The organism is Methylomonas rhizoryzae, from assembly GCF_008632455.1.
Classification (GTDB): Bacteria; Pseudomonadota; Gammaproteobacteria; order Methylococcales; family Methylomonadaceae; genus Methylomonas; species Methylomonas rhizoryzae.
In genome coordinates this window covers 576715-633384 of sequence record NZ_CP043929.1, presented here as the reverse complement: position 1 = coordinate 633384, position 56670 = coordinate 576715, and the positions used below count along the sequence as shown (strand labels likewise).

Genomic DNA, 56670 nt, shown 5'->3' with positions numbered 1-56670 from the left:
AATATATTAATCGTGCAATTTATAATTACCAGCTGCTAGACAACGCGCAAAACAGTTTTATTCAGAAATATAAAAACCCTAGGAAAGCATTAGGCTCGCGTAGTTCAGATTATTCTTTACCAATCGCCCCTAACAATTAGAGGCCAAATAATGGCGTACCCATATTTAAGTGACTTGATAAATTCTGTGCTTGGAACGCAGATACATCTTCCCATTGCAACATTTGGCAGCTTTGTTGCCTTGTCGATAATTGTTTCGACATGGGTTGGAAAAAAGGAAGTTATACGATTTGAAACGGACAACATCCTACCCAACCCAGCGAGAAACTCCGGCACTCATTTGCCGGCGCATCAAATGCTAAACGACTTGATGTTTGCCTGTACAATCAGTGGAATTTTAGGTGCGCGTATATTTCATATTCTTGAGCACCCAAGAGAATTCATAGACAATCCGGCATCACTGATTTTTTCAAACGGGGGATTTTCGTTTTATGGAGGATTAGTATTTGCGTTTACCACGGGATATTTATTTTTAAAAAAGCGATCGATTCCATTTGCACCCATGCTCGATGCTTTAGCGCCTTCAATGATTTTAGGCTACGGAATTGGGCGGATTGGCTGTCAAGTATCCGGCGACGGAGACTGGGGTATTCCTGCGAACATGTTATTAAAGCCGAATTGGCTTCCCGATTGGTTGTGGGCTCAAACATACGAAAATAATATAGTCGGCGTTTTCATTCAAGCGCCAGGGGTGTACCCAACGCCGCTATACGAAATTTTCATGGCTTTTTGCATTTTTTCGGTGCTGTGGCTGTTTAGAAAAAGGCCGTATACGAAAGGGTATATATTTTCAATATATTTGGTATTGAGTGGTTTTGAGCGATTATTGATTGAAAAAATAAGAGTAAATTCGCAGTACACGTTCTTGGATGTTGATTTTACTCAGGCGGAACTTATTTCTACACTATTAATTTTAATTGGACTTTACATTATATTGCAGTCATCTAAGACGAAGTACACTTCTAAAGTTATTTTTTCAATACTGGTATTTGGAGCATTATCCGCTTGCTCGAAACTATAAAAACTTAGCCCGCGTAGATACTATTAGCGAAGCGTAATCGGACGAATGGATTAATAAGAAATCGGTATTTTTCGATTTACAAAATCGAACTTTTTTGGTGAATGAGGCAAATAGGCTGAAAAGCTAAACATACGAAAGCTAAACATACGTCCGATTACGCTTCGCTAATCGGACCTACCATTTCGACTTATAACTTTAATTTCGGGATGGTTTTCTCCCGTAATGCCGCGCCGAGCACCGGCGGGTTTGAGCGGACAAATCGGCAGGATAGCCGATTTGCATGCGTTAGCACCCGCAGGGTGAGGTACATGGATGTATTGAGTGATTTGCCCGTAGGGGCGATGCAGGGATGCATCGCGTTTTTCGTAGGGGCTCGGAAGCCCCTTCGGAAAACCCCGCTCAAACCCGACAAATTTGCCTGGAGCAAATTTGAGCAGCCGATAGGCTGACCCGTAAGGGCGAAAACCAAGGATGGTTTTCGTATTAGCGCAGGAAATAAGCGGCATCCGGGGGTCTTTTCTTTTGGATACTTTTCTTTGGACAAGCAAGGAAAAGTATCGCGGTTGTCGGTCCGCGAACCGACACATTTAATTAAACCGTCGCGTTAGCGACACAAAAACAAAGATTTAAATGCTGGGTGTCGCATTGCTCTACCCAGCCTACATTTTAAAAACTTAGGTACAAAACGTATGCTCAGCATAAAAAATCTCCACGTATCAATAAACGACAAACCCATCCTCAAAGGCCTGACCCTGGACATCAACCCAGGCGAAGTCCACGCCATTATGGGCCCCAACGGCGCCGGCAAGAGCACATTGTCTCACGTGCTGTCCGGTAAGCCGGGCTACGAAGTCACCGCCGGCAGCGTGACTTACCAAGGCAAAGACCTGCTGGACATGGCCCCGGAAATCCGCGCCCGCGAAGGGGTGTTTCTGGCCTTTCAATATCCGGTGGAAATCCCCGGCGTCAGCAATATTTATCTTTTGAAAGCCGCTCTGAATGCGATGCGCAAGCATCTCGGCCTGCCGGAAGTGGATGCGATGGATTTTCTGACCATCGTCAAAAGCAAGGTAAAACTACTGCAGATGGACGAGAAGTTTTTGTACCGCGCGGTTAACGAAGGTTTTTCCGGCGGCGAGAAAAAGCGTAACGAGATTCTGCAGGCGGCAGTGCTGGAACCGAAATTGTGCATACTCGACGAGACCGATTCCGGCCTGGACATCGATGCTTTGCGCATTGTCGCCGAGGGTGTCAATTCCTTGCGTTCGCCCGAGCGTTCTTTCTTGATGATCACCCATTATCAGCGCCTGCTGGATTACATCAAACCCGATGTGGTGCACGTGCTGGCGAACGGCAAGATCGTCAAATCCGGCGGGCCGGAGCTGGCGCTGGAATTGGAAGAAAAAGGTTACAGTTGGCTGGAAGGGCAGGCGGCATGATGGCAGCACAACAATCGGCTTATGCTTATTTGGCCGCCTATCAGGCGATGGCTCGATCATTGCCGGGCACTGATTTGCCGTGGCTGCAGCAGTTTCGTGCCGAAGGTTTAAGTGCTTTCGAAGCGCACGGCTTTCCGAATCTACGCGACGAAGAGTGGCGTTATACCAATCTGGCGGTTTTAAACAAAACCCTGTTTACGCCCTGCGATAATCGGGCTGTCGATGCGGATTGGCTGGATGCCTATCGGTTGGAAAACGCTTGGAGCGTGGTGCTGGTCAACGGCTGCTTTATGCCGGAGTTGTCGCGGCTATCCGGTTTGCCGGCGCAGGCTTCGATACAAAGTTTAGCCGACACCTTACGCCGGCAACCGGAGTTGCTGCAAAACCGTTTGGGCGCGGCGGTCGGCAATGACGAGCATAGCTTGGTGGCATTTAACAGCGCCTGGTCCGGCGACGGCGTGGTAATCGAAGTCGCCGCCGACCATCGGCTGGCAAAACCCTTACAGATTTTGCATGTGGCGACGGCGGAAAATGCTTTGGCCGCAACCCGCAACCTGTTTGTTATCGGCGCGGGAGCGGAAGCGGGCATTATCGAAACCTATATCGGCAGCGCGTCCGGCTATTTTTCCGCCGCCGTCAACGAATGTTTTCTGGCTGCCAATGCGGGTTTGACCGTATATAAATGGCAGGCCGAAGCCGAAAAGGCTTGCCATTTCGGCGGCACCTACGTCAAACAAGCCCGCGACAGCCGCTTCATGCATCACAACTTTGCCTTCGGCGCTTTATTGGCGCGCAGCGATATACATAGCGATTTGGAACTGGCCGCGGAGTGTCGGTTGAACGGTTTGTATCTGGGCGGCAATCGCCAGCATATCGATAACCACACCCGCATCAACCATTTGCAGCCGCGGGGCGTCAGCCGCGAATTTTACAAAGGGGTGCTGGATAACCGAGCGCGAGGCGTGTTTCAAGGCCGGGTGATTGTGGTTGAGGATGCACAACAGACCGATTCGGAAATGAACAACCGCAATCTGTTGTTATCGGCGGATGCGGAAGTCGATACCAAGCCGCAACTGGAAATTTATGCCGACGATGTGAAATGTTCGCACGGCGTCACGGTCGGCCAGTTGGAGGAAAAATCAGTGTTTTATCTGCAATCACGCGGTATCGATGCGGAAACGGCAAGAAACATTTTGACTTTTGCCTTTGCCAATGAAATGGTCGATAAGCTGGAGAATGCCGAACTGAAAGGCTTGTTATTGAAGGAGTTGTTGGAACGATTTCCGGCGATGAGTTTGTAGTCCTGAATTCGCGCTTACAAAATATCTGCGGCTCGAACTTGAATCTCCGGCAGCGATACCGGATTGATAGCGTCGTCTTTGGACAGAGTGCTTTGCTCCCGATAATCACCGCTTTCCGGTTGCCGGTAAACTTCCAGGCAGTTATCGACCAAGTTGACGATCCAATATTCCGGAATCAGGTGGGTGGCGTAAAGCCGGCGTTTTTGCTCGCGGTCGAAGCATAAGGTGCTGTCGGAGACTTCGATGATTAGCAACACGTCGGCGGCAATGGGGTGGCGAGTGGTATAAAAATCGGTATCGGGTTTAAGCAGTAAGACGTCAGGCTCCGGTTCCGACAGGTCGCCCAGTCGGATCGGGCCTTGTATACGAACAACGATTCCTCGATCCCATAAGCGGGAGAAAATGCGATTTAAACGATCAACATGTCCAGCATGATTAAATCCGATGGGTGCCATGTGCAAAATTTCTCCTTCAATCAATTCCATGCGCGCTTCGGGCGGAAAAATGCCGGCCTCGCCCATGCGATGCCATTCTGCAATGTCGGTGAGGTGTTTTTGAGGAAAAACGGCGACCATGGTGGTATCCAAGTAAGGAATCGACTGAATCGATTCTAATGTTTAGTAACGACCAAATCAATTTAACCCATTAGCGAGCGATGAGCACATTTCCTATCGAACAAATCCGCGCCGATTTCCCTATCCTCGGCGAGAAAATCCGCAATAAGCCCTTGGTTTACTTGGACAACGCCGCCAGTTGCCAGAAGCCGCAAGCGGTGATCGATGCCATCGTCCATACCTATAGCCGCGAATACGCCAACATTCATCGCGGCGTGCATACCTTGAGCGTCAAAGCCACCGACAAGTTCGAAGGCGCGCGGGAGAAGGTCAGGGCCTTCATCAATGCGGCTAGCACCAAGGAAATCATCTTCGTGCGCGGCGCGACCGAGGCGATCAATCTGGTGGCGCAAAGTTACGGTCATTCGCAGCTTAAAGCCGGCGACGAAATCGTAATCAGCGCGATGGAACATCACGCCAACATCGTGCCGTGGCAGATGCTTTGTCAGCAGACCGGCACGGTATTGAAAGTGGTACCTATCAACCAAAAGGGCGAACTGATGTTCGACGCCTTCGAACAGTTACTGGGCGAAAAAACCAAATTGGTGGCTATCGCCCATATGTCCAATGCCTTGGGCACCATCAACCCGGTCGAGAAAATCGTCGCCGCAGCCCACGCCAAAAATATTCCGGTGTTGCTCGACGGCGCCCAGGCGATACCGCATATGCCGGTCGACGTGCGGGCTCTGGATTGCGATTTTTACGTATTCTCCGGTCACAAACTCTACGGTCCATCCGGTACCGGCGTGTTGTACGGCAAGCAAGCCTTACTGGAAGCGATGCCGCCGTACCAAGGTGGCGGCGACATGATCCGGCAGGTCACTTTCGAGAAAACCACTTACGCCGGTCTGCCGCAAAAGTTCGAAGCCGGTACGCCGGCGATTGCCGAAATCATCGGCCTGGGCGCGGCCATCGACTACGTCAGTGCCGTCGGCATGGCTAATATCGCCGCTTACGAGGCCGAGTTGCTGACTTACGCCACCGAGCAAGCTCGGCAAATCCAAGGCCTCAACATCATCGGCCAAGCTGAACATAAAGGCGGCATTTTGTCGTTCACGCTGGATCATATCCATCCGCACGACATAGGCACGATGCTGGATAGCCTGGGGATCGCCGTGCGCGCCGGCCACCACTGCGCCATGCCTGTGATGGATTTTTACGGCGTGCCGGCCACCGCGCGGGCCTCGTTTGCAATGTACAATACCCGGCAAGAAATCGATATTTTGCTGCAAGGCATTCAATCTTTAATCGAGGTGTTTGGCTAATGTTTGACGAACTACGCGACCTGTACCAAGAAGTTATCTTCGACCACAACCGCAATCCACGCAACTTCCGCATCATGGAAGACGCCAACCGGCGCGTGGACGGTTTTAATCCATTGTGCGGCGACAAATTGACTTTATTTTTGAAAATCAACGACAACCACGTGATCGACGATGCCAGCTTTCAAGGCTCGGGCTGTGCGATTTCCACCGCATCGGTGTCGCTGATGACCGAAATCATCAAAGGCTTAAGCGAGAACGAGGCCGAAGCCCTGTTCAAGCAATTTCACGAAATGACCACCGGCAAGAGCGAGGACATCAATTTGGAGGCCATCGGCAAGCTGGCGGTATTAGCGGGCGTGCGCGAATATCCGGCCCGGGTCAAGTGCGCGACCCTAGCCTGGCATACTTTGGATGCAGCCCTGAAAAACCAACTGGAAGCGGTTTCTACCGAATAAGCCTTAGCGACAGTGGCAAGGGATGTCTGATCCGACCGCCGCCGCTAACGGAACCTTGGCGCTCATTCGCACCGAGATTGCCGATGCGCGCGTCGAAGATATAGCGATAAGCCTAGGCGCACCGATCCTGACATTCGACGAGGCCATAGACAGCACTCACGGCTATTTTCTGGCCTACCGCAACGGCAGCTTGACCTTGTTAGACAGACAAAGCTTGAAAAAAGGCGGCTTGACGGTAGACATAGCCCCGCGCCCCGGCGAACAGCATTCCTACCCGGCGCCGAAAAAAGATTTGTTGGCACAAGCCATTGGCAAAAAAACCGAAACCGTCGTCGACGCCACAACCGGCTGGGCGCAAGACAGCTTGGCCTTGTTTAGGATGGGTTATCAAGTGACCAGCATCGAGCGCTCGCCGGTGATGGCGGCCCTCATCCGCGACGGCTACCAGCGTTTAGCGCAAAAAGATTGGGTGCAACGGCGAGAACTGCAACCGCCCAATCTACTGATCGGCAATGCTATCCGCTTGTTGGCCGGCTTGCCGAAAACGCCGGAGTGCATTTACTTGGACCCCATGTTCCCGCCCAAACGCAAGCAATCGGCCGCCACGCGAAAATCGATGGCGGTTTTGCGCGATATTCTAGGCGACGACCTGGACCGGCAGCAATTATTCACCGCCGCTTGGTCGGCGACGGGCAAGCGCGTCGTGGTAAAAAGCCCGGATTATGCCGAACCGCTGGGCGGCAAACCTTCGACCGTTTACTCGGGCAAACTGTTACGTTACGACGTGTATCTGAAATGAGGAGAAAACCATGAGCGAATGGACGGACGTGATTGCCGCGACCGCGTTGGCCGACGGCGAACACATGCTGGTGGAAGTGGACGGTTACGATGTAGCGTTGTTCAAATTGGATGGTCAATTTTACGCAATCGAGGACGTCTGCACCCACGACGGCGCGGAAATCGCCAGCGGCCAACTGGACGGCGACGAAATCATCTGTCCAAGGCACGGCGCGCGCTTCTGCGTGAAAACCGGCCAAGTCAAATGCGCCCCCGCCTATGAAGACGTGGCGACCTTTCCGGTCAGAATCGAAAACGGCCGAGTGCTGATCGGCAGCAAAGACTGAGCGACTCGCGTCAGCCAGCCATTCCCATCGCGTGACGCGTCAATAGGCGCTTGGCGAAGGGCAGATGGTCCAACAAGGTCAAGCCGGTGTTGCGCAAAGCCGCCAATGCCAACCAGTCGTTGGAAAATATCCTGACGACGTTGTCGGTAAAACCAATGACTTTGTCGTGATCCTTTAAGCGCTGCCTTGCGTACCGCTCCAACCAATACGCCGCGCCCAAATCGGCATCCAGACGCTGTTGTGCTTGCAAATACTCAGCCAGCAAGGCCACGTCGCGTATTCCCAAATTGAAACCCTGCCCCGCCACCGGGTGCAACTGATGGGCGGCATTGCCGATAATCACCGCTCGCTGCGCTATCATCCGCTCGGCGCGGATCAAACTGAGCGCGAACGCCCGCCGCGGCGCCGCTAATTTCAAAGCGCCCAAACGGTAACCGAAACAGGCTTGCAACTCGGTCAGAAACTCGGCTTCGCCCCCGGCCATTAATGCCTGCGCTTGTTCGTGGCTGCGGGTCCACACCACGGACGACTGCTTGCCGGCTGCCGGCAGCAAGGCCAAAGGGCCTTGTTCCGTAAACCGTTCATAAGCCGTATTGCAATGCGGCAAAGCCGATTGCACCATTGTTACCAACGCCGTTTGGCCGTAATCGGTAAGCTGCAGCGGAATATCCAACAGTTTGCGCACGCTGGATTGGCCGCCGTCGGCGCCCACCAATAACTGCGCCGATAAATTCAACGACTGGCCGTGCTGTTTCAAACTCACGTTGATTTCGTCCGGGCCGGACATCAAGCCGACTAGCCGGGCCTCGAACAAACCGTCGATGCCTGCTTGCTGCACCAAGTCGGCCACGTGCTGCTCAATATCGCGCGCAGCAATCACGTAGCCCAATGCTTCCACGCCCTGCTCGGCGGCCGATAAACGGGTTTTACCGAAATGGCCTCGATCCGACACGTGAATGTTTTTAATAGCTGTGGCTTTGTCCGCCACCCCGTCCCAAGCCCCCAGGGAACGCAACACCTCCACAGTTCCAGCCGCCAAGGCCAAGGCCCTGTCCCCTGCCGGCGCATCACGCAATTGCTCGCGGCTGGCGGCCTCGACCAACGCAATCGACATACCGCTGTGTTGCAGCGCCAGCGCCAGGCAATTTCCGGCCAACCCGCCGCCGACCACAATCAGGTCGTAATGCATCCTCATCTCAGGCTACCTGCATCAACGCTTCGATGTCCGCTACGGTTTTAGGTACCCCACCGGTCAATATTTCATAGCCGTCTTTGGTGACCAATACGTCGTCTTCGATGCGTATACCGATACCTCGCCATTGCTTGTCCACCGTATCGCAATCGGCAGGAATATACAGTCCGGGTTCGACCGTCAACACCATACCCGGTTCTAACAAACGCCAATCGTCTTTGATTTTGTAATCGCCGACGTCGTGAACGTCCATGCCCAACCAATGGCCGATGCGGTGCATGTAAAACTGCTTGTACTTTTCATCCTTGATCAGCTTTTTGACTCGGCCTTTCAACAACTTCAGTTCCACCAAGCCTTTGGTCAGCGTCTCAACCGAGGCTTCATGCGCCTTGTTCCACGGCATTCCGGGCCGGATTTGCGCCAGGGCCGCCGCTTGTGCGCTCAGCACCAATTCATACAGCAAGCGTTGCGGTTCGCTGAATTTCCCCGATACCGGGAAGGTCCGGGTAATATCGCTGGCATAGTGGTCGCATTCCACCCCGGCGTCGATCAACAATAAGTCCCCCGCGTGCAACTTGTCTCGATTTTCGGTGTAATGCAGCACGCAGGCATTTTTGCCGCCGGCGACGATGGACGGATAAGCCACCGCGCGCAGTCCATGCTGAGTAAACTCGTGCAACAATTCAGCCTCGATTTGATATTCATACAAGCCGGGCCTACACGCCTTCATGGCCCGAACGTGCGCTTTGGCCGAAACTTCGGCGGCGCGGCGCATCAACTTCAGCTCGTCGCCGCTTTTGAACAATCGCATTTCATGCAACACGTGCTCCAGCGATACCAATTCCCCCGGCGCACTCACCCCGCTACGCGACTGCCTGCGAATATGGGTGATCCATTCCAATAATTTATGATCCAATTCGCTGTCCTTGCCCATCGGATAAAACACTTTGGCTTTATTTTCCAGCATGCCCGGCAAAATGTCGTCCAGGTCATCGATCGGAAAGGCATCGTCGGCTTCATAATGCTTTGTAGCTCCTTCCAAACCGGCATGCGCCCCTTCCCACAAGGCTTTTTGCCGGTCGAATTCACGGCAAAACAGCACGTATTCACCTTTTTCCCGACCGGGAATAAACACGGCTAACGAGTCTGCTTCGTTGAATCCGGTCAAATAATAAAAATCGCTATCTTGCCGGTAAGGATAATGAACGTCCCGGTTACGGGTACGTTCGTGAGCGCTGGCGATAATCGCAATATTCCCTTTGCCTATCCGTTTCATCAGTGCCGCCCGGCGTTTTTTGAATTCGGCTTGTTTCATGTTTCATCCTAATGCAAATTCGCTTGCGATTGATCGAGAAATTGGTCGCGCACCATCAACACTGCAGCACGGAGATATTCTCGAATTTCGGTCAATGCACTTTCGTCTTCATCGCCGTCCGCGTCGCTATCCAACTTGGTAAATTCAATCACATCCCGCATGATCTCCGCGCTATCGCCGGACCAACTGCTACCGCCTTGGTTATAACCGACACCGAACAAAAAACCTTGGCACCAATTTTTTAATGCTTCAATCTGTTCGAATAGCGGCTCGTCTTCGTCGGGCAACAGCAAATCGAACTCGAAATCGCCTGCTTCAGGGTCCAACAACTGTCGAGTTCGTTCGAAAAGCTGCGCCAGCAAATCCGCATCTTCGTCCAGCAACGGTTCTTCCGACTCGAAAAGCACCCGAAACCAATTGCCGACATCAGTCTGCCGGGCGATGCACAGCATGCCGCTAGCCATGCCATGTGCCTCGGCAGCATCGATAGCTGCGCGGTATTTTTCCAGAATCGTATTGATCGCTTGGTACATCGTTAAGGTATGACTCTAAGCCTGTCACGGCTGTTTAAAACCGGTGCTTATGCTAACATTGTTCGGCATTTTCGATGATTTTAATCTGCTGTCATCCCTCGTCATCCGCCATGTCCGAATCCGAAAAAGACCCTGCAATCGAATTGGTCGCCCTAGAGGCAAAATTAGATGCGCTGATTGCTCAATTCAATTCGCTAAAGAACGAAAACAAAACACTAAAAACCAAGCAAGACGCGCTGGTTAAAGAAAAAGCCAAATTACTGGAAAAAACCACCCTGGCGAAAGCCCGTGTAGAGGCCATGATTGCCCGATTAAAGGCTATGGAACACGATTGATGAGTAAATCCGTTCACGCCGTTTCGTTAAAAATATTGGGCAAAGAATACAAAATCGCCTGCGCATTGGAGGAGCAAGAGAGTTTACTTCGCACCGCACAAGCGCTGGATCAGCAAATGCGTAAAATTCGCGACACCGGCAAAGTTGCCGGAGCCGATCGCATCGCGGTGCTTGCCGCCTTGAATCTGGCTTGCGACGCAGATCCGCAAAAAACCAGCATACCGGAGGCCAATCTGAGCCAGCGCCTAGCCGAATTGCGCCAAAAAATCGAAAACGCTTTAGAAAATCCGTAAGAATTTGTTTAGAATACGCCCCTTCTCCTGCAGCGTTCGAGCAGTGCTGGGTGTTTCCTGAACCTGTTTTTACCCCGGAAACCGTTTGCCTTTCATGGTGTGCATGCCTGATTGATGTCAGGAAGCCTGATTGACTGGATTTGGTTTCCACTTGAACCTCCGGTTCAAGGGCGAAAGCACAAGACGGCGCAGGCGGGAGATCCGATAGCCAATGCAGATCGATGGCACGGCGAAATTCGCTTGTCTTTATAACGCGCCCGCAGAAGTTTGCGCTCGCGTTAATAAAATAAAAAACTGATTGCATGTTCGCTCGACACTCCGTATAATAGCCGAATAATTTGCGAGACTTTAGGCGCGTAGCTCAGCTGGTTAGAGCACCACCTTGACATGGTGGGGGTCGGTGGTTCGAGTCCACTCGCGCCTACCAAAAATATAAGCACCGCTAGTCGGTGCTTTTTTTATTGTGGAATCGGACATGCCTGTTATCACTCTCCCCGACGGTTCGCAACGCCAATTCGAACACGCCATTTCCGTGCTGGATATCGCCAAATCCATAGGCACCGGACTGGCTAAAGCCACCTTAGCCGGAAGAGTGAACGGCAAACTGGTGGACGCCGGCTTCGTCGTAGATAGTAATGCCGAGGTGCAAATCGTCACCGGCAAGGACGAAGACGGCATCGAAATCATTCGCCATTCGACCGCCCATCTGCTGGCGCAAGCCATCAAACAACTGTTCCCGAACGCCCAAGTAACCATCGGTCCGGTCATCGAAAGCGGATTTTATTACGATATAGCCTTCGAACGCTCGTTTACTCCGGAAGACTTGGCCGCAATCGAAAAACGCATGCAGGAACTGGCCAATCAAGACATCCCGGTCAGTCGCACAGTGATGTCGCGCGACGACGCCGTACAATTTTTCTTAGGTCTTGGCGAAAAATACAAGGCAGAAATCATCGCATCCATTCCGGCCAACGAGGAGTTGTCGCTGTACAGCCAGGGCGATTTCACCGACTTGTGCCGAGGCCCGCACGTACCCAGCACCGGCAAGCTTAAAGCGTTTAAACTAATGAAAATCGCCGGCGCCTATTGGCGCGGCGACTCCAATAACGAAATGCTACAGCGCATTTACGGCACAGCTTGGAGCGACGGCAAAGAACTAGCCGCTTATCTGCATCGACTGGAAGAGGCGGAAAAACGCGACCACCGCAAACTCGGCAAAGCCCTGGACTTGTTCCACACCCAGGACGAAGCACCCGGCATGGTGTTCTGGCACGACAAAGGCTGGAGCATATACCAGCAAGTCGAACAATACATTCGGGAAAAACTGCGGGTCAACGGCTACGGCGAAGTCAGAACCCCGCAAATCGTTGATCGCTCGCTGTGGGAAAAGTCCGGGCATTGGGACAAGTTCAGCGCGATGATGTTTACTACCCACTCGGAAAGCCGCGATTACGCAGTCAAACCGATGAACTGTCCGTGCCACGTCCAGATTTTCAATCAAGGCATCAAAAGTTACCGCGACTTGCCGATACGTTTGGCCGAATTCGGCTCTTGCCACCGCAACGAACCCTCCGGCACCTTACACGGTTTGATGCGGGTGCGTAATTTCGTACAAGACGACGCCCACATTTTCTGCACGGAAGAGCAAATTCAATCCGAAGTATCCCGCTTCATCGACTTGCTATTCGAAGTTTACAAAGATTTCGGCTTTGACGAAGTCATTATCAAGCTATCTACCAGACCGGAAAACCGCGTTGGCGACGACTTGGTGTGGGATAAAGCCGAACAAGCCTTGGAAGTTGCTCTGAACGCCAAAAACCTGGATTGGCAATTACAACCGGGCGAAGGCGCATTTTACGGACCGAAAATCGAATTCTCCCTAAAAGACTGTATCGGCCGAGTCTGGCAATGCGGTACCATTCAAGTCGATTTTTCCATGCCGGCCCGCTTGGACGCCAGCTACATCGGCGAAGACAGCGCCCGCCACGTCCCCGTAATGCTACACCGAGCCATCCTCGGCTCCTTGGAACGCTTTATCGGTATTTTGATCGAGCAACACGCCGGCAACTTCCCGCTGTGGCTGGCGCCAGTGCAAGCCATGGTGCTCAATATTACCGACAAACACAGCGAATATGCGCAACAAATCCGGCTTGAACTGGAAAAACAAGGCTTTAGAGCCAAAATAGACTTGAGAAATGAAAAAATAGGCTATAAAATCCGCGAACATTCCATGCAGCGTGTACCGTATCTTTTGATTATCGGCGACAAAGAATTGGAAAACCAAACGGTAGCCGTTCGCACCCAAAAGGGCGAAGATCTTGGTAGTTTGAGTCTTAACGACCTGGTTGTACGACTGAAAACCGACATCGCGAACAAAAAATAAAAAACAAACTTGGAGGATTAGGGTATCAGCTCTAAAAAAGATTCAACGCGCCTGAATGAAGAAATCACCGCTAGACGAGTGAGATTGATAGGCGCCGAAGGAGAACAGATTGGGATTGTTTCAATCACGGAAGCCTTACAGACCGCCTACGATGCCGACATGGATCTGGTCGAAATTTCCCCGAATGCGGACCCCCCGGTCTGCAAAGTAATGGATTTCGGCAAATATCAGTTCGAGCAAAACAAAAAGCTGCAAGCCGCCAAGAAAAAACAAAAACAAATCCAAATCAAGGAAATCAAATTCCGTCCCGGCACAGAAGAAGGCGATTACCAAGTCAAACTGCGCAGTCTGATCAAATTCCTAAACGAAGGCGACAAGACCAAAATTACCGTGCGTTTTAAAGGCCGAGAGCTATCGCACCGCGAACTAGGCATGGATCTTTTAAAGCGCATAGAAACCGATTTGGATGAAGTCGCCGCTGTCGAGCAATTTCCCAAGCTGGAAGGCCGGCAAATGGTCATGGTCATGGGTCCGAAAAAGAAAAAGTGATTCTGCCGTCGTTTTACACGGCAAACCGATCCTAGTTTGGGTCGTCAAGTGGTGACTATTGTTGCCAAATCCCTTGGGGCCGAGCATTTTGCCTCACCGGGTTTTAATCGCAGGGATTCATCATTACTCATTGGAGAAAACAAATGCCAAAACTGAAAAGCCACAGCGGCGCTAGCAAGCGCTTCAAAAAAACCGGAAGCGGCGGCTTTAAATGCAAACAATCGCATAAACGCCACATCCTGACCAAGAAAACTACAAAGCGTAAAAGACAATTGCGCAAAACCGCAATCTTGCATCCTTCAGATACGCCGTTGGTAGCACGCATGCTGCCTTATAGCTGATAACACCGTTACTGAAGAGAGAAGATCATGGCAAGAGTTAAACGCGGCGTCACCGCAAGAGCAAGACACAAAAAAATCCTAAAGTTAGCCAAAGGCTACTACGGCGCCCGGAGCCGGGTTTACCGTGTCGCCAAACAGGCAGTTATTAAAGCCGGTCAATACGCTTATCGCGACCGCAAACAGAAAAAACGCCAATTTCGTGCGCTTTGGATTGTCCGTATCAACGCGGCTGCGCGTATTTGCGGCACTTCATACAGTCGTTTGATCAACGGCTTGAACAATGCCAACGTCGCGATAGACCGTAAAGTGTTGGCCGACCTCGCCGTCAGGGACATGGACGCATTTGCTGAAATCGCAAAGATAGCCATTGCAAATCAAAGCAAACCCTAACCGGTTTGCAACCGGCCTTTAATCATAAACAGGCCGAACGAAATGCGCTCCCCGCTTCCGCGGGGAGTTTTCTGATTGACCATCAGAATCCGCTCCCATTACCGCCCTTCTCCACATTTATAGTGAGCTTAGTCGTGTCGGCTAGTATCGAAGAAATTCTTTCGCAGGCATTACAAGCGCTTGCACAGACCCAAGACCTCAATCAACTCGATCAGGTCAGAGTCCACTACATCGGCAAAAAAGGACTAATCACCCAGTACATGAAAGAACTGGGCAGCTTGGACCCTGAACAACGCAAAATCGCCGGCCTGGCCATCAACAACGCCAAAAACAGTTTTCAAGAAGCGTTCGATACCCGCAAGCACAGCTTGGAAGCCGAACAACTACAAGTGCGCTTAGCCGGTGAAAAGTTGGACGTCACCTTGCCGGGCAGAGGCCAAACCAGCGGGGGCCTACACCCGGTGACGATTACCCAGCGCAGAATTGCAAAAATTTTTGCCGATGCCGGATTTCAGATCGCCGAGGGCCCGGAAATTGAAGACGATTACCACAACTTCGGTGCGTTAAACATTCCGGAACACCATCCGGCACGGGCCATGCACGACACCTTTTACTTCGATGCCCACACGGTGCTGCGCACCCATACCTCTCCGGTACAAATTCGCGTAATGGAATCGGAAGAACCGCCATTGCGGGTCATAGCGCCTGGTCGGGTTTATCGCTGTGATTCAGATATGACGCATTCGCCCATGTTTCATCAAGTAGAAGGCTTTCTAGTAGATACCGATGTGAGTTTCGGCGACCTCAAAGGCGTGATTTTCGAATTCCTGCGGGCTTTCTTCGAAAAAGAGGTCAACGTCCGCTTTCGCCCCTCGTATTTTCCGTTTACCGAACCGTCTGCCGAATTCGACGTATCCTGCGTGATGTGCGATGGCAAAGGCTGCCGCGTCTGTAAACAAACCGGCTGGCTTGAAGTCGGCGGTTGCGGCATGATCCATCCGGAAGTCTTCAAATCGGTAGGCATAGACTCGGAACGCTATTCCGGCTTTGCGTTCGGCACCGGAGTAGAGCGTTTAGCTATGATGCGTTACGGCATCAACGACTTACGCATGTTCTTCGAAAACGATCTTAAATTTTTGCAACAGTTTAACTAAGAGTGGCTTGAGTCATGCAAGTAAGTGAAGCGTGGTTAAGGGAGCTGGTCAACCCACCTGTCGACACGGCCCAGCTCGTCGCCCAGTTGACCATGGCCGGTTTGGAGGTCGACGCCGTTCAACCGGTGGCCGGCCAATTCAGCGGCGTAGTGGTCGGGGAAGTTTTAACGACCACCCAACACCCGAATGCCGACAAATTAAAAGTTTGTACCGTCAACGTAGGTCAAGGCGAAGCCTTGCAAATCGTCTGTGGCGCCGGCAACGTGCGTCCGGGATTGAAAGTCCCCGCCGCTTTAATCGGCGCAATTTTACCCGGCGACTTCAAAATCAAACAATCCAAACTGCGCGGCGAATCGTCATCCGGCATGTTGTGCTCGGAAAAAGAGCTGGGGCTTGCCATTAGTTCGGACGGATTGATGGAATTGCCTGATGACGCTCCGGTCGGCACCGACATCCGCGACTATCTAAGTCTCGACGACAACATTATCGAATTGGGTCTGACTCCGAACCGGGCCGATTGTTTGAGCGTCGAAGGCATCGCTCGCGAAGTCGCCGTATTGAATCGCATGAAATTCGAGCATGCGACCATGGCCGCCACTCCCATTGACCACCAAGAGCAATTGCCTATCCAAGTCGAAGCGCCGGAAGACTGCCCGGCCTATTTGGGCCGCTTGATTAAAAACGTGAACGTAGCCGCCGCCACTCCGCTGTGGATGCAAGAACGCCTGCGCCGTTGTGGCATACGCAGCTTGAGCCCGGTGGTCGATGTTACCAACTACGTGCTATTGGAACTTGGCCAGCCCCTACACGCCTTCGACGCGGCAAAGTTAGTTGCGCCCATCGTGGTGCGTAACAGCCGCGCCGCAGAAAGTATCAACCTGTTAAACGATCAGACCGTCGCGCTGGACGGCGAAGCGTTGGTCATCGCCGACCAACGGCAGGCTTTGGCTCTGGCCGGCATTATGGGCGGCAGCGACAGCGCGGTATCTGACGACACGCAAGATATATTCCTCGAATGCGCGTTTTTCACCCCGCTCGCGATAGCCGGAAAAGCCAGACAGTTCGGCCTGCATACCGATTCGTCGCACCGCTTCGAACGCGGCGTGGATTTCACCTTACAGCAGCGCGCTATCGAACGGGCTACCCAACTCATCGTACAAATCGCCGGCGGCAGCGTCGGACCGATCAATGCGACGGTTAACGCTGCGCAGTTACCGGCCCGATCACCGGTACCGTTACGCCGGCAACGCATCGAAAAAGTCCTGGGCATCACGCAAGACCCAGCGCAAATCCAAGCGTTGTTCGAAGGCTTGGGCATGAAAACCGAACAAACCGCCGACGGCTGGCGAATCACGCCACCCGGATTTCGATTCGACATCGCCATCGAAGAGGACTTACTGGAGGAGATAGGCCGTATTGTCGGCTACGACAACCTGCCCTGCGGCAGTCCTAACATGCGCACCCAACTGGGCCAAGCGCCGGAAACACAAATCGCGCTTAGTCGCGCGCAAGATTGCCTAGTCGATCGCGGTTATCAGGAGGCAATCACCTTCAGCTTCGTCGACGAACACATGCAGTCCTTAATTGCGCCGTCGTACGAATTTGTCAAGTTGCAAAATCCAATTTCTTCCGAACTGGCCGTCATGCGTACCACCCTGTGGTGCGGATTGCTCAATGCCGCCATATACAATATCAACCGCCAACAAACTCGGGTCCGTCTATTCGAAAGCGGATTACGCTTTGTAGTAGACCAAGGTCGTACCGATCAACAAAAAATGTTGGCCGGTTTGGCGCTCGGCAATGTTTTCAACGAACAATGGGCGGAAAAATCTCGGCCGATCGACTTTTACGACGTTAAAGCGGACGTCGAAGCGCTTTTGGCGCTGTCCGCCCGGCCGTTTTCTTACCAGTCAGCATCGCATCCGGCCTTACATCCGGGGCAAAGCGCGCAAATTTTGGATCAAAACGGTCAACCGGCGGGCTGGCTAGGCATGCTGCATCCCAACCTGGAAAAGCAACTGGGGTTTGCTAGCCCGGTATTTTTGTTCGAACTCGCTCAAGACGCACTTCTGGCGAGTCGCAAGCCCGGTTTCACACCACTGTCGAAATTCCCTTCAGTGCGGCGCGATATGGCCATCATCGTCGAACAAAAAATTTCAGCCGCCGAAATCCTGGAATGCATCCATGGCTGCAACGAGGAAAAGGTTCGCGAAGCCTCTATTTTCGACGTTTACCAGGGTAAAGGCGTAGAAGACGGGTATAAGAGCGTCGCCTTGAGTTTAGTGCTACAGGATTTCGGGCAAACCCTAACCGACACGGAAATTGATGCTATATTTCGCAAGTTGTTAGCAAAAATGATATCCGAATTGAATGCAAAATTGAGGGAGTGATTGTGGCATTAACCAAAGCAGATATTGCTGAGAAGTTGTTTGAAGACCTGGGTTTAAACAAACGGGAGGCGAAAGAAATCGTCGAACTTTTTTTCGAAGAAATCAAGCACTCACTGGAGAGCGGCGAGCAAGTCAAAATTTCCGGATTCGGTAAATTCGAGCTACGCGATAAAAACGGCCGCCCCGGACGCAACCCTAAAACCGGGGAAGAAATTCCCATTACTCCTCGTCGAGTCGTGACCTTTAGAACCGGTCAAAAACTCAAAGCCCGAGTAGAAGCCTATGCTGGAACCCAGTAATAACAACGAATTGCCGGTGATACCGGCAAAACGTTATTTCACAATAGGGGAGGTCAGCGAATTATGCGGCGTTAAACCGCACGTATTACGCTATTGGGAACAGGAGTTCACCGAGCTCAACCCGGTAAAACGCCGCGGCAACCGGCGTTATTACCAGCGACACGACGTATTGCTGATTCGGCAAATCCGCGCCCTGCTTTACGAACAGGGCTACACGATAGGCGGCGCCCGCGCGCATTTGGTCAGCGATAACGCCAAAGAAGACGCATTGCGCACCAAACAGTTAATTCATCAAATGATAGGCGAGTTGGAGGATATCCTGGAGCTACTCAAGTAAGCACGCTAGGCTTACATTGTGGTATCATAATAAGCAGATTTCGTTCCTCTTTCATCGAACAAGCAAATCTTTCGGGGCGTAGCGCAGCCTGGTAGCGCACTTGTCTGGGGGGCAAGTGGTCGTGGGTTCGAATCCCGCCGTCCCGACCAATTAAATCAAAGACTTAGAAAATCGAGTTTTTGATGAGTCCTTGAAAAGCTGGTTTCGGTACAACAATTTTAAACGCTTGATCTGTACACACGAAACGACGCCAACCTAACTTCATCTTGGTGTTACAGCCCCAAAACCGCTCGCAACTTCAGCCACAGCTTTAAACTCGGCAAGCTGGCGCTCGTTTCGAGGGATGCAATGTGGTTTCTTGAGCATCCCGCTTTCTTCGCCAACTCTGCTTGAGTGAGGCCCAACCGAAGTCGGCTGTTTGATTTTCGCGCCTGTCATTGCAGAGCTTTCGCCAACTCAGGCCGCAATCGCGAGAATGTTTCCCGTTCACAGCCGATAGCGTCCACGAGTAAGGTCGTTAAGCCGGAGTGCCGATAGCGTCGTAGGAGTGTTTGCAGAACGTGATTGCGTGGCAGTCCCGCTGTTTCGAAGGCGTCGCATAACCGATTGACAATGAATAATGCTTTGTCTGTGACAGATTGCCCCGAGGTCGCTAGTACGAATGCTGTTAGCGCTTGGTACTCGGCCAGCGTCAAACGCTGGATTGCTGGCCAATAGTCCGGCAGCTTCGCTATCTCCGAACGAGAAGCGTAAAGAACTCGACTTGAAAGGATCGGCTCAAAGGTTGGACCTTCAAAAGCATTGATAATCGTGCCTCGGGTTGCAAAACGGTAGGGAACGCGTTTGCCTTCAGGATCTACCAAACAGGCCGCGACAACACCGCTTACGACCACACCTACATGTTCACGTTGAGGTAGGATCGGCAGATGCGTAGAGTAATCGCGGACGATGACGGATTTTGTTTCGATTATTTTTGTCAGTCGACACACAGTGTTACCTATTAAAATTGACTTTTATCACAAGGTCGCGGTTGACTGCCGGCAGTCGTGCATTGAAAATGCACTCGCCGTTTCGGAATTTACCAATCCGAAATCAGGCACCGACGGCAGCAAACGTCGGTTTACCCCACTGTGGCAGCAACCGCAGCGGGGCCAAGCGGCCCAGCAAGACCGCTTGGCAAATGAGGACTTTTTAAAGCGAGGTCGGCCGACCGGTCGGCCTCGCACCTACCAAACCACTCAGTTCAGAATAAAACCTCTCTAACGCGGCTTGTTCTGTTGAAGGCTGGCGTTCAATCACCGATTTAAGACGACGCGCACCTTTTGCGCATGTAAATAGCCGTTCCTGATCGATCGCTGAAAGTAGTTTTGCGGCTGAGGTCGTGCTGACTTTGCAAGACTTAAGCAGCCCATCAACCCCAACAACAGAAAGGTATTCGCCTAAGTGTTCTGGCTTGATCTCGCGCATCAAGGGCGGCTTGCTGAACACGGCGGTGTAATGTGAGCCGTGCAAAGTGGTTTCGTTATCGCCTAGCGCGTCGCAATGTTCGGCGAGGGCCCTTCGGATGGTGTCTCGGCGTTCGGTGAGGGCGTCGTAAGCGGCTAATTGCGCTTGCAGTTCACCCAGCTCGTCGGTCAGTGATTGAACTTGGTCCAAGGATAAAGTGGCCATGGTCTCTACCTATTGATTGTCTGTGCGGCAGACTTTCCGACCGGCGGAACCGCTCCGCCGATGGTTCTACGATATACCCCCGCCACTAGTTTTCTTGGGTACAAGCAGCAAAGGGCTTAATAGGCTCCCCCGACAAATTTTTCGAATTTCTGAAACTCGAACGTGACTTGCGTCACACTTTTGAGGAACAACGCCAACCGCAAACGTGGGCTGGCGTCGTCGGTTGAACGGTGTTACTGAAGTTCGCTCGGGTTGACCTGATTTTTCACTGTATTCGGCTTGCCCCACCAGGTGACGGCCGGCCTGGTAATCCATCGCGTGCCGAAGAGTACAGGTATTGCCCCGCCTTGCTCTGCTACAGGGAGTTGCGAGATTTTATCCGGATCAGGGATAGGCGGCTCCGGCGGTTTCTGGAGCATTTGATAAATGGATATGGCGATGTTGACGACGCCGACGACGGTGAATACGGCTGCGGCGATAGCATATATTGGCATGTTGACCTCCTGTTGTCTCAGTGCGTTGGGACCGCGTCGTGGTGGGGTGGACGCGGAGCGTGTTTGAGCCTGGTGTAAACTCGATCTAGCACCACGGCTCGTTGTCTGTGGCCACGAGCTAGGGCTGCATACCGAGAACTCACCAGTTGCTGAAGCACATCTTCAAATTCGAACAACGCCAACGTGTCGGTGGATAGTGTTTGGCGCTTGAGTTTGGCGGACTCCGCCAGGCAGAGTTGGCGATACAGTGACCTGATAGCCTGTTCGAGTTTGTCGGCTGTTTTCGGCGTCGGCCGGGCAATGTCGGCTAGAAGGTCGTCTCGATAGTTGAGCTGTGCTGGAACGATAGGTTCCACGCCGTGGATGATCGCGGTGTACGCGTCCGATAAAGCAAGTATTGCTGTGACTTTCATTTTTGCCGCCTCCATGCGGTTAGATCATTTGAGTTTAGCTAGCGCTAACGCAGCCTGTGTGATGATGCGGGCCGCGTCGCGTTGCGTTTGCAGATCGTCTGAATCGAGTTGCCGCGACAGCTTTGTCAGCGTTTTTTCGAGAAGTTGCGGCAACGTCGACAAGAGTTGGCGCTCGATGATGGCTCCGGCGTCGTGTCTTGCCGGAGGCTGATATTGGTTTTTCATGGTAATTTCCTTATTACTAGTATGGTAATGTGAGTTTCTCCGAAAAAAACCTCACACGCTGCAAGCCACGGCTGGCACGGTCTGTAGCGATTTTTGTGAGTTAGGAGTTTTTTTTGTCCCCCTCGCGCTGTAAATAGGGAATAGATTTTTTTCTCTCTCAGACTGGAGTTAAAAGAAAAACTCACAAAACTCACACTCAACCTCTACAACCCGCGCCAGCCATGGCTTTGAGCTGTGTGAGTTTCTCACAAAGAAACTCACAACAAAAAATCACAAATTGTCCGTTTCAACCGAACAGACGCCCATTTTGGACGTGTGAGTTTTTTTTTCAGAAACTCACACCATGTCGAGTCGCCACTGCACCACCCGTCGCACCGCACCCGCCCGGACCAGCCGCATCCCATCCACGACCCGCCCCGCATGTCGCGCGACATATCGCCCGGCACTCCGCAGATTGACGCCGCCGCGCCCATCCGGGTAGTACGACACCCCCCACGACCGCAGCCCAGCCACCCCCAGCGCATCGGGCACCGTCGCCGGCACTACTCCCACCTCGTCGCGCCACGTCGCAAGCAGCTCCGCGAGTGCCGCCGCCTCCTCATCCACGACGACCGCAGCCGGCACCGCCTCCGCGATGTCGATCCCGGTCAGCCAGTGCACACATCCACCGATCTCAGCAACAAATCGGTCATACGAACCCATCGGACGACACCGCGACGCCTCACCAGACGCCCGCCACGCCCGCAACATGGTCAGCAGACACGTCAGCAGCCGCTCGCGAGACGCCGCTATCTCCTCCACTGGTGAAAAATCGAACTCCCTCGCCTCCGGGCGCTCGCAGCGTGGATCCAGTCTGATCTCCACAACACGCCGCGGCATATCGGGCAGGTACTGCACATTGTTGCCGGTCGCGAGCCACAGTTCACCATCTGTGGGCAACCGTAACATCCGGCTGGCCCCCAGCAGCCGACCAGTATAGACCTCAGACGTGAGGACCCCGCACAGCGTATCGCCTCCGAGCCTAGCGTTAATGTTATCTAACAGAATCAATTGCTTACCTTCGCACAACATCGACACGATGGACTTGTCGGACTCATCCGAGTCCCCGAGATATTTGGCACCAGGCACCTGCCGCCCCTCAACCAGCGTAGCGAGACACTGAGCCAGTAGCGTCTTACCGCTCCCTGGAGCGGTCGCCGTGATGACGACCATCGGTACATTACCCAGCAGCGGTCGCTGGATCGCAGCGAGACACGCCGCCAACCACACCGCCGGGTCGCGACGCGACTCAAACGTGAATCCCCTCACGGGATGCAAGACCTCGCGTACAGCCTCCAGCGCCGCCTCTCGCGTAGCGGGAACCACCTCCGGTACGCCCGGCCAACCCTCTGTCAGGTACAGCCCACCGGCGAACCCGCGCCGCCTGATCACCTGCCCATCGTCGGACAAATATGGCACCGACCGCACCCCTCGCAGCCCAGGCAGGCCGCAATCGATCCGCGTCGCGTAGGCCGCCCACCATTGCGGAGTCGGCTGCATCGCGACACACTCCCACGACCCATCTCGGCGCTGCTCCCAACGCCGAAAATCAACCAACCTGCCGATCAGGATCGCCAGCAGCTCTCGCGATACGGGCCGTATATCACCCTCGCGCGACACCTGCACCACCTCCCCGCCCCGCATGTACAAGTCGGGGTAGCGACCCGCACACAGTACGGCGTCCACCTCGCTCATGGTGCGCAACGGATACTCGGAGTCGTAGACGACCTCGACGCGAGACAGACGGGCAAGGTACCCGCCACACGCGAAACTAAAAATTTGCCGTCGCGCCGCATAGAATGCGCCTTTCCAGCCGCGATGCGGCTCAACCGGATCCAGACTCAGCATCTCGTCGTACCGGTCCGGATCGCGCAACACGTCTAACACATCTACTACGCCGACTCCCTCGAAATCCAGTTCATGCCCACCCGTGATACGCACAACGGGCAAACCCGTCCGACTAACTTCGGTGCTGTCCACCCGTCGCAACGTCTCTACGACCTGCCGGCGTATCGCCTTGGGGGCTGCGGCCCCTCGACCCTCTCGCCACTGCCGGGCGACCTCCCGGGCCTCCCCCTCCGCGTCGGCATACGCCGCAGCCCGTGCTGCCTCAGCCTGCGCCATCTGTCCCGGAGTCAGCGACCACAGCTCACTCAGCGCCCCTCCCCCGACGTACTCCACCGGCCACGACACACGGGCCACACCATCGCGACAGGGGTTGGCGCCGCAAAAATCAATTCGCTCGGGGGCAAACACCGACAGATCGATCTCGGTCGTCTCGTCAATATAGATTGCGTAGCGTCGATGACCTGACGCCGTAATCTTGACGCGCCCCCAACCATTGAGCCACGCGACATCGGCAAACGACGACGCAAAGTGCCCCAACATCAGACCTGACCGCAGCACCCAATACAAACGCACGCCGCCCGTGCGCACCGTCGGAACCTCATCGACGCCGGGCCGATACACCCCTGCCGACGCCGAGCCTCGGCACATGAACCCCACATCCAGCAATGGCGGGTAGATCGACCTCAGCGTTGTGACGTACTCCAACACGTCGGCTAGCGGCTCACCTGTTGGCCTATCAAGATCGAAAAACACCAACAACGGTTCATCGCGCAGCGGAAAGTTTGCCCGAGTCCGGGCTATAGCACCCTCCACGGGCTGGCGCTCCGTGCAAAGAGCGATGTCGTCAAAGTCTGAACGTCCGAGTATGATGCAGTCCGACTCACCGTATCCGCCGATATGATCGGCGAACTCCCGCAGTCCGGTTACGGAGATAGTCTGCACCAAACCTCTGGCGATGCTACCGTGTACGACCTTGCGGATGCCTCCATCCGGCCCCAGCATGTACTCTTTTCCGGCCACTGCCGGCCACTCCGACCGTAGCCGGCTGAACCGAAACGGTACGCCTATCTCGTTGTTATCGCTTGTTTTTTGGCAAAAATCCATTATATTATCCCTGTGAAACATCAATGTTCCACGATCTCCCTGATGTTGCCGGCCTCCCTCAATCGTGACCGGCTCCTTTTTTGGGGCATGGATGCCCCATGCGCCACGGACGGCGCAACCATTACATTTGCCCTCGCCGATGCGCCTCGAGGTATGACACCAGCGCCGTCGGCTCGTACCTGACCGCTCCGCCAATACGTACGAAGGACGGCCCTGCACCACGACTGCGCTGGTGATCCAGTGTCGACAGACTGACTCGCAGGTATGCCGCGGCCTCTCGCCTTGTAAGTAATTGATTTTGTTGCATGTATGCTGCTCCTGTTTGGTTGAGGGCAGCAAGTCAGATAGCGCTGCCCGGACGAGATAATCCAATGCAGCGCCCAGAGACCTCGCGAGGTCTGATAGGGACGGGGTACATCATGCCACGCGACCGGCATGACGCTAATATCCCACAAAAAACAGCCACTTGCAACAAAAAACAACAATTTACCACAAACCCAATCCCTGTCTACATTTCCGTCAGTGGTGTTGCAAACACTTGCGCCAACGTCCATCGATCCAATAACATTCGCGACCTTTACACTCGAACTAAGGTGTCCACATGAAGAAAATCACTATCGTTGCTTTGTTGTGTGTCCTCACAGGCTGCGCCTCCTCGCCTACGACTCCGGAAGAGCGAGTTCAACACGATCTACGCATGCAGCAGCTTCAATTAATGGGCCTGCATATGCAGAATCTCAGCAACGCTCTTCGCCCCCATTAGCGGAACGCGGCCCCATGGATGAAGCCATTTTTCGCGCGGACAAGTCTCTATGTCCGCGATGCAATCCAGGCTTCCAGCTCGGATCGCCGGAAGCTATTGTTCCGCCGTCCGAGCTTGATCGGCCTCGGGAATGCGGGATCGTGATAGGGTGACGACGAGTCTAGCCGCGTATACAGCCCAGCCCGACTAATACCGAGATAGTTACATGCCTCACGTGTGGTGAGTAGATTTTTTGTTTCCATTGGTTTGGCCTCCGTTATTCAAAAAGGCCAATGTAATCCAAGACCGTCTAATCTGGCGTGACATCTATCACTTATGATCTGGCAATCTAAGCAATTCCCGCACCAATCAACACATCCAGTTTTTCCCCAACAAACGCCAAGCGTGGCTCTGTTGGTATATTCCAATCCAAACCAGCAACACATTTCGGTTGAAATCCACCGCCAGTTCAAACTCAAGCCACGTGAACGATTCCGACACCATTTCGCCAGAAGTGAATGTTGGCTGTTGAGACCGGCGAACTGGTGATATCGACCCATTTCTGCCTGCCACTCAAACTGATTCAACGGCGACAGTTCTACTACTACCAAGCATAATTAACTAGTACCGATGGTATACTGAACAATCAATGAAATAGCATGTCAGCACTATTTCGAACATGAAAAAGGGTTCCATTGTCCAGAATCGGTTGAATCCTTACGATCTCAATCTTGATTTGTTCGACCTTGATACTTGGTGCAATAATGACTAAACGTATGTCTGACTATTTTCTAATCCATAGCATCTAATATTTAAAGTGGATAAAACTCGTATTCAGCCGGTAGGCGGCGACCACGCTATCGAAGTGATGGCAATTGGAGTAGAGTGGTCTTCTCCACTTGATGAGTCATGCCTTCATGCGTTGCAAAGTATCTACACAGAGAGTCAGGAGCTTAAAGAATCGTTTCCTCAATTCTCTCCTGTACAAGCTTTCTTGATTCAAGAGACGCATCAGATCGGTGTCGTACGCATGGAGCAGCAACCACATTTAGGTCCAGAGGGAATAACGCCTCCGCAGTTCGTGACTAAGGCCGCTGGATTCGACGCTAATAGAGTGGATGTGAATGGAAAAATTTCGTGGGGGGTCTCTATTAGACCCGATTTTTTGTCATGCAATTGCACTGCGTACGACCGTTGGAAAAACGTCAAACCTAGGGTGGTTGAAGCGCTGCTTCCATTTATAGAAGCAGCGATCGGATTAGGCGCTGAGATCAGCGCAATCGGTCTGCAGTACCAAGATGCATTTCGTCTGCTCGATGGTATTTCACCTGAGACAACCAAGCAATTGTTCCGCCAGGATTCACGCTGTATTCCAAGTCATCTGTTTGACGAACCGTCATTTTGGCACTGCCACCAGGGCTGGTTTTCAAATGGCTGCAATTCGCGTCGCATACTGAACAACATTACGACTGATCTTGCAGAAGTCGATAGCGTTCACTTTGCTCGCATTGGCGGTCAACACCGAATTTTTTCAGTCTCGTTCGATGGCAAGACTCAAAATCGAATTGAAACATGCGAAATCGATGAAGTTCTTGAAGGCTTACATGAAGAAAATAAGAAGGTAATTAACGAAATGCTTAGCGATGGCGCGCTTGAGGCCATTGGCTGTGTCGTGGAAGGAGCATGATCATGAAGTCAGTCTTGGCCAGAACTCCGACGTTTTTGCGAAACTCATCCTCCATGGGGTCTGGCTGGCGCACACTGGATACAGGTTTGCAAGCAACCATGTATGTGGCGACTGAATGCGAATACTTAGCGACTTCGGCGAGTCTATCGGCAAAATCTGATATCAACTATTTAGTTTCGCCTATTGAGCAAATCCGAGACCAGATAAATGGTTGGCTTTCCAGCATAGGAAAAAATATCTGCGTGCAATGTGACGATGCGACCTGGATGGTTGCCCCTATCCCTCGAATTCCTGCAGAGTTCTTCGACTCATACGAGCCTTTCTTCAGGGCCGTACACCTCTATCAAACCAGTGTAACCGCGTTGGATGATGGTGATTATTCGACCCCTCCATCTGATTTACAAATAACCGCCGCTCTGTTGGGCTTGGCGAATCTAATGGCTGCCTTGGTACCTGCACCATCGCCGATGTTTCTTGAGGATGGTACGGTTGGCGGTTACTGGCGCAGAAAACAATACTACGTCAGCATTGACTTTGAGGTCGATGGCGAGCATACCTGGGTCGGTACGGATGGAGAGGTTTTTCACTCCGGTACTTGGAAGTTACCAGGAAACCCAATACCTCCCGCATTGACCAACGAGCTACGAGCTATCGTCGCCAAATAGTCATTATGAGCTTCTATGATATCGACGAAAATTCGAAGATTTGTCGCGCCAGTCAATTGCTTGCCAAAGACCTAGACGGTGCCAAACAATTTGAGAAAGTTTCTACCTATGCCCATGGTCCGGTTGGTGACGATGAAATGCTTGCTCGAAGTCTAGAATACCCGGACAAGTTCAATCCCAGCGGAGGCCTTAATGATTCATTTTTTGGCGATGCTTTTACGCACGGCGCATCGGTGCAACGTTTGATCGAAGGTTGGGATGTTTTGGCAAGCGATGTGCATAATGCATTTGAGGCGAGAGCAGCGTCGAAACGTCAGGGTTCTGAAAATAGAAAGCCTAAGCCTGATAACATCTACATAGGATTGTTTCACATGACTGCCGGTGAACTGCGTGCTGTTCAACTGGAAATGGAAGATCGACGGCGTGTCCGAGTTTATGATGCAGGTGTGGATGAGTCAGATCCTAATCATGCGGAGATCCTCGCTGACGGCGAGGGGTTGGAAAAGGTGCTAAAGCATAAGTTTCGGGTGATGCTCATGGTTTTAGCTCAAAAACGTGGTTTATACGTTAGTCCGTTTCTATCGGAAGACGGACATGGCAGGGCACACGATAGTGGCTGCAATTTAAACTATTATCCAGAGAATCTTTACCTATATTGATGGCTATTCATTAGACACGATCATTGAGTGAAATAGTGACTCTGACCAAGCACGAAATCCCACTACCAGTATTGTTGATGAGTGGTTGAATATCAATGCCGCCTATGGAAAGACAGCTGAGAGTCGTTGATCTGCCGACCAATAAAGCTTCTTGATGGTCTCTTATTGGCCGATTGTGTTGAAAAAGTCCCTTCCTAGGAAAATTGGGCCAAGCCATAAAATTAATATTCAATTTAAACAATACCTTAAGAATATCGAAAACTGCAAAATCAGCCAAAATTCGAGAAAAACCGACTTTTTCAACACAATCGGCCGATCCAAAGCATTCAAAACCTGGTAGGTTTTGAACCGTTACCTGTGGCGGCTTTCAATTCGGAGTCAGCGGCGGTTTTGATCAAAATACACACCGGTCAACGCATCCAGTTTTTCCCCCAACAAACGCCAAGCCTCTCGCTGTTCATCCATCAATTTTTGATGCTGATAAACACGTTTCATCTTATTTTCTTCAGTATGGTTGATGCACTTTTCGATAATGTCGCTATCAATGCCTAAATCGCCCATTAGTGTCGCTCCGGAACGCCTTAAATCATGGGGTGTCCATTTGCCGCCCGGCAGCACTAACGACTGATTTGACTTGCTTCGATTGCTATAGACCGTGAGGTTTTGCCGTCCGTCAATCTGTCGAGTGATGGATTTTTCGCAAACATGGTTAGAGTTTTCCCGATTTGGAAACAGCCACGACTCCGAACGCTTCGGCAAACGTTCAAATTGAGCAAAGGCAAACCCCGATAAGTAAATGGTATGGGCTTTACCGTTCTTCGAATTTTGCTCCGGAATCAACCAGATTCGCTTTTCGAAATCAATATGTTGCCATTCGGCCTTAGACAGTTCTCCCACCCGGCAGCAAGTTGAAAGCATGATCCAGATTGCGTTTTGAGTAGGCGACGCCAACCCCGAACCTGGTAACAAGACACTCAGCGTTTTGATTTCGTCTTGCGACAATACGCGGCTACGCTCGTTGTTTTTGGTGGTGGTTTTCGATACGCTCAAAGCGGCAGCAGGCGAAAACTCAATAATGTCCCTGGTCACGGCAAACAGGAACATTTGTTTGATGAGTTTCAATGTGTTCCGGGCCGTACTAGCCGAACCTCGTTGCTTAATTTTGTCAGTCACTTCGGTTATATGGCCTTTGCGTACATCCTGCACACTCAAGCCGCCAACAATCGGCAGTACATCTTTTGCAAACATGCGCCGAATTTCGGCCAAATCCTTACGCTCCAACAAGTCTGTATTCACCCAGCGTTCGAACAGATGATGAACGCTGATCACGGCTTGTTGCTTAGATAAGGCTTCTTGCTCTGCCAATTGCGCAACCCGGTTGCGTTCGGCTTCGAGCTGGCGCTCGATTCGCGGATCTTTTCCTTGTTGGACCAACTGCCGGCACTCGTCGCGTAACTTTCTGGCTTCGGCAAGCGTCTTGGCTTCAACCAACGTGATTCGGCATTGCTTCCCGTTAAGCCGGTAGTCGAACATAAAGGATTTAGCGCCGCCCTCTTTTGCAGGCCGAACCCGAACAAAAAGCCCTCCCCCGTCGGATACCATTTGTACTTTATGAGTTGGTTTCAAGGTTCTAAAACTCAAATCGGTGATTTTGTTTTGCGCCACGCTTGCCTCATTTCCGGTACAACACTCGGTACAACAATTTTTGAGACTGAATTAGACCACCATAGACAAAGCCAGACAATATAAATCCTATATACTATTGTTTTTTAAAACCCTTGTTTTACGAAAAGGAGATCTGTACTTCCGAATAGACTCGTATTAACTTTTCTGGGGGGCAAGTGGTAGTGGGTTCAAATCCCGCCGTCCCGACCAATTAAATCAAAGACTTAGAAAATCGAGTTTTTGATGAGTCCTTGAAAAGCTGGTTTCGGCACAACAATTTTAAACGCTTGATCTGTACACACGAAACGACGCCAACCTAACTTCATCTTGGTGTTACAGCCCCAAAACCGCTTGCAGTTTCAACCACAGCTTTAAACTCGGCAAGCTGGCGCTCGTTTCGAGGGATGCAATGTGGTTTCTTGAGCATCCCGCTTTCCTCGCCAACTCTGCTTGAGTGAGGCCCAACCGAAGTCGGCTGTTTGATTTTCGCGCCTGTCATTGCAGAGCTTTCGCCAACTCAGGCCGCAATCGCGAGAATGTTTCCCGTTCGCAGCCGATAGCATCCACGATCAGTGCCGTTAAGCCGAAGCGCCTAGCTTTCCCTAGGACGGAACGCAGAATATGATTGCGTGGCAGTCCCGCTGTTTGGAAGGCGTCGCATAACCGATTGACAATGAATAATGCTTTGTCTGTGACGGATTGCCCCGTGGTGGCTAGCGCGAACTCTGTTAACGCTTGATACTCGTCCAGCGTCAAACGCTGGATTGCTGGCCAATAGTCCGGCAGTTTAGCGTAAGCGGTCTTTAAACCACGCCATTGATTTTCAGACCGAAGTGGTAGCAAACCGGTGTTGGCTAAGATCGAAGGCTTGCTGATAGAGCATCTGCATGCGGTCACCCCCGGCAGTTTGCTGGGTAAGGCCTTGCATTACCTGTCGTCGCAATGGCCGAAGCTGATCCGCTTTGTCGAGAACGGTGCTTGGCCTATTGGTAGAGTCGAGATGTGGCGCGATGGCCTAAGGTTAGGCCTAACTGTTGCTGCCTCTTTCGTTTGGCAGTGCCTCATTAGCCTAACCATCGCTCCGTTTCCACATCTCGCTCGTCAAACCGGACGTGCAGATTTCCCGCATCCGGCTTTCTTTCGAACCTCAAGCCTTCGCGTTCAGCAGGTCGGCGCGCGTACGTGGCAGGCGGTAGAGCCCCAGAGTTTCATACAGGTACTCGTCAGGGTATTGGCGATACCCCGTTCCGCGCTGACCACGTCTGCGCATTAACCAGATTCGCAGCCGTCGCTCCGCGTAATCCTGGATGCATCGGTAGATTGGGCAGACCGGTCCCTGATTGAAATAACCCGCCCAACCTCGAATCATCGGATTGAGTTCGTCAATCCGGCTTTGCACCGGTTTGGCGTTCCAGCGCGATGACGTGGCGTCATTGATACCTTGTTTTAATCGCTTGATCGCTTTCTTCGACGGACGTGTTGTAAGCGGCCAGCGGAACCGCCTGTAAAAACTATTTTGTTCGCGGCATCCTGTGAATTTTCGATCAGGAGAAGTTATGGCCGTAACGTCAAAATGGCGTCAACATATTGAAGCTTGGCAAAGCAGCGGCATAACGCAAGTCGATTATTGCCGCCAATATCAACTCAATGTCCGGACGTTCGGAGCGCGACTGAGCGATTATCGCAAATTACCCCAGTCAAATTGGGCGGTCTTGAACCCCGTGCAGGTTGAACAGGTTAGGTCTGACAGGATTGTCTTCACTCATGCCCAAGGCCATCGCTTGGAGTTGCCGGTGACCGTATCGGCTCGTTGGCTGGCGGAACTGCTCAAATGCCTGGCTTGATCGATACGCCGCCGCGGATTTGGCTGGCGGTGGCGCCGGTGGATATGAGGCGTGGCCTGGACGGCTTGTCGGCGATCGTCCAGCAAAGCCTCGGTCATTCGCCCTGTGCCGGGTCGGCGTTTATTTTCCGTACCCGCGCCGGCAACCGCTGGCGTCTGTTGCTATGGGATGGCAACGGTGTCTGGTTGTGTCAACGCCGTTTGCATCAGGGGCGTTTCCTCTGGCCCAAGGTGTCCGATCCGGTCTTTGCGATCAGTCAGGCGCAGTGGGCCTAGTTGATCGCCGGGGTCGACTGGCAGCGCTTATCGGCCCAATGCCAATCCGACTGGCAGGTTTGAGACGGTGTAAAAAAGTGTCCAATACCGGACAAAGTCCAGTAATATCAAGGCATAAGCGCATGATTACGGTATAATACCGCCGATGAATCCCGTGGCCGAACTCGATCAATTAAACCTGGACCCCACCGCCAAAACCCAAGTCGCGGCGATGTTGCAGGCGCTTCTCGATCAGACGGAGCGGGATGCCAAACTCATTCAGGCCAAAGAGCTTAAAATCGGCGCGCTCACCCACGAGCTGGCTTATTACAAACGCATCCGCTTCAGTACCAAGAGCGAAGCGTTAGCTCCCCTGCAACGCGATGTGTTCGAGGAAACCTGGAACACGGATATATCAGCGATTGAAGCCGAAGTCGAACAACTCCAAGGCACGGAGCCTTGTGAAACGGTAACCCGCCCTTAACGCCCACGCGCCGGGCGGCAACCGTTACCTGCGCATCTGCCGCGCATCGAACATCGCCATGAACCGGAATCCTGCACCTGCGGTCAATGCGGCCGGGACTTGGTCAAGATCGGCGAAGACGTCAGCGAACAATTGGATGTCGAGCCAGCCAAGTTTTTCGTGCATCGGCACATTCGTCCACAATACGCTTGCCGAACTTGCGAAACCATCCCCGCTCCGCCGATTCCGCAGGCGGTGATCAACGGTGGCATGGCGGCGGTCGGATTATTGACTTGGGTGATGATCGGCAAATACCTGGGTCACCTGCCGCTGTACCGGCTGGAACAAATCGCCGCTCGGGACGGGGTGATCTTGTCCCATTCCACCTTGGCCGATTGGGGGGCCGACTCGGCGTTGCCTTGCAACCGTTGGCGGATCGTTTGGCGTGGCATTTACGGCAACGTGATAGTTTACATGCCGATGAAACGCCAGTGCCCCAACTCGATCCGGGTAACGGCAAAACCAAGAAAGCCTATCTATGGGCCTATCGCAGCAACGACTTGCAACCGGGGCCGAAAATCATCGTCTTCGATTATCAAGCCGGTCGCAGTGGCCGGTATGCGCAGCAATTTCTGGGGACTGGCAAGGCCAGCTGTTGGTCGATGACTACGCTGGCTATAAAGTCCTGTTTGCGGCCGCCCGTGCGCATCCCGAGCATCAGCGCCTGATCGAACCGTGTGTCGAACTGGCGTGTTGGGCGCATGCGCGCCGGAAATTCTTCGACGACCCACAGGGATGTGGGAAGTGCAGAAAATGCAGGAGCATTTTTCTACCCTGTTCCAAGTCAGTCAAAGTCCTATCGCGCATGAAGCCTTGAATCGCATCGCTACCTTGTATGCGGTTGAAGCCGAAGCCCGTGATTTAAGCACGGCCGAGCGAAAACAGCTGCGCGCCGAAAAAAGCCTACCCACGTGACCGCCTTGCATGACTGGCTACAGCAAATCCGTCTGAACACCGCGCCCAACAGTGCAACGGCAAAAGCCATCGATTACAGTTTGAAACGCTGGGCGGCGCTGAGGCGTTACGCCGAAACCGGCGATCTGCCCATCGGTAGAGTCGAGATGTGGCGCGATGGCCTAAGGTTAGGCCTAACTGTTGCTGCCTCTTTCGTTTGGCAGTGCCTCATTAGCCTAACCATCGCTCCGTTTCCACATCTCGCTCGTCAAACCGGACGTGCAGATTTCCCGCATCCGGCTTTCTTTCGAACCTCAAGCCTTCGCGTTCAGCAGGTCGGCGCGCGTACGTGGCAGGCGGTAGAGCCCCAGAGTTTCATACAGGTACTCGTCAGGGTATTGGCGATACCCCGTTCCGCGCTGACCACGTCTGCGCATTAACCAGATTCGCAGCCGTCGCTCCGCGTAATCCTGGATGCATCGGTAGATTGGGCAGACCGGTCCCTGATTGAAATAACCCGCCCAACCTCGAATCATCGGATTGAGTTCGTCAATCCGGCTTTGCACCGGTTTGGCGTTCCAGCGCGATGACGTGGCGTCATGGATACCTTGTTTTAATCGCTTGATCGCTTTCTTCGACGGACGTGTTCCCCAGTAAGGGCGTCCATCCTTGCCGTAGAATCGGCCCAGGGTGTAACCAAGAAAATCAAACTGCTCCTCTGGCAGCATAGCCAGACGGGTTTTCTTCTCGTTGACCGTCAGCCCCAGTCGGTTCATCAGCCACCGCATGGCCTCCATGGCTGCCTGACCCCGTCCTTTCGGACAGAGAATCACCAGATCATCGGCATAGTTCACCACTTCGGCCTGAAGCCGGTCGGCAAATCCAAATTTCTGCCAGGCTAAAAGAAAGCGCCGGAAGTAAAGATTACTGAGCAAGGGCGAGATAATACCGCCTTGCGGGGTGCCTCGACCCGTGTCCTTCGCTTCCGTGGTTCGGCGCTCACCGTGTTCGCAATGCTCCACCACCGCTACGTTTAGCCATTGTTTGATCGTAGCCAGCACCGTGCCGTCCGCGATCCGGCGGCTAACGCAGCGCATCAGATCACCATGGGGAATCGTGTTCAAGTAGTTAGACAAATCGGCGTCCACGACTTCCCGTTTGCCCCTTTGGGAGATACCGAAATGGATCATTCTGACCGCCATCTTGGCATCGACTCCAGGTCGGAATCCGTATTGTCGGGGAAGCAGGTCGGCTTCAAAAATCGGACCGATCACCAACAACACCGCCATCTGGACCACGCGGTCACGGATAGCCGGAATGCCCAGAGGACGCTGTCCGCCTTGGGCCTTGGGTATCCACACGCGCAACAGGGGCTGCGGCCGGTATTCGCCGACCACTAACTCCTGCCGCACTCTTTCCAGCCAGCCGTCTAGCCCTTGGTTTTCGATCGGCTCGAAGCGGATGCCATCATAGCCAGGAGCGCCACGATTGGCGCGGCAGCGCCGGTAGGCAACTTGCAACACATCGATACGACAGACTTTATCCCATAGGCTGTAGAAACGGTAGTCTGGTTCTGCTTTGGCTTTCGCCTGCAATGAAGTCTGTAATATCTGAACCGTACTTGTCGAGGTTGGTAGACTCACGTCAATCCCCTTAGCTCTTATCACTTTCCTCATCACGTTTCGAAACAGGGCGCCTTCGCTCTACCGGCGTTACCCGGCTTCACCACTACTACGCGCCCCTCCGCCATCCCTGCAGGCCGGCTCCATCCCTCACGGGATCGCCGTTGCCCGGTGCCATCAGGGCACCCACAGGGACTTCCCTTGTTGCCCACCTGATCTCTCCCATGCGTGCTATCACCACTACCCCGGTGGGACTCTTACGACTCTGTCGCTCGATTCCGTAAAAGCATCGGCCTTCCCCGTTATTATGGCGGGTCGGCTCCCACGACGACATTTCGAGGCCTGCTCAGTGTTCACTCACGTTATGGCCCGCATGGCCCGCTGATCTCCCAGGGAGACCTTTTCTTGGAGTGCTTCAGCCCGTTTGTTACCTCCCGAGCCGCCCCAAGTGCTTCCGGCTGGAGCGAGAGTTAGCCGGGTCGGATTTACACCGACGAATCAGATGCGCCTTAGCAAGGCACACATAATAACCCGGCCGAAAACAGCATTCGGCCGATTGCCCTAGGAAAAAAGAATTGGTTGTTTGCAGGATCGGAACGTGCCGGTCAACGCGCGGCGGTCATTCAAACCTTGCTTGGCACCTCCAAGCTCAACGGTCTCGATCCGGCGGCCTGGTTAAAAGACACCTTGGAAAAACTCCTTACTTGGCCCAACAGCCGCATCGACCAATTGCTGCCTTTCGCTGAACGCGATTAAATCATAATCAGCAACGCTTAACGAGGTGGAACGGCTGGACGCTTACGACGCTGTCTATAGATCGCTTACTTTACACGCATAAAAAAGCCCATCGAGGGATGGGCTTAAGAATAAGAGCTTGGCGATGACCTACTTTCACATGGCAAACTGCCACACTATCATCGGCGCGAAGCGGTTTCACTTCCGAGTTCGGGATGGGATCGGGTGGTTCACGCTTGCTATGGTCACCAAGCAAACTGGTTTGAAGGGGTTAGGCGCAAGGTAAAAAGTTCAGGGTTCAAAACAGCGGCGCTTCGCCGTGTAGCGTCTATCCTACTTTACCTTTCGTTTCCCTTCGTCATGAGCAGTATTGATAAAGGCTTCCGGTTTTTTGAACCTTGTACCTTGCTTCTTGTACCTGCCCTATGGAAATCTGTAGTTGCGATTGTTCTCTTACTTTTCAGCTACTGTCGCTGACCAAACGCATTGGGCGTTATATGGTCAAGCCTCACGGGCAATTAGTACACGTTAGCTACGCCCGTTACCGGACTTCCACACCGTGCCTATCAACGTCGTCGTCTCCAACGGCCCTTCAGGGGACTCAAGGTCCCAGTGAGATCTCATCTTGGGAGGGGCTTCCCGCTTAGATGCTTTCAGCGGTTATCCTGTCCGAACGTGGCTACCCGGCAATGCTCTTGGCAAAACAACCGGAACACCAGAGGTTCGTCCACTTCGGTCCTCTCGTACTAGAAGCAGCTTCCCTCAAATCTCAAACGCCCACGGCAGATAGGGACCGAACTGTCTCACGACGTTCTGAACCCAGCTCGCGTACCACTTTAAATGGCGAACAGCCATACCCTTGGGACCTGCTTCAGCCCCAGGATGTGATGAGCCGACATCGAGGTGCCAAACACCGCCGTCGATATGAACTCTTGGGCGGTATCAGCCTGTTATCCCCGGCGTACCTTTTATCCGTTGAGCGATGGCCCTTCCATACAGAACCACCGGATCACTAAGACCTACTTTCGTACCTGCTCGACTTGTCCGTCTCGCAGTCAAGCACCCTTATGCCTTTGCACTCATTGCCTGATTTCCGACCAGGCTGAGGGTACCTTCGTGCTCCTCCGTTACTCTTTAGGAGGAGACCGCCCCAGTCAAACTACCCACCAGACACTGTCCCTAACCCGGATCACGGGTCGAGGTTAGAACTCCAAACATACCAGGGTGGTATTTCAAGGATGGCTCCACAAGAACTAGCGTTCCTGCTTCACAGCCTCCCACCTATCCTACACAAGTAGGTTCAAAGTCCAGTGTCAAGCTATAGTAAAGGTGCACGGGGTCTTTCCGTCTAGCCGCGGGTACACTGCATCTTCACAGCGATTTCAATTTCACTGAGTCCCAGGTGGAGACAGTGTGGCCATCATTACGCCATTCGTGCAGGTCGGAACTTACCCGACAAGGAATTTCGCTACCTTAGGACCGTTATAGTTACGGCCGCCGTTTACTGGGGCTTCGATCAAGAGCTTCTCCTTACGGATAACCCCATCAATTAACCTTCCAGCACCGGGCAGGCGTCACACCCTATACGTCCACTTTCGTGTTTGCAGAGTGCTATGTTTTTGCTAAACAGTTGCAGCCACCGATTTTTTGCAACCCCCTTCCGCTTCAGCCGCGAGGGCTTACACGTACCAAGGGCATACCTTCTCCCGAAGTTACGGTATCATTTTGCCTAGTTCCTTCACCTGGGTTCTCTCAAGCGCCTTAGAATTTTCATCCCACCCACCTGTGTCGGTTTAGGGTACGGCCACCGATCACCTGAAGCTTAGAGGCTTTTCTTGGAAGCTTGGCATCTATCACTTCGCGGTTCCGAGGAACCACTCGTCATCACGTCTCAGCATATAGCCTCCCGGATTTGCCTAAGAGACCTGCCTACTTGCTTAAACTGCCACTTCCAACCGACAGCTGATATAGCCTTCTCCGTCACCCCATCGCAGTGATCACTGGTACAGGAATATTAACCTGTTTTCCATCGACTACGCCTTTCGGCCTCGCCTTAGGTGCCGACTAACCCTGCGTCGATTAACGTTGCGCAGGAAACCTTGGGTTTACGGCGAGGGGGTTTTTCACCCCCTTTATCGTTACTTATGTCAGCATTCGCACTTCTGATACCTCCAGCCGACTTTTCAATCGACCTTCGCAGGCGTACAGAACGCTCCTCTACCGCTCATCTTTCGATGAACCCGTAGCTTCGGTACTATGCTTAGCCCCGGTGAATCTTCCGCGCAGACCGACTCGACCAGTGAGCTATTACGCTTTCTTTAAAGGGTGGCTGCTTCTAAGCCAACCTCCTGGCTGTCTGGGCCTTTCCACATCGTTTCCCACTGAGCATAGATTTGGGGACCTTAGCTGACGGTCTGGGCTGTTTCCCTTTTCACGACGGACCTTATCACCCGCCGTGTGTCTCCCGTGCTCGCACTTCTCGGTATTCGGAGTTTGCATCGGTTTGGTAAGTCGGGATGACCCCCTAGCCGAAACAGTGCTCTACCCCCGAGAGTGATACACGAGGCGCTACCTAAATAGCTTTCGAGGAGAACCAGCTATCTCCGAGCTTGATTAGCCTTTCACTCCGATCCACAACTCATCCCCTACCTTTTCAACGGGAGTGGGTTCGGTCCTCCAGTGTGTGTTACCACACCTTCAACCTGGTCATGGATAGATCGCCCGGTTTCGGGTCTACACCTTGCGACTGAACGCCCTATTAAGACTCGGTTTCCCTACGCCTCCCCTATTCGGTTAAGCTTGCCACAAAATGTAAGTCGCTGACCCATTATACAAAAGGTACGCAGTCACCCCACGAAGGGGCTCCCACTGCTTGTACGCATACGGTTTCAGGTTCTATTTCACTCCCCTCTCCGGGGTTCTTTTCGCCTTTCCCTCACGGTACTGGTTCACTATCGGTCAGTCAGGAGTATTTAGCCTTGGAGGATGGTCCCCCCATATTCAGTCAACGTTTCACGTGCGCCGACCTACTCGATTTCATGATCAATGAGTTTTCGTGTACGGGGCTATCACCCTGTATCGCCGGACTTTCCAGACCGTTCCACTAACTCGTCAACCACTTAAGGGCTGGTCCCCGTTCGCTCGCCACTACTAAGGGAATCTCGGTTGATTTCTTTTCCTCCGGGTACTTAGATGTTTCAGTTCTCCGGGTTCGCTTCAGTGAGCTATGTATTCACTCAAAGATGACGAGGTTATCCTCGCCGGGTTTCCCCATTCAGACATCGCCGGATCACAGGTTGTTTGCCACCTCCCCGACGCTTTTCGCAGGCTACCACGTCTTTCATCGCCTCTGACTGCCAAGGCATCCACCGTATGCGCTTATTCACTTGACCATATAACCCGAATGCGTCTGTGTTTGAGCACAGTCGATGGTGTTATTCTAGTCAGCTGACATGTTCGCTGATGTTGCTTGAGAACGATTTGCTGTTTTCACCGTCCTCTTTCGAGACCGATTAAACGGCAATTCGCATCAGTTTTGATCGTTTCCGATCAAGACTTGTTTACAGATTTCCATATTGTTAAAGAGCACTTGATACAAATATCAAGTCTATAAAGTCTTAAGGCCAACGACGCAAGGTCTCTTGACCGTAAAAGCTTATAGAGTTGATGCCGGCATCTTGACTTCAGATCGACGTCACAGAATGGTGGAGCCAGGGAGGATCGAACTCCCGACCTCCTGCGTGCAAGGCAGGCGCTCTCCCAGCTGAGCTATGGCCCCGAATACGATTCACTACACGCTTATTCGTGCTTTGTGTATGCGTTGGTGGGTCTGGGAGGATTTGAACCTCCGACCTCACCCTTATCAGGGGTGCGCTCTAACCAACTGAGCTACAGACCCAGGTGTGTCGTGTGGTATCGAAATAATGTGTTGTGAGCACGTAGAGCCGTTTCTGTCTTTGTAAGGAGGTGATCCAGCCCCAGGTTCCCCTAGGGCTACCTTGTTACGACTTCACCCCAGTCATGAATCACAAAGTGGTAAGCGCCCTCCCGAAGGTTAAACTACCTACTTCTTTTGCAACCCACTCCCATGGTGTGACGGGCGGTGTGTACAAGGCCCGGGAACGTATTCACCGCAGCATTCTGATCTGCGATTACTAGCGATTCCGACTTCATGCAGTCGAGTTGCAGACTGCAATCCGGACTAAGACCGGCTTTTTGGGATTAGCTTGCTCTCGCGAGATCGCAACCCTCTGTACCGGCCATTGTAGCACGTGTGTAGCCCTACCCATAAGGGCCATGATGACTTGACGTCGTCCCCACCTTCCTCCGGTTTATCACCGGCAGTCTCCCTAGAGTTCCCGGCCGAACCGCTGGCAACTAAGGATAAGGGTTGCGCTCGTTACGGGACTTAACCCAACATCTCACGACACGAGCTGACGACAGCCATGCAGCACCTGTCTCAGAGTTCCCGAAGGCACTCCGCTATCTCTAACAGATTCTCTGGATGTCAAGGGTAGGTAAGGTTCTTCGCGTTGCATCGAATTAAACCACATGCTCCACCGCTTGTGCGGGCCCCCGTCAATTCATTTGAGTTTTAGCCTTGCGGCCGTACTCCCCAGGCGGTCAACTTAATACGTTAGCTCCACCACTAAGCACTTAAAGCGCCCAACGGTTAGTTGACATCGTTTACGGCGTGGACTACCAGGGTATCTAATCCTGTTTGCTACCCACGCTTTCGTACCTCAGCGTCAGTTTGAGTCCAGAGAGCCGCCTTCGCCACTGGTGTTCCTTCAGATCTCTACGCATTTCACCGCTACACCTGAAATTCCACTCTCCTCTACTCAACTCTAGTTTTCCAGTATCAAATGCAGTTCCCAGGTTAAGCCCAGGGCTTTCACATCTGACTTAAAAAACCGCCTACGCACGCTTTACGCCCAGTAATTCCGATTAACGCTTGCACCCTCCGTATTACCGCGGCTGCTGGCACGGAGTTAGCCGGTGCTTCTTGTATGGGTAATGTCAGTCTACCGGGTATTAACCGATAGGTATTCCTTCCCATTGAAAGTGCTTTACAACCCTCAGGCCTTCTTCACACACGCGGTATTGCTGGATCAGGCTTGCGCCCATTGTCCAATATTCCCCACTGCTGCCTCCCGTAGGAGTCTGGGCCGTGTCTCAGTCCCAGTGTGGCTGATCATCCTCTCAGACCAGCTACGGATCGTCGCCTTGGTAGGCCTTTACCCTACCAACTAGCTAATCCGACATAGGCTCATCTATTAGCGCAAGGCCAAAAGGTCCCCTGCTTTCATCCGTAGATCGTATGCGGTATTAGCGTGAGTTTCCCCACGTTATCCCCCACTAATAGGCAGATTCCTATGCATTACTCACCCGTCCGCCACTCATCAAAGGTGCAAGCACCTTATCAGCGTTCGACTTGCATGTGTTAAGCATACCGCCAGCGTTCAATCTGAGCCATGATCAAACTCTTCAGTTTAAATCTAAAGCGATACTAAGAAAGATTAGTATCCAATCTTGACTCGACTACAGAACGTGCATTACATTAATTGACGTGGTCTGTATGTCGACTATTTCTTAACAGAAATTCGTCGCCCTACATGCCCACACACATTATTTCGATTTTCTTGTTAAAGAGCCGGCGGCTTAGCGCCCCGTTGAGCCTGTGCATTCTACAGCATTTCACAGACTTGTCAAACTTATTTTTTCCACCTTCCCGAGCTTCGCACACCCTGCGCAATCCCCTCACATCCCTACAATCTTCCACTCTCTCGAAAGGAGCCGACTATTCTAACTCAAACATATTTTATGTCAAGATAAATTTACGACCATTGGCCTTTATTCCTTATATACCAGCCAGCGTAAACGGTATGCCGATGGCACAGCCAGAATCCAAATGAGCTGAACGCCTTATCTTTTAAAGATGATCTAGGCAACCGGGCGACTAAGTTCGACCGATCCGGCAGCAAAACCTGACCGGCACCGTCATTTAACGCAAAGACATCATCTGAATAACCCCGGAATTCTTATCGCAGCATAATATCAGGCCAACCTCGTTGACTGCCCCCCTATAGCAAACTAACAGACAGCTTAAAGGAAATCACATAATGCCCTACCGCATCGGCATCATATCCGACACCCACGGCTTGCTGCGACCGGAAGCGCTGGCGGCGTTACAGGGCTGCGAACGGATTTTACATGCCGGCGATATCGGCAAACCTGAGGTGCTGCAACAGCTGGGCGAATTGGCGCCGGTCACGGCGGTGCGAGGCAATAACGATAAGGGCTGCTGGGCTAAGGAGTTACCGCTCAGCATCAACCTTACAGTAGGGCAAGTCGGCATTTACCTGATCCACGATCTGGCCGAACTCACCATCGACCCGGCGTCAACCGGAATAAACATCGTCGTTTCCGGCCATTCGCACAAGCCGGCGATAATCGAGCGAAGCGGCGTGTCGTATCTGAACCCCGGCAGCGCCGGGCCTCGCCGCTTTAAGTTGCCGGCAACCGTGGCTGAGCTGACGATCAACGCCAACTCGCTGGACATGCGGATAGTCAAATTAGCAATGAACCCCAAGAAAAGCTAATTGCCTACCGGCGCAGCAAACGCATCGGAAACCAGCGCGCCAACATTGCTGCCAGTCAAAGCCATCAGGAATGCTACCAAATCCGCTACTTCCGCATCGCTCAAGCCTAGAGGCTTGATGAGCGGCGATAAGTTTTCGTTGGGTTGGCCGCCTCGATTATAAAACTGCACCACGTCAGCCAAGGTCGACAACGAACCATTGTGCATATACGGCGCGCTTAAAGCCACGTTGCGCAGCGTAGGCGTCTTATAAGCCCAGCGGTCGGTCGGATTTTGGCTGACTTCGTAGTAACCCAGGTCGTTGGCTTTACCGGTATTCAAACCTTGCAAATTCTCGCTGTCGACATCGACGAACACGCCAGGTGCCAGCTGAAGCCGTTGCTTGCCGACTTCTTTAAGCATTACGTCGGCGTAGCCTATGCCGGTATTATGGCGCAGTTGATCAGTAAATAGTGCGCTGTGTTTCTGTATAGCATGGCAACTGCTGCAACCAGCTTTACCGGTAAACAACCTAAAACCGCGTAGCGCGGGCGGGGACAATGCCGATTTATCCTTGCCGAAATACCAACGGTCGAAAGGCGAATCGGCGGAATTCAGCGTAGCTTGATAACTGGCTAGGGCTTTACCTACCGTTTCCATGCTAGGTCCTTGTTTAAAGGCTTTTTCGAACCAGCCTTTATAATCCGGACTATCTTTCAGCTTGTCGATCAGATAACCGATAGACGGATTAGCCATTTCGTTATACGCTAAAAGCGGTCCCCATACTTGCTGCTCCAGACGGTTTTCCCTACCGTCATGAAACAACAACCGGGCGTAAGCAACGTTGTACAGCGACGGCGTATTGCGACGCACGCTACGGCCTTCGATGCCGACTGCGGTGGCCATTTCATTGCTGCTGAAACCTTGCTCAGGCACATGGCACATGGCGCAAGAAAAAGTATTATTCAGCGACAAACGTCTATCGAAAAATAATTTTCTGCCTAACGCGATCGTGGCGTTATCGATCAATTCAGTATAAGCCACCGGTAATTTAGGCAATCCTAAAGGCGGTTTGCGAGCGAAATCTATCAATTTGGCAGGCAACCCTCGGCGCTGCGCCAAAGCCAGCGAGTGAGTACGGTAATCGCTATCTTGGTAATGTTGCCTGTCGTCGCCGGCCCGGTACAAGACCTCCGAACTGCTGTTATTTTCGCCGGTGGCTCTAGACTCGACAGTCAACAGTGTTTCGACGTCGTTGATGACGGTATCGGCGTGCAAAAAGTCGGTGCTGTAAATATTGCGGATATCTTTGTTTTTATCGATTAAATAGACCCTAAGCAAATGCGAATAGGTGCCGGTGAATTTGCCGTCCGCATCGTAAATTTTCTGCAGATTTTGCCGATAGGCTTGCAAAACCGGCTTCAGAGTTTGCTCATCACGAGCGGTTAGGAACTGCCAATCGAAATCACCGGTTTTAAAGCCTTCGCCGTAACGGCGCATCGTTTCCGGCGTATCGTGTTGCGGATTGAAGCTCAAGGTCAGCAAACGCAACTGCTTAGCCAGTTCCGGCCGTTTTTGCAATTGCCGGCTGATTTTATGCAAGACCTGGGTGGCCAACGGGCAACCGTTCACGTCACTACAGCTGGCGTAAATAAAGCTAAGCAACACCAGTTTGTCACCCATTAAATCGTATAAGCGCACGGACTTAGCCTCGCTGGTCAACACCTCACCATCGGCGGCGGGCTCGATGACCGGTAAGCGATAACTCCCCGGAGTCGCCGGCATGTAGCTCAACGCGGTATATCCGGGCGCCAATACGTTTTCCGGTTGCACCGCAGCAATTGACTGGGTACTTAGCGCCAGCAGCACGACAAGAACAAGCGATTTCATAGCGTAACCAAGGTAGTGTTGACTACCCGTTTGACTGGCGGTTGCGTAAAAATTCCGCGGTTAAATAGAGGGCGGCGATGGATCTGGCCTCACTGCATTCGCCGCTAGCCATTAAGGCATCGATTTTGTTGATATTCCAAGGCACTACTTCCAGCTCTTCCGGCTCGTCGCCGTCCAACTTCTGCGGAAACAATTGTTCGGCGACAATGATATCGATCATGTGCTCCAAGTAAGCAGGCGCCAACGAAACGGTATGTAAATGGTGCAGTTTATTTGCAGCGTAACCGACTTCTTCTTGCAATTCACGGTTGGCGGCGGCGAATCGGTCTTCGCCGGCATCGATTTTACCTTTTGGCAAACCCAGCTCATATCGATGCAAACCGGCGGCGTATTCTCTCACCAACAATACGGTATCCGTGCTAAGCATTGGAACGATAAGCACCGCGCCGTTACCGCCGCTCCTAGCCAATCTTTCGTAACGTCGGGTCTGCCCGCTACCAAACTCGAGCTCCAAGGCTTCTATCCGGAACTGACGAGTTTCGGCAATCACGGCCTGCGAATGGATGATCGGCATTTTTTTGGTCATGGCTTTCAGCGACTGGATCGACAACTAAGCTGCAATCCTAGCAGAAGCAGCACAGAATTGACTGCCGCATCAAAAAACCCTGATAAAAACGCTAGACAGGGAACAACTCGAGATTAACGGTGCATATTATGCTTGTCATCAAGGCCCGCGATTTAGGAAAATACAAATGGCAAATTTGGACATGCCGATAAGAAAGACCACACAGTTACTCGCAGCTAGACCGTGTACTGCGGAGGGTCAAGGAAAAAAGTCAGACGGCTTGCGTTTCTGCAGTCATCATCCGGATGGCATCCAACAAACGCGACACCAATTTGCGGCTCACCCATGCTTCGCCACGCATCAATACATCAACCAACTTCGGGAGATAGAGCGGCAACTGGTACAGGTCCAGATAACCCTTTGCCCCAACCAACAAACACTGCACGACGCTCTCATCACTCAAACTCTGCCCGACGACTACGATGCTTGCGTTCGGAGCACTATCCTGCAGCATTTGCAAATAATCCGGAGTCTCCATGCCGCGCAGGGCGTGATTCACCAATATCAAGGCCGGCTGCATCGATTCGACGACATGCAAGGCTTTAACCTCGTCGGTACAACATTCGGCTTCATACCCGGCGGCTAGACAACAATCCGCCATGGCCGTACTTTGATCAACAGTAATGATTTTCATGAATTAAGCGACTATCCAAGCAACGACTGATTAAACCGGACCTTTGTGAAAAATTACAATAATCGCCGAACCGCAGGCGAAACCGGCGAGGGAGAATCAAACCACATCACTTGATAAATATCTACTGGCCTGGAAGGTAGTAGCACTTATTCGCTACTCGTGATTCTTGTCGCCAAGCTCCACAAATCCATGCATGCCTCGTTTAGATTCAGCCTGTAACCAAGCTTTCAAGTATTGTAGTTCTTCGGTAGATTGCAAGCCGTCCAAACTGCTTTTATTTCTAAGCAAGCGGAAGGCTTTAGAGAGTATTCGGCTCCGCTCGCCGATAATGCCCGCCCGTCTTAATCCGACGGTATTCAAGCGATAATGCTTCGCCGGCCGGCCACCCACCAAGGTGTAAGGAATGACGTCCATATTAATCCCGGTCGTACCCTGCACAATCGCGTAAGAGCCGATTCTGCAGAATTGATGCACAACTACAGCGCCCCCCATGAACACATTGCGCCCCACCTGTACGTGACCGCCTATCGCCACATTGTTTGCAAAAACAGTAGCATCGCCGACCGCGCAATCATGAGCCACGTGACTGTTATTCATAAAATAGCAGCCGGAGCCGATTTTAGTGGCGCCTCCCGGCTTAGTCGCGCGATGAGCGGTAAACCCTTCGCGAAACACGTTGTTGTCGCCGGCCTCCAGCCAAGTATCGGTCGAAGGATCGAAACCGAGATCCTGAGGCAAGCCGCCCAATACGGCGTGAGGATGCAATACGTTACCGCTACCCATTCTGACGCGGCCGTGCACCACGGCATGCGCGCCTATATGGCTGTCGGCACCGACGACAGCCCCGGATTCAACCACCGCAAAAGGGCCTACCCGCACATTGTCGCCTAATACCGCACCTGGCTCTACGTACGCTGTGGGATGAATGAGTTCGGTCATGTTTATCCTCTGGGATGAAATTTTGTATGTAATTCCTTGAGTCGATGCAAGGCTACGTGAGTATAAATTTGCGTGCTAGACAAATCCGCATGCCCTAACAACAATTGCACGACCCGCAAATCGGCGCCGTGATTCAATAGATGGGTCGCGAACGCATGCCGTAGCGTATGCGGCGACAAATCTTTTCCGATTCCGGCTTGCTCGGCATAGCGTTTGATAATATGCCAAAATGCTTGACGTGTCATACCACCCCCTCGCGCCGTGACGAAGAGCGCATCGCTTTGCCGGGTACCTAAGATCGCTTTGCGCGGCCCGGCCAAGTAACGTTCCAGCCATTCCATCGCTTCTTCGCCGGCCGGCACCAGCCGTTCTTTATCGCCTTTACCGCTAATCCTGACACAACCTTGGCGAAAATTGACCTGCTGGAAGCTAATGGTGACTAATTCCGAAACCCGCAAACCGGTCGCATACAGCAATTCCAACATTGCCCGATCTCGAAAACCCAAATTGCTACTGATTTCCGGCGCTTGCAGCAGCAACTCGACCTCGGCCTCAGACAAGGAGCCGGGAAGCAAACGACTGAGACGGGGCGCGGCAATTAACTGAGTAGGATCGCTGACTATACTATTCTCACGCAATAAATAAGCATAAAAACGGCGCAGACTGGATAGCATGCGCGCTGCCGAGCGGTCACTTTGTCCTTGCCGCTGACGTTCCGACAGAAATTCAGAAATATCCCCAGGGACGACTTCGTACAACGCTTTAGCTTTCAACCAATTATCGAAGAGCGTTAAATCGCTGCCATAAGCCGCTTGAGTATTTTCGCTAAGGCCGAATTCCAACCATAACGCGCTTAAAAATGCTTCGATGATCTGCGCAGATCCGCTCATGTTTCAGCCAACTCGAGATTTGGAAAAGACGCGAACCTAGACATTGTTCGCCTTGAACACTCGTTCGGAGTTTTTGCTGCGACGCCTGATTCCACCCGCCGGCATTTCAGCTTTCGGTAGCAACGTAACGAACAAGCTTGCGCCCAGTCCATAGCTTATAAGCATAAAAAAGGCAGCTTTCGCTGCCTTTTCGAAATACTGCTGTGTCAACAACAGTTGAAAAATTGTCTTAAGACAATTTTTCCTTGATACGCGCCGCTTTACCGGTCAAATCGCGCAAATAGTACAATTTGGCACGACGAACATCGCCGCGGCGCTTAACCTCGATACCACCCACGGTAGGACTGTGGGTTTGGAATACCCTTTCGACGCCGACGCCATGGGAAATTTTTCTCACGGTGAAAGCGGAATTCAATCCGCGGTTACGTTTGGCAATCACAATGCCTTCGAATGCCTGCAATCTTTCGCGGTTACCTTCTTTTACCCGAACTTGCACAACGACGGTATCGCCGGGCCCGAATTCAGGCAGATCTTGCTTCATCTGCGCCGTTTCTAATTCTTGAATAATTTTACTCATTACCACACCCTAAATGTTCAATTTCAAATTTAAATTCAGTCAGCAAAGCCAGCTGCTCTGCAGTCAGTTCCAATTTTTCCAGCAACTCCGGCCGTCGTTGCCACGTGCGCCCCAAGGACTGCTTCATACGCCATCGATTAATTTGCGCGTGATTCCCACTCAGCAACACCTCGGGCACCTTGCCTAATTCGCTGGCTTCAGGCCTGGTGAAATGAGGGCAATCCAACAAACCGTTATAATGAGAGTCCTGCCTGGCTGATTCTTCATCGCCCAACACCCCCGGCAGCAGGCGACTCACCGCATCGATAACGATCAGAGCCGCTAATTCTCCACCGCTGATCACGTAATCACCTAAGGACCATTCTTCATCGCAACAATGGTCTAAAAACCGCTCGTCGATTCCTTCGTAACGCCCTGCTACCAGAATTAATTGATCGAAACCGCAAGCATCCAGCAACAAGCCCTGAGTAATGGGCAGTCCCTGCGGACTCAAATACACAACCTTTCGCTTAACCTCACCTTTAGAGTAGCCGGCTTTCGCCGCGGCTACCGCCTCCATCAAAGGCTGGTATTTCATAACCATGCCCGGACCGCCCCCATAGGGCCGGTCGTCGACCGTCTGGTATTTGTCGTAGGTGTAATCGCGTGGATTCCAAACCGACAAACCAATTAAGCCGGATTCGATTGCTTTACCGGTTACACCATATCCGGCAGCACCCCGAACCATGTCCGGAAATATACTGATCACATCGAAGCGCATGACGGTTCAAAAATCGGGATCCCAATCGACCAGCATAGAGCCGGCTGACAAATCGATATTCAACACCGTATGCTGTTGAATAAACGGAATTAAACGTTCCACTTCAGCATCCAATACCACCAACACGTCGTTTGCACCGGTCTCGAGCAAATGATCTACCCGGCCCAAATATACACCTTGAGTATTCGTCACATTTAGGCCGACTAAATCCGACCAGTAATATTCGCCCGGTTTGGGCTTAGGTAACTGGCGCTTCAATATCAATATTTCGGCACCGATCCACGCCAATGCAGCATCTCGATCGGATAAACCATCCAGTCTTGCTACGACGTTCCCACCGTGCAATTGTCCGCTTAATACCTCAACTTGCTCGACCTGCTGATTTTTCCGCAAATACCAAGGTGAATATTTCAGAATATTTTCCCGCGGCTCGGTATGCGAAAAAACTTTCACATATCCCTTAATTCCGAAGACGCCGGAAATCGTGCCGGCGTGCAAATATTCGCTATCCAGCAAGCTAATTAAGCGGCAACTTTACGAGCGTCTTTGATCAATTTTGCAACGCGATCAGAAGGCTGGGCGCCGTTCGCTTGCCAATAGGCAACGCGTTCGACGTCCAAGACTAAACGCTGCTCGCCGCCACGCGCCAAGGGATTAAAAAAACCCAATCGCTCGATGTAACGACCGTCGCGACTACTTCTGCTATCGGTAACGACTACGTGATAAAAAGGACGATTTTTTGCGCCCCCTCTGGACAAACGAATGCTTACCATTTACTTACCTTCAAGTATTGAAACAGGATTTAATCGGATTATTTTACGCGATTTTTTTCAGAAGTGAAGCATAAATCGTTCCTTCACATGCGCATACCGCGCATATTGCCCTTTAAACCGCGCATCATGTTGGCAATATTGCCCTTGCTGAATTTCTTCATCATCTTTTCCATCATTTGATGCTGCTTGAGTACGCGGTTAACGGCCTGCAAATCCAACCCGCAACCTTTGGCGATACGCTCCTTGCGACTGCCTTTAATCAGCTCAGGAAATTTGCGTTCTTGCAGCGTCATGGAGTTGATGACCGCAATTTGTCTGGCCAGATCTTTGTCGTTGACTTTTTCCTTAACTTCCTTGGGTACGTTGTTCATGCCGGGCAATTTATCCATCATGGCACCTATACCGCCCATGCTCTGCATTTGCTCCAATTGCTCTTTCAAATCGTTCAAATCGAAGCTTTTGCCTTTTTGAATCTTCTTCGCCAGCTGTTCAGCTTTCTTTTTATCGACTTTACTTTCTATGTCCTCGATCAAGGACAACATGTCACCCATGCCTAAAATCCGGGAAGCCAGACGATCCGGATAAAACGGCTCCAAGGCATCGGTTTTCTCACCCATGCCGATAAACTTAATCGGCTTGCCGGTAATGTGCCGGATGGATAATGCCGCACCGCCCCGCGCATCACCGTCGGCCTTGGTCAATACGACGCCGGTCAACGGCAAGGCATCGTGAAATGCCTTTGCAGTATTGGCAGCATCCTGACCGGTCATGCTATCCACGACAAACAGGGTTTCGATAGGATTGATGGCTGCATGCAAAACCTTGATTTCGTCCATCATCTCCGCATCTATGTGCAAGCGCCCGGCTGTATCGACGATCAACACATCGATAAATTGGCGTTTGGCCGCATCCAAAGCCCGGTTGACTATGTCTATAGGATTTTCGGACGCTTCGCTTTCGAAAAAACGCAAACCGACCTCGTTCGCCAACGTTTCCAACTGCTTGATCGCAGCCGGCCGGTACACGTCCACACTGACGACCCCGACTTTTTTCTTTTTCTTTTCCTTTAAATGCCGGCCCAACTTAGCAACGGTCGTGGTCTTACCGGCACCTTGCAAGCCCGCCATCAACACTACCGCCGGCGGCTGAGTACGCAAACTCAATTCTTCGTTGGCGGAACCCATCACTTTAATCAGTTCCGCCTGCACGATCTTGATCATCGCCTGCCCAGGAGACAGGCTAGTTTGTACTTCCTGGCCCAACGCGCGTTCCGTGACTTGTTCGATAAACTCGGTCACGACCGGTAGCGCCACGTCGGCTTCCAACAAAGCCATACGCACTTCGCGCATCGTGTCTTTGATGTTTGCTTCGGTCAATCGACCTTGGCCTTTTAATTTTTTTAATGTGCCGCTTAGGCGATCGGTTAAGTTATCAAACATATCTGCGTCTTCATAAAACTGATAAAGGGCCCGGCTAGTGCTAACGCGGAGTTAGAACAATCCGACCGCATAGTTTAACATAAGCCTTTGGCAACGCTTTTCGATTTCCCGAAAACCCATATGAGCAGCATAGTCATCGGCATTTCGTCGATTATCGGTTATTTGATAGCCTCGTCTTCGACTATCGGCGAGCTGATCAGCCGCCGCGAAAACCACAAAATGTCCGGCCGATTCGCCTGGCTCGGCGCGGTTTTACACGCCCTGTATCTAATCGGATTATTTCAACAACAAAATGGCTTCAATTTTGGATTTTTCAACGCAGCCGTGCTGGTTGCGTTTTTCATTGTGCTGATACTGCAAATTGCGGCTTTCGATAAGCCTGTTGAAAAATTAGGCATCGCCGTATTTCCTATCGCGGCACTCGCCTTGGGTTTGGATATGGCATTCCCACCGCAAAGCCACCATTTCGCGGCGCAAAATTGGCGGATGAGCTTGCATATTTTGTCGTCCATCGTAGCCTTCAGCTTGCTGAATATCGCTGCGCTACAAGCCATCTTGCTGGCGATTCAAGATCAACAGCTGCGCAGCCACAAACCCAAGCGCATGATTATGGCCCTGCCCCCCTTGCAGGCCATGGAAACCCTGTTGTTTCAGATGATCGCTTCCGGACTGTTTTTTCTGACGGCCTCGTTAACTACCGGCTTCCTGTTTATCGAAGATGTGTTTGCTCAACATCTCGTGCATAAAACCGTGTTGTCCATCATCGCTTGGATTATCTTTTCCGGGTTGTTGGCGGGACGGGTACGTTATGGATGGCGGGGTAGCACCGCCATCCAGTGGACGTTGATCGGATTTGTCTTGTTATTGCTGGCCTATTTCGGCAGCAAAATGGTGTTGGAACTGATTCTGAAAAAGCCTTGAACAGCGCGCATCAAGCGTGCACATCAATACCGCCGGCCGGCGCCACATTGCCTGCATTCTCGATCAACTTAACCGCCGCCTCGCCTTGCATTTGCTGCACGTCTTGGGCCTTTTTTACCATTGTGACTTCTAAAGTTTGCTTGGCGCCGGCTTCTTTCATCAAAGCCGTCATTAACCCCGGCGCACTGCCACCCGATACTGAATCGACCATAATCGCCTCCATAAAGCGTGATAACGTCGCAGCCTTTATCGGCCGGCAAACGCAAAGCTTTAACTATCCGGCTTGTTTAAGCGCTTGCAATTGCCGCTGCAAATTACCGACAACCTCCAAACCCGGCTTATTTTTCAAAAGGTAGTCCAGCATCAGCTCCGCTCCGTCGTACAAACGGCATTCCATATACAACGTTGCCAATTTGATCTGTACCGGCGTATCGTCCGGAAATTGACGGATATAATCGTTATAGGCATCGATAGCCCCTATCACATCGTCGTGTAACCGGCGAATTTCCGCATAATGCGGCAAATAAATCGGGTTGAGACCGGACAAACAGCGTAAAGCCAAATCGGAGGTAGCGGCGTCTTCCTTATCGATAGCGATAGCGGCAATCCGACTCAACGCTTCCTCCAGCAACAACTCTCCGGCATCGACTATTTTTTGGTAAGCCTCAAGCGCCTCATCGGCATTCGCTTGCAATTCGGCCAAGTAAGCGGTGATCAACCAGCGGTAAACCTCGACCGACGACGCTTGTTCGTGTTTATTCAAAGCGGACTGTAAATCCTGCAATTCCGCCATTTTTTGATGCTTGAACAACAGCGCCGCACGCTGCTTTACCGTGGCCAAATTGCTATAGCTCTTGGCCCTAGCAAAATGCCGGGTCTGTTTGTTTTCAATGACTTGTTCGAATTCGCTAAGCAGCTCCGCGGCAGCCTGCCGGTCCTGAGCCGACAAGACTTGGGTTACGAAAGGCGTACACCAACGCCGAATCCGGCCGAAACTTCGCTCTTGCCGATAGTGTTCGCACAACCATCGAAGATCCGGCACTTGCACTAACTCGGCCTCCCTGACCGCTATGCGCCGTAGCGATTGATCCAGCAATTGCGCGAGTTTATTAGCGCCCTCCAAATAGGCGTCGTAATATACGTTGCCCAAGCGCTTGGCTTCCTCCGCACTCCACTCCTCGTCGACGAAGGGTTTGGCTAATTTGATGAATCGGCGAATGCCGAAACGCTTGACCAGCTTGCTGAACTGCCGGTATTCGCGCTTGAACTTTTTCTCTATCCTGTCCAAATTTTGTTTGTCTTTGTAATGGACAATCACGCCGGACACATCGTACATCTGATCGTTAATCCGCCGGGCGTTTTCCGCCAGCTTGGCGATAGCCTGAATTTGAAATTGCGCGCGTTTGAGCTCTTGTTTCGCCGCGCGAAAGTAATGGTCGTCGTCTTCCACGCCGGACAATCCGGCAGCCACCATACTCGGCGCATCTACCGGCTCGCCCGGCAAAACGATGGCGGACAGGGGTAAAAAGTCCACATGTTCGACCTTTGCCGCAGCGCCGGACGCGTTGATCAGCCGGCAACCTAATCCCGTCAAACGCTTGGCTTGCACACTCAACGAACGGATGGCCTGAGCAAAGTCGCAGCTGGTAGGCGCCAAAAAACCGGCGTTGGTTTCGACTTGCAAGGACGTCAAATTGAATCGCGGTCCCGCCAGCTGTTCGTCGCTGCCTTTCGCATGCGTAAAGCCTTCTCGGGTAAAACACAAATCCACCCCGGCCAGCACGATTTGCCGAGCCCCCATGTCGTAAGCGACATTCAAAGCGGTATTGGTCACGGTCGGCCCGGCACTGCCCAAGTTCGCTACGTTCAACGGCGAAGACCAAGGGAAACGCTCGCCTAAATAAAACACATTGCCCAGCCACTGACTCAACAACGAGGGGACGGTATGATAGGAACAAATGAAAGTCACTTTGTCACTGAACCTCAGCATTTCTTTGCTAATGTCGAAGCTCAGTTCGGTAGGGTCTACCGAAAAAACGAAATCGGGCTCGATTTCAGCGGCAAGCAATTGCCGCGCTATACGCGACACGGCAAACACTACCAAACGCCGGCGATTGGCCTTTACCCAAGGCAGCGCTTCGTCTAGCGACGGTCCGCCGGCAAGCACCGCGACGGTCTGGTGTTTGAACAGGTTTTTTAGCAAAATCGCCGGACGCCGGTTATCGGCAACGTTGTCCAGCTGGCGGGTAATGAAGGCTTCCATACCCAACTCAACGCTGTTTTGCCAATGCAATTGCGACAGCGTCTCGGTTAAATGCCAACTCAGTTCGGCATATTTCAAGATGAAATCATCCTGGGCGCAAACGGCGTTGAAGGAACGGACGGCCTCTATGTAGAAATAATCGGTAATTTTGAAGCGGGCGATGGCGTCGCCCCAATGCGCCAAGTCCACGCAGACGATGCGCTCGTCCAAATCCGCCAACATACCGTGGCTTTGCAGCGCAGACAGCACCTCGTCCGGCTCGACGAAAATATAACGCGCCCCTTTGGGTACGCCCCGGTTCTGCACGTAACGCGGCAACAAACCGGAATCGGTACCGACGATGATATTGAGCGAATCTTCCTTGAACAGCGTTTCCGAAAACTTGGCATCGAACAAGGCTTCGGCCCCGGTTCGATCGAAGGCATGCCGGTTCAGGTTGAAAAAAAAACGCTCTCCGAACCGATTAACGCTAACTGGCCCTAAGCCCTGGTCTTCAATCCAATTGTTTTCATCCATCGCATACCTACTTTCCGAAGCTTACCGCAACAGTTGCAGCACGCCTTGAGTCACTTGATTCGCTTGCGCCAGCATTGCCGTTCCCGCTTGTTGCAAAATTTGCGCTTTACTGAGGTTCGCCGTTTCCACCGCAAAATCCGCGTCGATAATCCTGGAGCGCGCAGCGCTTTGGTTTTCGATCGAAGATTGCAAGTTGGCAATAGTAGTCACGAAGCGATTTTGTATCGCCCCCAGTTTAGACCTAAAAATATCGACCCGCTCGACGGCTACGTCTATCCGGCTGATGGCCGAACGCACCCTAATCGAGGTAGCATTGGAACCGATACTGTAACTGTTTCCGAACAACACGTTCAAGCCGCTGATCGAAAGCAAATTACTGACCGTAACCGACACTTGGTTATCGGTACCGGCATTCGCGCCGACTTGAAAATTTGCACCTTTCAAACTGCCTGCCAAGATTTTTTTGCCGTTGAATTCGGTATTTTGAATAATCCGCTTCAATTCCTGGCCGAGTTGTTTGAATTCGGTTTGCAATTTCTGCCGGTCGCTGGAACTGACCGCCGCCGTGTTAGCCGCTTGCACCGCAAGATCGCGCATGCGTTGCAAGGTATCGGTAATATTGCCCATGCCGGCCTCGGCGTTTTGCGCCATCGAGATACCGTCGTTGGCGTTGCGCATCGCGACCGTCATGCCGCGAATCTGCGAGGTCATCCTGTCGGCTATGGCCAAACCGGCCGCGTCGTCTTTAGCGCTATTCACTCTCAAACCGGACGACAACCGTTCCATCGAAGTTTGCAGACCGTCGTTGGTCCGGCTCAAAAACTTCTGGCTTGTCAGCGAAGCGATGTTGGTATTTATGACCATTGATGATGGCATGATCGTTCTCCTGCAAATTCTTAAATGGATCAGGCATGATTGCCGTTACCCAATGAATTCACTTTCCGTGCCAAACTAATAAAACTTATTTTTAATTCAGTCTATTACATGAAAAACATGTCAATAATGCGCCAAAATTTCCGCACCTTATCATTCGATGGGCTGCGAAATTTTGCCGCCCCAAGCGTAAACTTGCCGCTCAATAGCCCGGCGCTGCCATTTTTTTGACGAACCCGCAACGACTGACCTATCGTTACACGCCAATAGCGGCCGTTACCGAACTAAATCACTAACCCAGACCCATAGCTTTCGCCCCCAATGCGTCCAGACATTCGGCTCTTAATCATCGTACCCGCCCGTAGCGGCTCCAAAGGCATAGCGGATAAAAACGTCAAGCCATTGGCCGGCAAACCGTTGCTGCAATGGACGGCAGAGGCCGTGTTGGCCGGCGATTTGTCCGACACCTTGGCAATCCTGTCTACCGACAGTAGCGATTATGCCGAATTAGGTCGGCGGCTCGGCTTACGAGTCCCCTATCTCAGGCCGGCGCAACACGCCGGAGACGACGCATCGGCTATGCAAGTCATACGACATGCCTTGGAATGGTTTGACTCCGAACACGGCTACTTACCCGAGCTTACCATGTGGCTACAGCCCACTTCGCCGTTTCGTCCGCCGTCTATACTTCGCCAAGCGGTCGAATTAGTCGACGCCGTCGGTGCGGATTCGGTAATCGGCTGCAAGGAAATCCACCGCGATTTAACCACGCTATTTCGCCGGGAACAGGGCTTCCTGCAGGCATTAGACACACGACGCCCCACTCAGACCAGCCGGCAGCAAAGCTCACCGCTACTAACCCCGAACGGCGCCATGTATTTGTGCAAATCCGCCTATTTAACGGAACACGGCTCGTTTTATCCGCCGCGCGCCGCGCCGCTGATCATGAACGCCGTGCAAAGCTTGGATATCGATACGGCCGAAGATTGGGCCATCGCAGAGGCTTACGTTAAGCAAGGTTTGGTATGAAAAAGGTATTAGTGACCGGCGCCGACGGCTTCATCGGCTCGCATTTAACCGAGATGTTGGCGGCCAAAGGTTATAGGGTGCGCGCCTT

The 56670-nt window shown here is 52.3% G+C and carries 57 protein-coding genes, 4 tRNA genes, 3 rRNA genes, 1 other RNA gene and 3 pseudogenes (2 of these 68 cut by a window edge); 33 read left to right on the top strand and 35 right to left on the bottom strand.

Features of this window, described 5'->3' with window-relative positions; all coding sequences use genetic code 11:
- The 4 genes from F1E05_RS03050 to sufD all read left to right on the top strand — a co-directional run.
- Positions 1-140, top strand: partial view of a hypothetical protein gene (locus tag F1E05_RS03050; RefSeq protein ID WP_150046618.1) — the 3' end only. It extends 337 nt beyond the left edge of the window; 140 of the gene's 477 nt are visible here — the last part of the coding sequence; the start codon falls outside the window, past its left edge; it ends in the stop codon at positions 138-140.
- Positions 141-150: 10 nt separating this feature from the next.
- Positions 151-1080, top strand: coding sequence for a prolipoprotein diacylglyceryl transferase (locus F1E05_RS03045; protein WP_150046616.1), 930 nt, complete (start codon positions 151-153; stop codon positions 1078-1080).
- Positions 1081-1769: 689 nt separating this feature from the next.
- Entirely contained in the window at positions 1770-2519 is a 750-nt protein-coding gene (gene sufC / locus F1E05_RS03040; protein ID WP_150046614.1) for a Fe-S cluster assembly ATPase SufC, read from the top strand.
- A complete protein-coding gene (gene sufD, locus F1E05_RS03035) occupies positions 2519-3820 on the top strand; it encodes a Fe-S cluster assembly protein SufD (protein WP_150051756.1) in 1302 nt (433 codons plus the stop codon). Before sufC ends, sufD begins: the two co-directional genes overlap by 1 nt.
- Before the next feature lie 14 nt (positions 3821-3834).
- Here the strand turns inward: sufD and F1E05_RS03030 are convergent, their stop codons facing one another.
- Positions 3835-4395, bottom strand: a complete 561-nt coding sequence (locus F1E05_RS03030) for a Uma2 family endonuclease (RefSeq protein WP_150046612.1) — start codon at positions 4393-4395, stop codon at positions 3835-3837.
- An 80-nt stretch (positions 4396-4475) separates the two neighbouring features.
- Between F1E05_RS03030 and F1E05_RS03025 the strand changes: the two genes are divergently transcribed.
- From F1E05_RS03025 to F1E05_RS03010, 4 genes are read left to right on the top strand one after another with little or no spacing between them, the layout of a single operon-like run.
- On the top strand, positions 4476-5699 hold the full coding sequence (locus tag F1E05_RS03025) for a cysteine desulfurase (RefSeq protein WP_150046610.1): 1224 nt from the start codon (positions 4476-4478) through the stop codon (positions 5697-5699).
- Positions 5699-6154, top strand: a complete 456-nt coding sequence (sufU, locus tag F1E05_RS03020) for a Fe-S cluster assembly sulfur transfer protein SufU (protein ID WP_150046608.1) — start codon at positions 5699-5701, stop codon at positions 6152-6154. Before F1E05_RS03025 ends, sufU begins: the two co-directional genes overlap by 1 nt.
- Positions 6155-6176: 22 nt before the next feature.
- Complete coding sequence (locus tag F1E05_RS03015) at positions 6177-6953, top strand: class I SAM-dependent methyltransferase (RefSeq protein ID WP_150046605.1); 777 nt, start codon at positions 6177-6179, stop codon at positions 6951-6953.
- Between the two features lie 10 nt (positions 6954-6963).
- Positions 6964-7278, top strand: coding sequence for a non-heme iron oxygenase ferredoxin subunit (locus F1E05_RS03010; RefSeq protein WP_150046603.1), 315 nt, complete (start codon positions 6964-6966; stop codon positions 7276-7278).
- 10 nt (positions 7279-7288) lie between these two features.
- On the opposite strand, the gene ubiH is transcribed toward F1E05_RS03010, so the two are convergent.
- The 3 genes from ubiH to F1E05_RS02995 are packed head-to-tail and all read right to left on the bottom strand — an operon-like array spanning position 7289 to position 10318.
- Positions 7289-8473: a 2-octaprenyl-6-methoxyphenyl hydroxylase gene (ubiH, locus tag F1E05_RS03005; protein ID WP_150046602.1), complete on the bottom strand. Its 1185-nt coding sequence runs from the start codon at positions 8471-8473 to the stop codon at positions 7289-7291.
- A 1-nt stretch (position 8474) separates the two neighbouring features.
- Positions 8475-9785, bottom strand: a complete 1311-nt coding sequence (pepP, locus tag F1E05_RS03000) for a Xaa-Pro aminopeptidase (RefSeq protein WP_150046600.1) — start codon at positions 9783-9785, stop codon at positions 8475-8477.
- A gap of 8 nt (positions 9786-9793) precedes the next feature.
- Positions 9794-10318 carry a UPF0149 family protein gene (locus tag F1E05_RS02995; RefSeq protein ID WP_150046598.1) on the bottom strand — a complete coding sequence of 175 codons (525 nt, stop codon included), beginning with the start codon at positions 10316-10318 and terminating at the stop codon, positions 9794-9796.
- Positions 10319-10428: 110 nt separating this feature from the next.
- Between F1E05_RS02995 and F1E05_RS02990 the strand changes: the two genes are divergently transcribed.
- From F1E05_RS02990 to F1E05_RS02930, 13 genes are all read left to right on the top strand, one after another.
- The gene (locus F1E05_RS02990; protein WP_150046596.1) at positions 10429-10653 is read left to right on the top strand and encodes a TIGR02449 family protein; all 225 of its coding nucleotides are present in this window, start codon (positions 10429-10431) and stop codon (positions 10651-10653) included.
- Positions 10653-10946, top strand: coding sequence for a cell division protein ZapA (locus tag F1E05_RS02985; protein WP_150046594.1), 294 nt, complete (start codon positions 10653-10655; stop codon positions 10944-10946). The genes F1E05_RS02990 and F1E05_RS02985 overlap by 1 nt, the downstream gene beginning before the upstream one ends.
- Positions 10947-10967: 21 nt before the next feature.
- Positions 10968-11149: non-coding RNA, 6S RNA (ssrS, locus tag F1E05_RS02980), on the top strand.
- Positions 11150-11296: 147 nt separating this feature from the next.
- Positions 11297-11373, top strand: a tRNA-Val gene (locus F1E05_RS02975).
- A gap of 48 nt (positions 11374-11421) precedes the next feature.
- Complete coding sequence (gene thrS, locus F1E05_RS02970; RefSeq protein WP_150046592.1) at positions 11422-13329, top strand: threonine--tRNA ligase; 1908 nt, start codon at positions 11422-11424, stop codon at positions 13327-13329.
- A 24-nt stretch (positions 13330-13353) separates the two neighbouring features.
- On the top strand, positions 13354-13878 hold the full coding sequence (gene infC / locus F1E05_RS02965) for a translation initiation factor IF-3 (RefSeq protein ID WP_150046590.1): 525 nt from the start codon (positions 13354-13356) through the stop codon (positions 13876-13878).
- A 143-nt stretch (positions 13879-14021) separates the two neighbouring features.
- On the top strand, positions 14022-14219 hold the full coding sequence (gene rpmI / locus F1E05_RS02960; RefSeq protein WP_150046588.1) for a 50S ribosomal protein L35: 198 nt from the start codon (positions 14022-14024) through the stop codon (positions 14217-14219).
- Positions 14220-14246: 27 nt separating this feature from the next.
- Positions 14247-14609, top strand: coding sequence for a 50S ribosomal protein L20 (gene rplT / locus F1E05_RS02955; RefSeq protein ID WP_150046586.1), 363 nt, complete (start codon positions 14247-14249; stop codon positions 14607-14609).
- Positions 14610-14743: 134 nt separating this feature from the next.
- Entirely contained in the window at positions 14744-15763 is a 1020-nt protein-coding gene (gene pheS / locus F1E05_RS02950; protein ID WP_150046584.1) for a phenylalanine--tRNA ligase subunit alpha, read from the top strand.
- 14 nt (positions 15764-15777) lie between these two features.
- Positions 15778-18153, top strand: a complete 2376-nt coding sequence (gene pheT / locus F1E05_RS02945; RefSeq protein WP_150046582.1) for a phenylalanine--tRNA ligase subunit beta — start codon at positions 15778-15780, stop codon at positions 18151-18153.
- Between the two features lie 2 nt (positions 18154-18155).
- Positions 18156-18452: an integration host factor subunit alpha gene (gene ihfA / locus F1E05_RS02940; protein ID WP_190303231.1), complete on the top strand. Its 297-nt coding sequence runs from the start codon at positions 18156-18158 to the stop codon at positions 18450-18452.
- Positions 18436-18789: a MerR family transcriptional regulator gene (locus tag F1E05_RS02935; RefSeq protein WP_150046580.1), complete on the top strand. Its 354-nt coding sequence runs from the start codon at positions 18436-18438 to the stop codon at positions 18787-18789. The genes ihfA and F1E05_RS02935 overlap by 17 nt, the downstream gene beginning before the upstream one ends.
- A gap of 72 nt (positions 18790-18861) precedes the next feature.
- A tRNA-Pro gene (locus F1E05_RS02930) sits at positions 18862-18938 on the top strand.
- 123 nt (positions 18939-19061) lie between these two features.
- On the opposite strand, the gene F1E05_RS20845 is transcribed toward F1E05_RS02930, so the two are convergent.
- The 9 genes from F1E05_RS20845 to F1E05_RS20835 all read right to left on the bottom strand — a co-directional run bounded on the left by F1E05_RS20845 (position 19062) and on the right by F1E05_RS20835 (position 25588).
- A complete protein-coding gene (locus tag F1E05_RS20845) occupies positions 19062-19193 on the bottom strand; it encodes a helix-turn-helix transcriptional regulator (protein ID WP_150046578.1) in 132 nt (43 codons plus the stop codon).
- A gap of 30 nt (positions 19194-19223) precedes the next feature.
- Positions 19224-19778, bottom strand: coding sequence for a hypothetical protein (locus F1E05_RS02920; protein ID WP_150046576.1), 555 nt, complete (start codon positions 19776-19778; stop codon positions 19224-19226).
- Between the two features lie 202 nt (positions 19779-19980).
- Positions 19981-20460: a hypothetical protein gene (locus F1E05_RS02915; protein WP_150046574.1), complete on the bottom strand. Its 480-nt coding sequence runs from the start codon at positions 20458-20460 to the stop codon at positions 19981-19983.
- Between the two features lie 233 nt (positions 20461-20693).
- Positions 20694-20954 carry a hypothetical protein gene (locus F1E05_RS02910; RefSeq protein ID WP_150046572.1) on the bottom strand — a complete coding sequence of 87 codons (261 nt, stop codon included), beginning with the start codon at positions 20952-20954 and terminating at the stop codon, positions 20694-20696.
- A gap of 17 nt (positions 20955-20971) precedes the next feature.
- Positions 20972-21367: a hypothetical protein gene (locus F1E05_RS02905; protein WP_150046570.1), complete on the bottom strand. Its 396-nt coding sequence runs from the start codon at positions 21365-21367 to the stop codon at positions 20972-20974.
- Between the two features lie 24 nt (positions 21368-21391).
- Positions 21392-21592 (bottom strand): hypothetical protein, encoded by a 201-nt coding sequence (locus F1E05_RS02900; RefSeq protein WP_150046568.1) that lies wholly within the window; start codon positions 21590-21592, stop codon positions 21392-21394.
- Positions 21593-21928: 336 nt separating this feature from the next.
- The gene (locus F1E05_RS02895) at positions 21929-24583 is read right to left on the bottom strand and encodes a hypothetical protein (protein ID WP_150046566.1); all 2655 of its coding nucleotides are present in this window, start codon (positions 24581-24583) and stop codon (positions 21929-21931) included.
- Positions 24584-24704: 121 nt separating this feature from the next.
- Positions 24705-24890: a helix-turn-helix transcriptional regulator gene (locus F1E05_RS20840; protein ID WP_150046564.1), complete on the bottom strand. Its 186-nt coding sequence runs from the start codon at positions 24888-24890 to the stop codon at positions 24705-24707.
- A gap of 503 nt (positions 24891-25393) precedes the next feature.
- The gene (locus tag F1E05_RS20835) at positions 25394-25588 is read right to left on the bottom strand and encodes a helix-turn-helix transcriptional regulator (protein WP_150046562.1); all 195 of its coding nucleotides are present in this window, start codon (positions 25586-25588) and stop codon (positions 25394-25396) included.
- Between the two features lie 554 nt (positions 25589-26142).
- Here F1E05_RS20835 and F1E05_RS02880 point away from each other — a divergent pair.
- From F1E05_RS02880 to F1E05_RS02870, 3 genes are read left to right on the top strand one after another with little or no spacing between them, the layout of a single operon-like run.
- Complete coding sequence (locus tag F1E05_RS02880) at positions 26143-27012, top strand: TIGR04255 family protein (RefSeq protein WP_150046560.1); 870 nt, start codon at positions 26143-26145, stop codon at positions 27010-27012.
- Between the two features lie 2 nt (positions 27013-27014).
- Positions 27015-27677 carry a hypothetical protein gene (locus F1E05_RS02875; RefSeq protein WP_150046558.1) on the top strand — a complete coding sequence of 221 codons (663 nt, stop codon included), beginning with the start codon at positions 27015-27017 and terminating at the stop codon, positions 27675-27677.
- Positions 27678-27682: 5 nt separating this feature from the next.
- Positions 27683-28336 carry a hypothetical protein gene (locus tag F1E05_RS02870; protein ID WP_150046556.1) on the top strand — a complete coding sequence of 218 codons (654 nt, stop codon included), beginning with the start codon at positions 27683-27685 and terminating at the stop codon, positions 28334-28336.
- Between the two features lie 378 nt (positions 28337-28714).
- Here the strand turns inward: F1E05_RS02870 and F1E05_RS02865 are convergent, their stop codons facing one another.
- Both F1E05_RS02865 and F1E05_RS20830 read right to left on the bottom strand, forming a co-directional pair.
- Positions 28715-30001 carry a tyrosine-type recombinase/integrase gene (locus F1E05_RS02865; RefSeq protein WP_150046554.1) on the bottom strand — a complete coding sequence of 429 codons (1287 nt, stop codon included), beginning with the start codon at positions 29999-30001 and terminating at the stop codon, positions 28715-28717.
- Between the two features lie 333 nt (positions 30002-30334).
- On the bottom strand, positions 30335-30466 hold the full coding sequence (locus F1E05_RS20830; RefSeq protein WP_150046552.1) for a helix-turn-helix transcriptional regulator: 132 nt from the start codon (positions 30464-30466) through the stop codon (positions 30335-30337).
- 373 nt (positions 30467-30839) lie between these two features.
- On the opposite strand from F1E05_RS20830, the pseudogene F1E05_RS20825 reads away from it, so the two are divergent.
- Positions 30840-30989 (top strand): annotated as a pseudogene (locus F1E05_RS20825) (IS66 family transposase); the annotation flags it as partial.
- Positions 30990-31148: 159 nt separating this feature from the next.
- Here F1E05_RS20825 and F1E05_RS20820 read toward each other — a convergent pair.
- Complete coding sequence (locus F1E05_RS20820) at positions 31149-31400, bottom strand: group II intron maturase-specific domain-containing protein (RefSeq protein ID WP_408631324.1); 252 nt, start codon at positions 31398-31400, stop codon at positions 31149-31151.
- A gap of 157 nt (positions 31401-31557) precedes the next feature.
- On the opposite strand from F1E05_RS20820, the gene tnpA reads away from it, so the two are divergent.
- The 3 genes and pseudogenes from tnpA to tnpC form a co-directional block, all read left to right on the top strand.
- Entirely contained in the window at positions 31558-31845 is a 288-nt protein-coding gene (gene tnpA, locus F1E05_RS02845; RefSeq protein WP_150046550.1) for an IS66 family insertion sequence element accessory protein TnpA, read from the top strand.
- Entirely contained in the window at positions 31833-32120 is a 288-nt protein-coding gene (gene tnpB / locus F1E05_RS02840) for an IS66 family insertion sequence element accessory protein TnpB (protein WP_190303230.1), read from the top strand. Before tnpA ends, tnpB begins: the two co-directional genes overlap by 13 nt.
- Positions 32121-32265: 145 nt before the next feature.
- Positions 32266-33671 (top strand): annotated as a pseudogene (gene tnpC / locus F1E05_RS02835) (IS66 family transposase); the annotation flags it as partial.
- A gap of 159 nt (positions 33672-33830) precedes the next feature.
- Here tnpC and ltrA read toward each other — a convergent pair.
- Positions 33831-35111, bottom strand: coding sequence for a group II intron reverse transcriptase/maturase (ltrA, locus tag F1E05_RS02830; protein WP_232056757.1), 1281 nt, complete (start codon positions 35109-35111; stop codon positions 33831-33833).
- Positions 35112-35663: 552 nt separating this feature from the next.
- Between ltrA and F1E05_RS02825 the strand changes: the two are divergent.
- A pseudogene (locus tag F1E05_RS02825) lies at positions 35664-35894 on the top strand (transposase domain-containing protein); the annotation flags it as partial.
- Between the two features lie 116 nt (positions 35895-36010).
- Here the strand turns inward: F1E05_RS02825 and rrf are convergent.
- The 5 genes from rrf to F1E05_RS02800 form a co-directional block, all read right to left on the bottom strand.
- Positions 36011-36126 (bottom strand): 5S ribosomal RNA (rrf, locus tag F1E05_RS02820).
- Between the two features lie 244 nt (positions 36127-36370).
- Positions 36371-39265: ribosomal RNA gene (locus tag F1E05_RS02815) — 23S ribosomal RNA — on the bottom strand.
- A 310-nt stretch (positions 39266-39575) separates the two neighbouring features.
- Positions 39576-39651: transfer RNA gene (locus tag F1E05_RS02810), tRNA-Ala, on the bottom strand.
- A 43-nt stretch (positions 39652-39694) separates the two neighbouring features.
- A tRNA-Ile gene (locus F1E05_RS02805) sits at positions 39695-39771 on the bottom strand.
- A 61-nt stretch (positions 39772-39832) separates the two neighbouring features.
- Positions 39833-41367, bottom strand: a 16S ribosomal RNA gene (locus tag F1E05_RS02800).
- Together the 16S, 23S and 5S rRNA genes with 2 tRNA genes alongside form the textbook arrangement of a ribosomal RNA operon.
- A gap of 628 nt (positions 41368-41995) precedes the next feature.
- Here F1E05_RS02800 and F1E05_RS02795 point away from each other — a divergent pair.
- The gene (locus tag F1E05_RS02795; RefSeq protein WP_150046546.1) at positions 41996-42475 is read left to right on the top strand and encodes a metallophosphoesterase family protein; all 480 of its coding nucleotides are present in this window, start codon (positions 41996-41998) and stop codon (positions 42473-42475) included.
- Here the strand turns inward: F1E05_RS02795 and F1E05_RS02790 are convergent.
- The 10 genes from F1E05_RS02790 to ffh all read right to left on the bottom strand — a co-directional run bounded on the left by F1E05_RS02790 (position 42472) and on the right by ffh (position 50980).
- Positions 42472-44343: a cytochrome c peroxidase gene (locus F1E05_RS02790; RefSeq protein WP_150046544.1), complete on the bottom strand. Its 1872-nt coding sequence runs from the start codon at positions 44341-44343 to the stop codon at positions 42472-42474. The two genes, F1E05_RS02795 and F1E05_RS02790, sit on opposite strands and share 4 nt — an antisense overlap.
- A gap of 22 nt (positions 44344-44365) precedes the next feature.
- Positions 44366-44929: an ADP compounds hydrolase NudE gene (nudE, locus tag F1E05_RS02785; RefSeq protein ID WP_150046542.1), complete on the bottom strand. Its 564-nt coding sequence runs from the start codon at positions 44927-44929 to the stop codon at positions 44366-44368.
- Positions 44930-45179: 250 nt separating this feature from the next.
- Positions 45180-45602 (bottom strand): response regulator, encoded by a 423-nt coding sequence (locus F1E05_RS02780; protein WP_150046541.1) that lies wholly within the window; start codon positions 45600-45602, stop codon positions 45180-45182.
- A gap of 153 nt (positions 45603-45755) precedes the next feature.
- On the bottom strand, positions 45756-46541 hold the full coding sequence (gene lpxA, locus F1E05_RS02775; RefSeq protein WP_150046539.1) for an acyl-ACP--UDP-N-acetylglucosamine O-acyltransferase: 786 nt from the start codon (positions 46539-46541) through the stop codon (positions 45756-45758).
- 2 nt (positions 46542-46543) lie between these two features.
- Positions 46544-47431, bottom strand: coding sequence for a site-specific tyrosine recombinase XerD (xerD, locus tag F1E05_RS02770; RefSeq protein ID WP_150046537.1), 888 nt, complete (start codon positions 47429-47431; stop codon positions 46544-46546).
- 229 nt (positions 47432-47660) lie between these two features.
- Positions 47661-48008, bottom strand: coding sequence for a 50S ribosomal protein L19 (rplS, locus tag F1E05_RS02765; RefSeq protein WP_150046535.1), 348 nt, complete (start codon positions 48006-48008; stop codon positions 47661-47663).
- Positions 48001-48768 carry a tRNA (guanosine(37)-N1)-methyltransferase TrmD gene (trmD, locus tag F1E05_RS02760; RefSeq protein ID WP_150046534.1) on the bottom strand — a complete coding sequence of 256 codons (768 nt, stop codon included), beginning with the start codon at positions 48766-48768 and terminating at the stop codon, positions 48001-48003. The genes rplS and trmD overlap by 8 nt, the downstream gene beginning before the upstream one ends.
- A 6-nt stretch (positions 48769-48774) precedes the next feature.
- Complete coding sequence (rimM, locus tag F1E05_RS02755) at positions 48775-49284, bottom strand: ribosome maturation factor RimM (RefSeq protein WP_150046532.1); 510 nt, start codon at positions 49282-49284, stop codon at positions 48775-48777.
- 5 nt (positions 49285-49289) lie between these two features.
- Entirely contained in the window at positions 49290-49541 is a 252-nt protein-coding gene (gene rpsP / locus F1E05_RS02750; protein ID WP_150046530.1) for a 30S ribosomal protein S16, read from the bottom strand.
- An 83-nt stretch (positions 49542-49624) separates the two neighbouring features.
- Positions 49625-50980 (bottom strand): signal recognition particle protein, encoded by a 1356-nt coding sequence (gene ffh, locus F1E05_RS02745; protein ID WP_150046528.1) that lies wholly within the window; start codon positions 50978-50980, stop codon positions 49625-49627.
- Positions 50981-51100: 120 nt separating this feature from the next.
- Between ffh and F1E05_RS02740 the strand changes: the two genes are divergently transcribed.
- Positions 51101-51901 carry a cytochrome C assembly family protein gene (locus tag F1E05_RS02740; protein ID WP_150046526.1) on the top strand — a complete coding sequence of 267 codons (801 nt, stop codon included), beginning with the start codon at positions 51101-51103 and terminating at the stop codon, positions 51899-51901.
- A gap of 10 nt (positions 51902-51911) precedes the next feature.
- Here F1E05_RS02740 and F1E05_RS02735 read toward each other — a convergent pair whose 3' ends face one another.
- The 3 genes from F1E05_RS02735 to F1E05_RS02725 form a co-directional block, all read right to left on the bottom strand.
- A complete protein-coding gene (locus F1E05_RS02735; protein WP_150046524.1) occupies positions 51912-52112 on the bottom strand; it encodes a hypothetical protein in 201 nt (66 codons plus the stop codon).
- A gap of 63 nt (positions 52113-52175) precedes the next feature.
- Positions 52176-54680 (bottom strand): motility associated factor glycosyltransferase family protein, encoded by a 2505-nt coding sequence (locus tag F1E05_RS02730; RefSeq protein ID WP_150046522.1) that lies wholly within the window; start codon positions 54678-54680, stop codon positions 52176-52178.
- Between the two features lie 21 nt (positions 54681-54701).
- Entirely contained in the window at positions 54702-55556 is an 855-nt protein-coding gene (locus F1E05_RS02725) for a flagellin N-terminal helical domain-containing protein (RefSeq protein WP_190303229.1), read from the bottom strand.
- A 318-nt stretch (positions 55557-55874) separates the two neighbouring features.
- Here F1E05_RS02725 and F1E05_RS02720 point away from each other — a divergent pair, with 318 nt between their 5' ends.
- Both F1E05_RS02720 and F1E05_RS02715 read left to right on the top strand, forming a co-directional pair.
- Positions 55875-56582 carry an acylneuraminate cytidylyltransferase family protein gene (locus F1E05_RS02720; protein ID WP_150046520.1) on the top strand — a complete coding sequence of 236 codons (708 nt, stop codon included), beginning with the start codon at positions 55875-55877 and terminating at the stop codon, positions 56580-56582.
- Positions 56579-56670 carry the 5' portion of an NAD-dependent 4,6-dehydratase LegB gene (locus tag F1E05_RS02715; RefSeq protein ID WP_150046519.1) on the top strand. The gene runs 889 nt beyond the window's last position, so 92 of the gene's 981 nt are visible here — the first part of the coding sequence; it begins with the start codon at positions 56579-56581; its stop codon lies beyond the right edge, outside the window. The genes F1E05_RS02720 and F1E05_RS02715 overlap by 4 nt, the downstream gene beginning before the upstream one ends.

What these genes read in the sequence shown, in the direction of transcription:
- tnpB (WP_190303230.1), top strand. Translation starts at nt 31,833, where the DNA reads ATGCCTGGCTTGATCGATACGCCGCCGCGGATTTGGCTGGCGGTGGCG.
- F1E05_RS02985 (WP_150046594.1), top strand. Translation starts at nt 10,653, where the DNA reads ATGAGTAAATCCGTTCACGCCGTTTCGTTAAAAATATTGGGCAAAGAA.
- F1E05_RS03025 (WP_150046610.1), top strand. Translation starts at nt 4,476, where the DNA reads ATGAGCACATTTCCTATCGAACAAATCCGCGCCGATTTCCCTATCCTC.
- F1E05_RS02990 (WP_150046596.1), top strand. Translation starts at nt 10,429, where the DNA reads ATGTCCGAATCCGAAAAAGACCCTGCAATCGAATTGGTCGCCCTAGAG.
- ffh (WP_150046528.1), bottom strand. Translation starts at nt 50,980, where the DNA reads ATGTTTGATAACTTAACCGATCGCCTAAGCGGCACATTAAAAAAATTA.
- tnpA (WP_150046550.1), top strand. Translation starts at nt 31,558, where the DNA reads ATGGCCGTAACGTCAAAATGGCGTCAACATATTGAAGCTTGGCAAAGC.
- F1E05_RS02875 (WP_150046558.1), top strand. Translation starts at nt 27,015, where the DNA reads ATGAAGTCAGTCTTGGCCAGAACTCCGACGTTTTTGCGAAACTCATCC.
- sufC (WP_150046614.1), top strand. Translation starts at nt 1,770, where the DNA reads ATGCTCAGCATAAAAAATCTCCACGTATCAATAAACGACAAACCCATC.
- F1E05_RS02730 (WP_150046522.1), bottom strand. Translation starts at nt 54,680, where the DNA reads ATGGATGAAAACAATTGGATTGAAGACCAGGGCTTAGGGCCAGTTAGC.
- F1E05_RS02790 (WP_150046544.1), bottom strand. Translation starts at nt 44,343, where the DNA reads ATGAAATCGCTTGTTCTTGTCGTGCTGCTGGCGCTAAGTACCCAGTCA.
- F1E05_RS03010 (WP_150046603.1), top strand. Translation starts at nt 6,964, where the DNA reads ATGAGCGAATGGACGGACGTGATTGCCGCGACCGCGTTGGCCGACGGC.
- rpmI (WP_150046588.1), top strand. Translation starts at nt 14,022, where the DNA reads ATGCCAAAACTGAAAAGCCACAGCGGCGCTAGCAAGCGCTTCAAAAAA.
- rpsP (WP_150046530.1), bottom strand. Translation starts at nt 49,541, where the DNA reads ATGGTAAGCATTCGTTTGTCCAGAGGGGGCGCAAAAAATCGTCCTTTT.
- trmD (WP_150046534.1), bottom strand. Translation starts at nt 48,768, where the DNA reads ATGCGCTTCGATGTGATCAGTATATTTCCGGACATGGTTCGGGGTGCT.
- F1E05_RS02995 (WP_150046598.1), bottom strand. Translation starts at nt 10,318, where the DNA reads ATGTACCAAGCGATCAATACGATTCTGGAAAAATACCGCGCAGCTATC.
- sufU (WP_150046608.1), top strand. Translation starts at nt 5,699, where the DNA reads ATGTTTGACGAACTACGCGACCTGTACCAAGAAGTTATCTTCGACCAC.
- F1E05_RS20840 (WP_150046564.1), bottom strand. Translation starts at nt 24,890, where the DNA reads ATGCAACAAAATCAATTACTTACAAGGCGAGAGGCCGCGGCATACCTG.
- lpxA (WP_150046539.1), bottom strand. Translation starts at nt 46,541, where the DNA reads ATGACCGAACTCATTCATCCCACAGCGTACGTAGAGCCAGGTGCGGTA.
- pepP (WP_150046600.1), bottom strand. Translation starts at nt 9,785, where the DNA reads ATGAAACAAGCCGAATTCAAAAAACGCCGGGCGGCACTGATGAAACGG.
- F1E05_RS03015 (WP_150046605.1), top strand. Translation starts at nt 6,177, where the DNA reads ATGTCTGATCCGACCGCCGCCGCTAACGGAACCTTGGCGCTCATTCGC.
- F1E05_RS02905 (WP_150046570.1), bottom strand. Translation starts at nt 21,367, where the DNA reads ATGAAAGTCACAGCAATACTTGCTTTATCGGACGCGTACACCGCGATC.
- F1E05_RS02735 (WP_150046524.1), bottom strand. Translation starts at nt 52,112, where the DNA reads ATGGTCGATTCAGTATCGGGTGGCAGTGCGCCGGGGTTAATGACGGCT.
- F1E05_RS02935 (WP_150046580.1), top strand. Translation starts at nt 18,436, where the DNA reads ATGCTGGAACCCAGTAATAACAACGAATTGCCGGTGATACCGGCAAAA.
- F1E05_RS03030 (WP_150046612.1), bottom strand. Translation starts at nt 4,395, where the DNA reads ATGGTCGCCGTTTTTCCTCAAAAACACCTCACCGACATTGCAGAATGG.
- F1E05_RS02725 (WP_190303229.1), bottom strand. Translation starts at nt 55,556, where the DNA reads ATGCCATCATCAATGGTCATAAATACCAACATCGCTTCGCTGACAAGC.
- F1E05_RS02740 (WP_150046526.1), top strand. Translation starts at nt 51,101, where the DNA reads ATGAGCAGCATAGTCATCGGCATTTCGTCGATTATCGGTTATTTGATA.
- F1E05_RS02895 (WP_150046566.1), bottom strand. Translation starts at nt 24,583, where the DNA reads ATGGATTTTTGCCAAAAAACAAGCGATAACAACGAGATAGGCGTACCG.
- F1E05_RS02780 (WP_150046541.1), bottom strand. Translation starts at nt 45,602, where the DNA reads ATGAAAATCATTACTGTTGATCAAAGTACGGCCATGGCGGATTGTTGT.
- rplS (WP_150046535.1), bottom strand. Translation starts at nt 48,008, where the DNA reads ATGAGTAAAATTATTCAAGAATTAGAAACGGCGCAGATGAAGCAAGAT.
- F1E05_RS02720 (WP_150046520.1), top strand. Translation starts at nt 55,875, where the DNA reads ATGCGTCCAGACATTCGGCTCTTAATCATCGTACCCGCCCGTAGCGGC.
- xerD (WP_150046537.1), bottom strand. Translation starts at nt 47,431, where the DNA reads ATGAGCGGATCTGCGCAGATCATCGAAGCATTTTTAAGCGCGTTATGG.
- thrS (WP_150046592.1), top strand. Translation starts at nt 11,422, where the DNA reads ATGCCTGTTATCACTCTCCCCGACGGTTCGCAACGCCAATTCGAACAC.
- pheT (WP_150046582.1), top strand. Translation starts at nt 15,778, where the DNA reads ATGCAAGTAAGTGAAGCGTGGTTAAGGGAGCTGGTCAACCCACCTGTC.
- rplT (WP_150046586.1), top strand. Translation starts at nt 14,247, where the DNA reads ATGGCAAGAGTTAAACGCGGCGTCACCGCAAGAGCAAGACACAAAAAA.
- F1E05_RS02795 (WP_150046546.1), top strand. Translation starts at nt 41,996, where the DNA reads ATGCCCTACCGCATCGGCATCATATCCGACACCCACGGCTTGCTGCGA.
- F1E05_RS20835 (WP_150046562.1), bottom strand. Translation starts at nt 25,588, where the DNA reads ATGGAAACAAAAAATCTACTCACCACACGTGAGGCATGTAACTATCTC.
- F1E05_RS02910 (WP_150046572.1), bottom strand. Translation starts at nt 20,954, where the DNA reads ATGCCAATATATGCTATCGCCGCAGCCGTATTCACCGTCGTCGGCGTC.
- ubiH (WP_150046602.1), bottom strand. Translation starts at nt 8,473, where the DNA reads ATGAGGATGCATTACGACCTGATTGTGGTCGGCGGCGGGTTGGCCGGA.
- F1E05_RS03045 (WP_150046616.1), top strand. Translation starts at nt 151, where the DNA reads ATGGCGTACCCATATTTAAGTGACTTGATAAATTCTGTGCTTGGAACG.
- F1E05_RS02900 (WP_150046568.1), bottom strand. Translation starts at nt 21,592, where the DNA reads ATGAAAAACCAATATCAGCCTCCGGCAAGACACGACGCCGGAGCCATC.
- nudE (WP_150046542.1), bottom strand. Translation starts at nt 44,929, where the DNA reads ATGACCAAAAAAATGCCGATCATCCATTCGCAGGCCGTGATTGCCGAA.
- F1E05_RS02870 (WP_150046556.1), top strand. Translation starts at nt 27,683, where the DNA reads ATGAGCTTCTATGATATCGACGAAAATTCGAAGATTTGTCGCGCCAGT.
- sufD (WP_150051756.1), top strand. Translation starts at nt 2,519, where the DNA reads ATGGCAGCACAACAATCGGCTTATGCTTATTTGGCCGCCTATCAGGCG.
- F1E05_RS02915 (WP_150046574.1), bottom strand. Translation starts at nt 20,460, where the DNA reads ATGGCCACTTTATCCTTGGACCAAGTTCAATCACTGACCGACGAGCTG.